The 57,671-nt window shown below is 36.7% G+C and carries 51 protein-coding genes and 1 pseudogene (1 of these 52 running past the window's edge); 25 read left to right on the top strand and 27 right to left on the bottom strand.

All coding sequences use genetic code 11. The features are described 5' to 3' along the window. Positions 1-277 carry the 5' portion of a DUF6526 family protein gene (locus BMW64_RS18885; protein ID WP_090001992.1) on the bottom strand. Its footprint begins 161 nt before the window's first position, so only the first 277 of its 438 coding nucleotides appear in the window; its start codon is at positions 275-277; the stop codon falls past the left edge of the window. A gap of 306 nt (positions 278-583) precedes the next feature. On the opposite strand from BMW64_RS18885, the gene BMW64_RS18880 reads away from it, so the two are divergent. Next, positions 584-1,789, top strand: a complete 1,206-nt coding sequence (locus BMW64_RS18880) for a hypothetical protein (RefSeq protein ID WP_090001990.1) — start codon at positions 584-586, stop codon at positions 1,787-1,789. Positions 1,790-1,923: 134 nt separating this feature from the next. Here the strand turns inward: BMW64_RS18880 and BMW64_RS18875 are convergent, their stop codons facing one another. Next, positions 1,924-2,658, bottom strand: a complete 735-nt coding sequence (locus BMW64_RS18875) for an SDR family NAD(P)-dependent oxidoreductase (protein WP_090001988.1) — start codon at positions 2,656-2,658, stop codon at positions 1,924-1,926. Between the two features lie 162 nt (positions 2,659-2,820). Here BMW64_RS18875 and BMW64_RS18870 point away from each other — a divergent pair, with 162 nt between their 5' ends. The 5 genes from BMW64_RS18870 (at position 2,821) to BMW64_RS18850 (ending at position 9,131) form a co-directional block, all read left to right on the top strand. After that, positions 2,821-3,177, top strand: a complete 357-nt coding sequence (locus BMW64_RS18870; protein WP_090001986.1) for a winged helix-turn-helix transcriptional regulator — start codon at positions 2,821-2,823, stop codon at positions 3,175-3,177. A 162-nt stretch (positions 3,178-3,339) separates the two neighbouring features. Next, positions 3,340-5,109, top strand: coding sequence for an aminopeptidase P family protein (locus BMW64_RS18865; RefSeq protein WP_090001984.1), 1,770 nt, complete (start codon positions 3,340-3,342; stop codon positions 5,107-5,109). A gap of 585 nt (positions 5,110-5,694) precedes the next feature. Next, positions 5,695-7,080 (top strand): tRNA uridine-5-carboxymethylaminomethyl(34) synthesis GTPase MnmE, encoded by a 1,386-nt coding sequence (mnmE, locus tag BMW64_RS18860; RefSeq protein ID WP_090001982.1) that lies wholly within the window; start codon positions 5,695-5,697, stop codon positions 7,078-7,080. A 73-nt stretch (positions 7,081-7,153) separates the two neighbouring features. After that, positions 7,154-8,740, top strand: a complete 1,587-nt coding sequence (locus tag BMW64_RS18855) for a patatin-like phospholipase family protein (RefSeq protein WP_090001980.1) — start codon at positions 7,154-7,156, stop codon at positions 8,738-8,740. Between the two features lie 16 nt (positions 8,741-8,756). Beyond that, the gene (locus tag BMW64_RS18850; protein ID WP_090001978.1) at positions 8,757-9,131 is read left to right on the top strand and encodes a hypothetical protein; all 375 of its coding nucleotides are present in this window, start codon (positions 8,757-8,759) and stop codon (positions 9,129-9,131) included. Positions 9,132-9,398: 267 nt separating this feature from the next. Here the strand turns inward: BMW64_RS18850 and BMW64_RS18845 are convergent, their stop codons facing one another. The 7 genes from BMW64_RS18845 to BMW64_RS18820 all read right to left on the bottom strand — a co-directional run bounded on the left by BMW64_RS18845 (position 9,399) and on the right by BMW64_RS18820 (position 15,916). Then, positions 9,399-9,950 (bottom strand): DNA-3-methyladenine glycosylase I, encoded by a 552-nt coding sequence (locus BMW64_RS18845; RefSeq protein ID WP_090001977.1) that lies wholly within the window; start codon positions 9,948-9,950, stop codon positions 9,399-9,401. After that, entirely contained in the window at positions 9,951-10,268 is a 318-nt protein-coding gene (locus BMW64_RS18840) for a nucleoside triphosphate pyrophosphohydrolase family protein (protein WP_090001975.1), read from the bottom strand. Between the two features lie 425 nt (positions 10,269-10,693). Next, positions 10,694-12,271, bottom strand: coding sequence for a DHA2 family efflux MFS transporter permease subunit (locus tag BMW64_RS18835; protein ID WP_090001973.1), 1,578 nt, complete (start codon positions 12,269-12,271; stop codon positions 10,694-10,696). 207 nt (positions 12,272-12,478) lie between these two features. Beyond that, the gene (locus tag BMW64_RS20790) at positions 12,479-12,649 is read right to left on the bottom strand and encodes a hypothetical protein (protein WP_177175326.1); all 171 of its coding nucleotides are present in this window, start codon (positions 12,647-12,649) and stop codon (positions 12,479-12,481) included. A gap of 220 nt (positions 12,650-12,869) precedes the next feature. Next, positions 12,870-13,973, bottom strand: a complete 1,104-nt coding sequence (locus BMW64_RS18830) for an HlyD family secretion protein (protein WP_090001971.1) — start codon at positions 13,971-13,973, stop codon at positions 12,870-12,872. Between the two features lie 19 nt (positions 13,974-13,992). Beyond that, positions 13,993-15,306, bottom strand: coding sequence for a TolC family protein (locus BMW64_RS18825; RefSeq protein WP_090001969.1), 1,314 nt, complete (start codon positions 15,304-15,306; stop codon positions 13,993-13,995). Continuing rightward, positions 15,290-15,916, bottom strand: a complete 627-nt coding sequence (locus BMW64_RS18820) for a TetR/AcrR family transcriptional regulator (protein ID WP_090001967.1) — start codon at positions 15,914-15,916, stop codon at positions 15,290-15,292. Before BMW64_RS18820 ends, BMW64_RS18825 begins: the two co-directional genes overlap by 17 nt. A 158-nt stretch (positions 15,917-16,074) precedes the next feature. Between BMW64_RS18820 and BMW64_RS18815 the strand changes: the two genes are divergently transcribed. Then, positions 16,075-16,302 (top strand): hypothetical protein, encoded by a 228-nt coding sequence (locus BMW64_RS18815; protein WP_090001965.1) that lies wholly within the window; start codon positions 16,075-16,077, stop codon positions 16,300-16,302. Between the two features lie 95 nt (positions 16,303-16,397). Here BMW64_RS18815 and BMW64_RS18810 read toward each other — a convergent pair whose 3' ends face one another. Then, on the bottom strand, positions 16,398-17,516 hold the full coding sequence (locus tag BMW64_RS18810) for a DNA polymerase III subunit (RefSeq protein WP_090001964.1): 1,119 nt from the start codon (positions 17,514-17,516) through the stop codon (positions 16,398-16,400). 256 nt (positions 17,517-17,772) lie between these two features. Between BMW64_RS18810 and BMW64_RS18805 the strand changes: the two genes are divergently transcribed. The 3 genes from BMW64_RS18805 to BMW64_RS18795 are packed head-to-tail and all read left to right on the top strand — an operon-like array spanning position 17,773 to position 20,703. Beyond that, a complete protein-coding gene (locus tag BMW64_RS18805) occupies positions 17,773-19,059 on the top strand; it encodes a hypothetical protein (protein WP_090001962.1) in 1,287 nt (428 codons plus the stop codon). Positions 19,060-19,061: 2 nt separating this feature from the next. After that, entirely contained in the window at positions 19,062-19,655 is a 594-nt protein-coding gene (lptC, locus tag BMW64_RS18800; RefSeq protein WP_090002061.1) for an LPS export ABC transporter periplasmic protein LptC, read from the top strand. A 4-nt stretch (positions 19,656-19,659) separates the two neighbouring features. After that, positions 19,660-20,703 carry an anhydro-N-acetylmuramic acid kinase gene (locus tag BMW64_RS18795; RefSeq protein WP_177175330.1) on the top strand — a complete coding sequence of 348 codons (1,044 nt, stop codon included), beginning with the start codon at positions 19,660-19,662 and terminating at the stop codon, positions 20,701-20,703. A 27-nt stretch (positions 20,704-20,730) separates the two neighbouring features. On the opposite strand, the gene BMW64_RS18790 is transcribed toward BMW64_RS18795, so the two are convergent. Beyond that, the gene (locus BMW64_RS18790; RefSeq protein WP_089860676.1) at positions 20,731-21,120 is read right to left on the bottom strand and encodes an orotate phosphoribosyltransferase; all 390 of its coding nucleotides are present in this window, start codon (positions 21,118-21,120) and stop codon (positions 20,731-20,733) included. 39 nt (positions 21,121-21,159) lie between these two features. On the opposite strand from BMW64_RS18790, the gene BMW64_RS18785 reads away from it, so the two are divergent. Continuing rightward, on the top strand, positions 21,160-21,771 hold the full coding sequence (locus BMW64_RS18785) for an NUDIX hydrolase (RefSeq protein WP_090001959.1): 612 nt from the start codon (positions 21,160-21,162) through the stop codon (positions 21,769-21,771). Here the strand turns inward: BMW64_RS18785 and BMW64_RS18780 are convergent. Continuing rightward, on the bottom strand, positions 21,764-23,035 hold the full coding sequence (locus BMW64_RS18780) for a UDP-N-acetylmuramoyl-tripeptide--D-alanyl-D-alanine ligase (RefSeq protein WP_090001957.1): 1,272 nt from the start codon (positions 23,033-23,035) through the stop codon (positions 21,764-21,766). The two genes, BMW64_RS18785 and BMW64_RS18780, sit on opposite strands and share 8 nt — an antisense overlap. A 64-nt stretch (positions 23,036-23,099) precedes the next feature. Beyond that, on the bottom strand, positions 23,100-24,695 hold the full coding sequence (gene gldJ, locus BMW64_RS18775) for a gliding motility lipoprotein GldJ (RefSeq protein WP_090001955.1): 1,596 nt from the start codon (positions 24,693-24,695) through the stop codon (positions 23,100-23,102). Between the two features lie 164 nt (positions 24,696-24,859). Between gldJ and porU the strand changes: the two genes are divergently transcribed. The 3 genes from porU to BMW64_RS18760 all read left to right on the top strand — a co-directional run bounded on the left by porU (position 24,860) and on the right by BMW64_RS18760 (position 32,657). Beyond that, positions 24,860-28,756 (top strand): type IX secretion system sortase PorU, encoded by a 3,897-nt coding sequence (gene porU / locus BMW64_RS18770; RefSeq protein WP_090001953.1) that lies wholly within the window; start codon positions 24,860-24,862, stop codon positions 28,754-28,756. A gap of 60 nt (positions 28,757-28,816) precedes the next feature. Next, entirely contained in the window at positions 28,817-29,980 is a 1,164-nt protein-coding gene (gene porV / locus BMW64_RS18765; protein ID WP_090001951.1) for a type IX secretion system outer membrane channel protein PorV, read from the top strand. 394 nt (positions 29,981-30,374) lie between these two features. Beyond that, positions 30,375-32,657, top strand: coding sequence for an FUSC family protein (locus BMW64_RS18760; protein WP_090001949.1), 2,283 nt, complete (start codon positions 30,375-30,377; stop codon positions 32,655-32,657). Here the strand turns inward: BMW64_RS18760 and BMW64_RS18755 are convergent. Together BMW64_RS18755 and BMW64_RS18750 are read right to left on the bottom strand one after the other, a co-directional pair. Next, positions 32,638-33,252: a 4'-phosphopantetheinyl transferase family protein gene (locus tag BMW64_RS18755; protein ID WP_090001947.1), complete on the bottom strand. Its 615-nt coding sequence runs from the start codon at positions 33,250-33,252 to the stop codon at positions 32,638-32,640. The genes BMW64_RS18760 and BMW64_RS18755 overlap by 20 nt on opposite strands. A gap of 178 nt (positions 33,253-33,430) precedes the next feature. Next, positions 33,431-33,958 carry a HugZ family pyridoxamine 5'-phosphate oxidase gene (locus tag BMW64_RS18750; RefSeq protein WP_090001945.1) on the bottom strand — a complete coding sequence of 176 codons (528 nt, stop codon included), beginning with the start codon at positions 33,956-33,958 and terminating at the stop codon, positions 33,431-33,433. A 166-nt stretch (positions 33,959-34,124) separates the two neighbouring features. Here BMW64_RS18750 and ahcY point away from each other — a divergent pair, with 166 nt between their 5' ends. From ahcY to BMW64_RS18730, 4 genes and pseudogenes are all read left to right on the top strand, one after another. Beyond that, positions 34,125-35,438 carry an adenosylhomocysteinase gene (gene ahcY, locus BMW64_RS18745; protein ID WP_090001943.1) on the top strand — a complete coding sequence of 438 codons (1,314 nt, stop codon included), beginning with the start codon at positions 34,125-34,127 and terminating at the stop codon, positions 35,436-35,438. Between the two features lie 235 nt (positions 35,439-35,673). Then, entirely contained in the window at positions 35,674-37,419 is a 1,746-nt protein-coding gene (locus BMW64_RS18740; RefSeq protein ID WP_143052735.1) for a BspA family leucine-rich repeat surface protein, read from the top strand. 140 nt (positions 37,420-37,559) lie between these two features. Further along, entirely contained in the window at positions 37,560-39,116 is a 1,557-nt protein-coding gene (locus BMW64_RS18735; protein ID WP_090001939.1) for a BspA family leucine-rich repeat surface protein, read from the top strand. A gap of 130 nt (positions 39,117-39,246) precedes the next feature. Continuing rightward, positions 39,247-40,448, top strand: a pseudogene (locus tag BMW64_RS18730) (IS256 family transposase). Between the two features lie 191 nt (positions 40,449-40,639). Here the strand turns inward: BMW64_RS18730 and purE are convergent. Further along, a complete protein-coding gene (gene purE / locus BMW64_RS18725; protein ID WP_090001937.1) occupies positions 40,640-41,143 on the bottom strand; it encodes a 5-(carboxyamino)imidazole ribonucleotide mutase in 504 nt (167 codons plus the stop codon). 142 nt (positions 41,144-41,285) lie between these two features. Here purE and BMW64_RS18720 point away from each other — a divergent pair, with 142 nt between their 5' ends. From BMW64_RS18720 to BMW64_RS18705, 3 genes are all read left to right on the top strand, one after another. Continuing rightward, the gene (locus BMW64_RS18720; RefSeq protein WP_090001936.1) at positions 41,286-42,191 is read left to right on the top strand and encodes a DMT family transporter; all 906 of its coding nucleotides are present in this window, start codon (positions 41,286-41,288) and stop codon (positions 42,189-42,191) included. Between the two features lie 523 nt (positions 42,192-42,714). After that, positions 42,715-43,281, top strand: coding sequence for a hypothetical protein (locus BMW64_RS18710; RefSeq protein ID WP_090001932.1), 567 nt, complete (start codon positions 42,715-42,717; stop codon positions 43,279-43,281). A gap of 7 nt (positions 43,282-43,288) precedes the next feature. Beyond that, positions 43,289-45,412 (top strand): cation:proton antiporter, encoded by a 2,124-nt coding sequence (locus BMW64_RS18705; protein ID WP_090001930.1) that lies wholly within the window; start codon positions 43,289-43,291, stop codon positions 45,410-45,412. 44 nt (positions 45,413-45,456) lie between these two features. Here BMW64_RS18705 and BMW64_RS18700 read toward each other — a convergent pair whose 3' ends face one another. The 3 genes from BMW64_RS18700 to BMW64_RS18695 all read right to left on the bottom strand — a co-directional run bounded on the left by BMW64_RS18700 (position 45,457) and on the right by BMW64_RS18695 (position 47,239). Next, a complete protein-coding gene (locus BMW64_RS18700; RefSeq protein WP_090001928.1) occupies positions 45,457-46,569 on the bottom strand; it encodes a 5-(carboxyamino)imidazole ribonucleotide synthase in 1,113 nt (370 codons plus the stop codon). A gap of 119 nt (positions 46,570-46,688) precedes the next feature. Next, entirely contained in the window at positions 46,689-46,880 is a 192-nt protein-coding gene (locus BMW64_RS21085) for a hypothetical protein (protein WP_317048325.1), read from the bottom strand. Continuing rightward, a complete protein-coding gene (locus BMW64_RS18695) occupies positions 46,838-47,239 on the bottom strand; it encodes a DUF1543 domain-containing protein (RefSeq protein WP_317048324.1) in 402 nt (133 codons plus the stop codon). Before BMW64_RS18695 ends, BMW64_RS21085 begins: the two co-directional genes overlap by 43 nt. An 84-nt stretch (positions 47,240-47,323) precedes the next feature. Between BMW64_RS18695 and BMW64_RS18690 the strand changes: the two genes are divergently transcribed. Both BMW64_RS18690 and BMW64_RS18685 read left to right on the top strand, forming a co-directional pair. Then, positions 47,324-48,154, top strand: a complete 831-nt coding sequence (locus tag BMW64_RS18690) for a sulfite exporter TauE/SafE family protein (protein ID WP_090001926.1) — start codon at positions 47,324-47,326, stop codon at positions 48,152-48,154. After that, positions 48,154-48,537 carry a DUF1634 domain-containing protein gene (locus BMW64_RS18685; RefSeq protein WP_090001924.1) on the top strand — a complete coding sequence of 128 codons (384 nt, stop codon included), beginning with the start codon at positions 48,154-48,156 and terminating at the stop codon, positions 48,535-48,537. Before BMW64_RS18690 ends, BMW64_RS18685 begins: the two co-directional genes overlap by 1 nt. Positions 48,538-48,540: 3 nt before the next feature. Here BMW64_RS18685 and bla read toward each other — a convergent pair whose 3' ends face one another. The 5 genes from bla to BMW64_RS18660 all read right to left on the bottom strand — a co-directional run bounded on the left by bla (position 48,541) and on the right by BMW64_RS18660 (position 51,177). Beyond that, the gene (bla, locus tag BMW64_RS18680; protein ID WP_090001922.1) at positions 48,541-49,401 is read right to left on the bottom strand and encodes a subclass B3 metallo-beta-lactamase; all 861 of its coding nucleotides are present in this window, start codon (positions 49,399-49,401) and stop codon (positions 48,541-48,543) included. Between the two features lie 27 nt (positions 49,402-49,428). After that, positions 49,429-49,806: an SMU1112c/YaeR family gloxylase I-like metalloprotein gene (gene gloA2, locus BMW64_RS18675; protein WP_090001920.1), complete on the bottom strand. Its 378-nt coding sequence runs from the start codon at positions 49,804-49,806 to the stop codon at positions 49,429-49,431. A 1-nt stretch (position 49,807) separates the two neighbouring features. After that, positions 49,808-50,050: a hypothetical protein gene (locus BMW64_RS18670; protein ID WP_090001918.1), complete on the bottom strand. Its 243-nt coding sequence runs from the start codon at positions 50,048-50,050 to the stop codon at positions 49,808-49,810. Then, positions 50,034-50,741, bottom strand: a complete 708-nt coding sequence (locus BMW64_RS18665; protein WP_090001916.1) for a hypothetical protein — start codon at positions 50,739-50,741, stop codon at positions 50,034-50,036. The genes BMW64_RS18670 and BMW64_RS18665 overlap by 17 nt, the downstream gene beginning before the upstream one ends. 73 nt (positions 50,742-50,814) lie before the next feature. After that, positions 50,815-51,177: a nuclear transport factor 2 family protein gene (locus tag BMW64_RS18660; protein WP_228400969.1), complete on the bottom strand. Its 363-nt coding sequence runs from the start codon at positions 51,175-51,177 to the stop codon at positions 50,815-50,817. 113 nt (positions 51,178-51,290) lie between these two features. On the opposite strand from BMW64_RS18660, the gene BMW64_RS18655 reads away from it, so the two are divergent. Further along, positions 51,291-52,379 carry an endonuclease/exonuclease/phosphatase family protein gene (locus BMW64_RS18655; protein ID WP_090001914.1) on the top strand — a complete coding sequence of 363 codons (1,089 nt, stop codon included), beginning with the start codon at positions 51,291-51,293 and terminating at the stop codon, positions 52,377-52,379. 268 nt (positions 52,380-52,647) lie between these two features. Next, positions 52,648-52,965, top strand: coding sequence for a GIY-YIG nuclease family protein (locus BMW64_RS18650; RefSeq protein WP_090001913.1), 318 nt, complete (start codon positions 52,648-52,650; stop codon positions 52,963-52,965). Positions 52,966-53,340: 375 nt separating this feature from the next. Here the strand turns inward: BMW64_RS18650 and BMW64_RS18645 are convergent, their stop codons facing one another. From BMW64_RS18645 to BMW64_RS18635, 3 genes are all read right to left on the bottom strand, one after another. Next, complete coding sequence (locus BMW64_RS18645; protein ID WP_090001911.1) at positions 53,341-54,396, bottom strand: diphosphomevalonate decarboxylase; 1,056 nt, start codon at positions 54,394-54,396, stop codon at positions 53,341-53,343. An 81-nt stretch (positions 54,397-54,477) separates the two neighbouring features. Further along, a complete protein-coding gene (locus tag BMW64_RS18640; protein WP_090001909.1) occupies positions 54,478-56,247 on the bottom strand; it encodes an AMP-dependent synthetase/ligase in 1,770 nt (589 codons plus the stop codon). After that, complete coding sequence (locus tag BMW64_RS18635) at positions 56,244-57,257, bottom strand: NAD-dependent epimerase/dehydratase family protein (RefSeq protein ID WP_090001907.1); 1,014 nt, start codon at positions 57,255-57,257, stop codon at positions 56,244-56,246. The genes BMW64_RS18640 and BMW64_RS18635 overlap by 4 nt, the downstream gene beginning before the upstream one ends. Positions 57,258-57,671 lie beyond the last annotated feature (414 nt).

Raw genomic sequence — 57,671 nt, 5'->3', positions numbered from 1 at the left:
CATCAGACCTCAACCCGAAGATCTCAAAATACCGCTGGCGAAACTCAAGTCGTACGATACGATTCTGAAGACCAAGCGCGTAATGTTGGCGGACCATAATCGCCAGATAAAAAATCAGAAAGATAATTACCGAAAACAAAATCCAGGAAAGTTGGTTTTGTTCATCCTTAAAAACCTTATAAATTCCGATCCCTTCTAAAATGATTAGTAATGGAAGAAAAACGAAATGATGAGGAGCGTAAAACTTCCTGTGGTTTTTATAATTCTGACTTTCCATTTCTCGTATATTGCAATTATCTTTCCAAAATTCTTTAATTTCTGATCTAAACTTAATTTTGGCTGAAGAAATACCGAATTGGAGGTTTAAATATGATATATGTTATATTCACTACTTTGATTTCACTGTTGAATTTGAAAACTTAAGCGAAGATATAGGATAACCGACCTTACGTCAACTTTGCCTGATGGAAGCTCATATTCAGAGGCTGAATATGAAAAATGAGAATTAGAATTATGTCAGGATCTGATTAATTACGGTTTATTTTAAAAAAAACCTTACTTTAAAGAATATATTATTGCAATTATGGACAAACAATTAAAAAAATTTCTAATCAAATCTGTTATTGTTTTAAGCGTAATACATTTGGGCTATTTTATCTATGGCTATTTCAAGTTTGAAGGTATCCGTAAAATCGATATTTATACGGAGTTTTACAGATTCAAATTTTATGATGACGTTTCTATTTCCCACTTTTTTATTACCGGTCTGTTTCTGTTTTGCTTTCTTGTTTTGTTATTGAGAAATCATTCCAAAAAGAAATATAGTGTCATTAATACTGTAAAAATTGGTGCTTCTTTATTACTGATTTCCTTTCTCTCGCTGACTTTTTTCATAAGCTACAGTTTTGGGTTGAATGCCAAAATGAGACAGGAGCTTCCTGAAAAGGATTTTAATAAAGACAAAACTTTTCTGAATGTATTATACCCGTTTTTGTACAATTATACTTCCTATAGTTCTGATAAATTATTTAATCCGGAAAATATTTTATATCCTAAACCTTATCCGGTGATTGCGGAAACTGACACCACTTATTACAATCCTAATGATACGGAATATTATTCCGTTGAAACAAACTATTATAGTATAGATACGTTGAAAATACTAAGTTCTGATTATAAAAACATCAGTTCTAAAATACTATCAGGAATGGATTATTTAGGACTTGAACCTAAAGACTTTACCAAAAGAATTATTTCCAAAAAAGTGATCGGAGACAGTACGGAAATTGTATTTAAAGGTAGTGAGGTAGATCCGGAATATGATGAAGATATCTGTATCTTTTTGGAAAATAAGATTTTATATAGTCCTGTCCGTAACGTTTCTGAAGCTACACAACAATATCAAAATGCCGTAGCGAGATATAAATTACTTTATAAATATGATCAGGATTCACTGCTTCATTCGTTTCAGCGTCTGGACACTTTGTTTAAGAAATATAACATAGAATCACAAATAGTTCCCAAGGATCTGAAGCATGATGTCTTTTATTTCCGTGATCACAATAGGGAGCCTCTCAATGAGATTCGGAATACTTTTGACAGAGCTAAGTTGAAGGATAAATTTAATACACTCGAACGCCTGTTTTATAAACCCAATTATCTGCATCTGTCAATACAGATTATTTTCATGATCGTCGTCCTAAGTGTTTGGATCAGTCTATTTCTGCTGTATCTGATCTGGAATTATATTAAAACAAGAAATCATCGATTATCTACAGAAAATAAATAAAGCAAACAACAATCTGAAAAATCATTCATCGCAATAAACTGTTGTGAATTAAAATTTATTGAAAAAGCGTTGTTAAGATTCATTCAATAACCTTGACAACGCTTTGACGCAAAAGCGAAAATGAGTTTTAAATATTATCTGCGAATAGTCACACCGCCATCAACTGACAGGTATGAACCTGAAATATAAGAAGCTTCGCTTGAAGCCAGGAAAACAATGGCATTTGCTATTTCTTCCGCTTCTCCAATTCGTTTCAAAGGTACTGCTGCGGCAATAGCATTTTTAATATCTTCCGGTGTTTGTCGATTCATTGGTGTATCGGTTAGTCCGGGAGCTACAGTATTTACCCGAATTTTTCTGTCTGCCAATTCTATGGCTGCAGTACGTGCAATTGCATCAACTGCACTTTTTGTTGCGGCGTAAGCTCCCATTTGTGCATATCCGCTCACTGAAACTCCTGACGAAATAAGAATAACAGAGGCGCCTTCTGCTAAATGTGGAATTAGGTTTTGTAATGTAAAGAACAATCCTTTCACGTTGATATTGAACAAATCATCAAACACTTCTTCTGTTGTTTCTTCTATTGAAAATTGTTTTGCAATTCCTGCGTTCAGAACCAGCACATCAACTTTGTTTCCGCTTTCTGCAATTTCTTTTTCCAATGTTGCAATGTCTGCCAGTTTAGAAATATCAGAAGCTAAAGTTTTCAAATTTGGGCTATTAATTTCCACTGAAGCTGTATGCAGACTATCCGCATTTCGTCCTGTTATTAAAACATTTGCTCCTTTTTCAATAAACGTTTTTGCGGTTGCTAGTCCAATTCCCGCACTTCCGCCTGTAATCACTACATTTTTATTTGTGAAATTCATTTTTTAAATTTTTAATGATTGAAAATTAATTTTTGTCTAAGACTTGAATTTATTTTGTTTTTGAAATCGATTTCTTTAACGATGCAAATTTAAAATGAATAAATTTATTTTAGTAACTTTGTAACTAAAAGTAACAGTAACTTTTGAGTAACAAGGTAACTTATGGAGGAAATAAAATGCTCGGATAACGACACAAACAGAAAACAAATTATGGCTGTTCATGATGCAATGGACATATTGAATGGCAAATGGAAGATCTCAATAATTTCTTCGGTTTGCTATTATAACAAAAGACGTTTTTCTGATATCCTGAATGATGTGAAAGGCATTTCCAATAAAATGCTCAGTAAAGAACTGAAGGATCTGGAAATGAATAAACTTATAAAACGAACGGTTATTGACACGCAACCCGTAACGGTACAGTATCAACTGACAGAATACGGTTTGACTTTAAAAAAGATCATCGATACTCTGGCTGATTGGGGAACCGAACATCGAAAAGTAATCGTTGGGAAGTGAAAAAAGCTTTGGTATACTAAACATTCCAGCTAATTATAAAGGAAATATTATTTGAAAGTGTAATATTATATAATGTGCTATGATAAATTGCTAAAATATAATTAAACCCTGTCTCATAACCTTTAAATTCGTAACTTCACATCTTTAAAAATTATTCAAAAAATGACTTCAAAGGAAAAAATAGCTGCACTTCGCGAAGAAATGCAGAACAATAATGTTGATGCATTTATCGTATATTCGGCCGATCCGCACATGAGTGAGTATTTACCTGAAGAATGGCAGGAAAGAGCCTGGCTTTCGGGATTTTTAGGTTCCGCAGGTTTTGTTGTGGTTACTAAGGATAAAGCAGGACTTTGGACAGACGGAAGGTATTTTACACAAGCTGCGATTGAATTGGAAGGATCGGGAATTGATCTCTTCAAAGAGGGAATGGAAGGAACACCCAATTATATCGACTGGATTATCTCTGAAATTCCGGTAGAAGGAAGAGTGGCTGTAAATGCTTTGGCAACTTCTCACGCAAACTGGGAGCTTCTGACAGAAAGATTAAATGCTAAAAATATATCGTTAATAGATTTTCCACTTTTGGATAATGTATGGAAAGACAGGGGAACGCCTTCTAAAAATCCGATCTTCGTTCATCCAATAGAGAGAGCGGGTAAATCTGTTGCAGAAAAAATCGCAGCTATCCGCCAGAAAATGGAATCTATGGAAGCGACGGTTCATGTTATTTCAAGTCTCGACGATGTTGCCTGGACGCTCAACCTCAGGGGAAGTGATGTGCAGAGTAATCCTGTGTTTTTAGGATATATCGTGATTACGAAAAATGATGCAAAGCTTTTTACAGATCTTGAAAAACTTGAAGTAGAAGCCAGAAAACAATTGGATGAAGCTTGGGTAAAAATGATGCCTTACGAAGAATTCTACAATTGCATTAAGGAATTTAAAAATGAAAAAGTTTTGGTTTCCCCAAACAGCAATCAGTCTATTTTTGAAGCTTTGAAATCTGAAAACCATATGATTAAGGCTCCGGTTCCTGGTAATTTAATGAAAGCCCAGAAAAATGAGACAGAACTGGAAGGTTTCAGAAAAGTAATGGTGACAGATGGTGTGGCTATGGTGAAATTCCTGTATTGGCTGACTCACAACGCCGGAAAGGAGCCTATGACCGAATATTCTATTGGGGAAAAGCTCAGAGGTTTCCGTGCTGAAGGAGAAAATTTTGTAGGAGAAAGCTTTGGAAGTATTGTCGGATATAAAGATAATGGAGCCATCATGCACTATTCAGCAAAAAGCGAAGGCAGTAAGGAGGTAACTAATGATGCTAGTATTCTGGTGGATTCGGGAGGTCAGTATCTTGAAGGAACTACCGATATAACAAGAACTTTTGCGTTAGGAACTGTTTCTGATGAGTTTAAAAGAAACTCTACGTTGGTTTTGCAGGGAATGATCCGACTTTCTATGGTGAAATTTCCAAAGGGAACAAGAGGCGTGCAGCTGGATGCGATTGCCAGACTTCCGCTATGGATGGAAGGCAAAGATTTTAACCACGGAACCGGTCATGGAGTTGGTAGTTTTATGAATGTCCACGAAGGTCCTCAAAATATCAGAAAGGATATGAATCCTCAGGAACTTCTACCGGGCATGGTATGCTCCAACGAACCAGGATATTATGTTGAAGGACAGTACGGAATCCGTCATGAAAATCTGATCGCAGTACGGGAGTCGGAAACAACTGATTCCGGAACATTTTATGAGTTTGAAACATTGACGTTCTGTCCGTTCTTTAAGGATACGATTGTTAAAGATATTCTTTCCGGAGAAGAGATCGCATGGCTGAATAATTATCACAAAACCTGCGAAGAAAAAATAGGACCTTATCTGGAAGGTGACGTAAAAGAATGGTTTACCCAGTTGGTAAGCCCGCTTTAATCTTATTTGAAATTTTATCATTTAGTTGAAAAATTCATCTTTAATGGTGATCATATAACTCGGCCCGGCAGTTCCTGCCGGGCCGAGTTATTTCTTGTGCAACCGTAATTTTACGGTAATTATTTTAGGGATTATCCTGAAGAGACACCGAATTAATGATTTTATCTTTGTCACAACAAAACATCATTTCATATCTTCATATAACTAGTAAATTCAAAGCGTTTAATCACTTCAGTTTCTGAAGTGATTTTTTTGTGATCATCATTTAAAGGGTGGCTCGTTAAATTTTGTGCTGATTTAAATAACACTGTTCCGTCATAGCCCGGATTGCAGCAATTGTCTGAGCTCATTTCTTTACTCAGTCGCGGCGGCGAAGCCGCCGCGACTGAGTAAAGAAATAGCGAGTGCGGAAAGCCGGAAAAAGCTCCTGAAAAAATTTCATGTAATGAGTGTTTAGTTTTATGATTTTAGGGTTTGAGAATTTTAGAGTTGATGGGTTTGGGTTGTGGTTTATTTGAGTTTTGCTAATGACTGCAATAGATAAAGGGTATTTTTGTTTGTGGTGAAAAAACGTAAATTTGCAGTATGAATAATGATACCATTTGTGCGCTGGCTACGGCCAATGGAGTGGGAGCTTTGGGGATCATCCGAGTTTCCGGAAATAATGCTTTACCTGTTGTTCAGATAAGTTTTCCCGGCAAGAACCTTACAAAACAGAAGTCTCATACAATCCATTATGGGTATTTTATGGATGGAGAAGAGTCGATTGATGAGGTAATGTTATCTATTTTTCTGGCTCCCAAAAGTTTTACAACTGAAAATTCGGTGGAAATTGCTTTTCACGGATCTCCGCACATTGGAAAACGTATTCTTGAAACACTGATCAAAAACGGGGCGAGAATGGCAAAAGCGGGTGAATTTACCCTTCGTGCTTTCATCAATGGAAGAATTGATCTCTCCCAGGCTGAAGCGATTGCTGATGTAATTGCTTCTGAAAATGAGGCGTCCCGAAAAGTTGCAATTAGTCAGCTGAAAGGTGGAATCACTAATGAAATTTCCTTATTGCGAACTGATCTTCTAAACTTTGTCTCCTTGATAGAGCTGGAACTGGATTTTGCAGAAGAAGATGTAGAATTTGCCGATCGGAGTGCGCTTACCCAATTACTCAATAAAATCGAGATAAAACTAAATTCACTCATCGAAAGCTTTCAGTACGGAAATGCTATTAAAAACGGAACCGCTGTGGCAATTATCGGAAAACCTAATGCGGGAAAATCAACGTTATTAAATGCTTTGTTAAAGGAGGAAAGAGCAATTGTAAGCAATATTGCAGGAACAACGAGAGATACCATAGAGGAAGTTTTGCATATTAAAGGGCACGCTTTCCGGTTGATTGATACGGCGGGACTACGGGAAACTGTTGACGAAATTGAGGCCATTGGTGTTAAAAAAGCCAAAGAAAAAGTGGAAAATGCCAATATTCTTGTGTATTTGGCGGATGCCGGAACTGAGGATTTTTCCGAGGATATTGAAATGATCAAGTCTTTGTTAAGAGACGACCTGAAGCTGATCATCTGCGCTACAAAAATCGATGAAGTCATTCCAACTCAATATGAAAAAGTGGAAGATATTTTCAGAAGCGAGATTTTGCATGAGTTTGATTTTATAAAAATTTCAGCGGTTGAAAACCAGAATATCCAGGATTTAAAGAATGAATTGTCTTCTTATGTTGAGCAACTGAAAGCTTCAGAAAACAATGTGGTTATTACCAATCAGCGCCATTTTGAAGCGTTACAAAAATCCCTGAATGCTGTTCATAAAGTAAATGAAGCGATATCATCCCAGATTTCTACCGAATTGCTGGCTTATGAATTGAGAAATGCCTTGGACCATCTTGGAGAAATATCCGGCGAGGTGACAAATGATGAGGTATTGGGTAATATATTTTCGAAGTTTTGTATCGGAAAATAAGCTCACTTTTATCTATTTTTTATTTACTAATTTATATTTAAAAACTTTAACTCACCAACCACTCACAAACACCATGAAACCGCAAACTCTCAAGAAAATTCTGGAAGAAGATACCCTTTCCAGAGAATCCAAAGAAAAGCTGGCTGCCTTGCACGACCGCATTTCAGCAAAAGAATTTTCTGATCTTCTGGATGCCGGAGGAAATCAATATGTCGAGTTTGTACAGGAAGGTGGTGGTGTCTGGGGAAGTGCGCTGGTAGGTTACCTGTACGGACTGGAAATCTTTGGGATCCGTTTTCTGAAAGTAGCAGGAACCAGTGCCGGTGCCATCAATACCATGCTGATAGCCGCCTGCAAAACCAAAGAGGAACCCAAAAGTGAAATCATCAAAGAAATACTTTTCAACTGGAATTTCGCCGATTTTATGGATGGAAAACCTTATGTAAGAACGACCATCCATGCGATGCTGAACAATAAGAATTTTCTTAAGATCAATTCATATATTGCGATCGGCATTCTCGTATTTTTTGGAATCTTAGCATTTGTATATCCTACGGAAAAAATATGGCAGACGAAGATTCTTTTTTCAATCCCTTTATTGTTGGTGATCATTGGGGTTTTATGCCTGGCAAAAATTTACACAGACCTTAAAAAGAGAAATTCAGGATTAAACCCTGGAAATACTTTTTCAGCAGCCATGAAAAATGCCCTGGACAGCTTCGGGATAAATACTGTAGCCCATCTCAATGAAAAGTTTGTGAAAACCGGTAAAGATCTCAACCTCAATTATCGCTATGGGAATGAAATGCAGTATTATCAGATGGCGTTGCAGAGCATCGAGGAAATAAAAGCCAATCATAGTGAACATATTGATGAGATCCGGTATAAAATCTTTTACGACAGCACCGTCAATAACGAGTATTACAAGAAAGATCCGTTCTACCTCCTGAAATCAGAATACATTGTAGTGACCACAGATATCAATGCTAAAATAAAGGTCGAACTGCCTACGATGGCCAATCTTTACTGGTCAGAAGAAGAATTGAAACACGCCAGTCCTGCAGAATTTGTGCGTGCCTCCATGTCGGTTCCGTTCTTTTTTGAGCCTATGCAAAAGGTCATTAACAAAAATGATGATTCCGTAAAATATGCCTGGAAATTCTGGATGAATACCTTGCCGGAAGACATCTATCCTGCCGGAGTTTTCATCGATGGTGGAAGTATTTCAAACTTCCCTATTGATCTTTTCCATGCCACTGATATCTTCTATCCGAGGATGCCTTTGTTCGGGGTACAGCTCACCAATGATTCTGACCTGCTTGCCGGTAAAGGGAAAACGAGTGAAGAGATCCTTGCCTCTCCCCTCACCTACGCCGGAAATATCATCAATACTTTAAAAGGATTCAACGATAAAACATTCCTCACCAAGCATACGTTCTATCATCTTTTCAGCATACAAATTGTGAATTGTGGAAGCAGCAGCTGGCTGAATTTTTTCATGAAAAGAGAAGAAAAAGAAGAACTCTTCAACCGCGGATTTCAGGCTGCCCTCGATTTCCTCAATAATTTCGACTGGGAAAAGTACAAATACGAACGGATGATGCTTTCCATGAAGGAGAAAAAGATTTTAAAGGAAGAGGATACAAAGACGGTGGGGTAACTTAAGACAATAAATCATGCCAGACAAAAAGGACCTTCGGGAGAGACTCTCCCTTCCAGTATACGATAACAGCAGTGATGTCGAAATTTTTCAAAATCAGGTTCTTCGCCCAATTTTAAAACTACAGAACGAGATCTATCTAATACTGTTCAGGGATTATGCATTACGCAAAATTTCAGATTTTAATGCTTTACAAACAGAAAAGAAACTAATTTTTATTGATCAAAGCCTGCAAAAAGACAATGCATTAAGAAATACATTCATAGGAATGACCGTCGGAATGCTGACTTCCGATGAAATGGTTATATATCTTTCCGACACGAAAGCTTATAACAAAAGAATTATTGCTATGCTTTCAGAAAGATTGAAAAGCCAGGTAGAATTAACATAACGTCAGCTCGAGTGTTTGTCGAAGCGAAGCGGAGAAAAATGTATCTAGAGCCCGTGAGTACTGAGATTCATAAATTTCTCGATATGCTTTTCAAAAAAGCTACCCGAAATGACGTTAATGTAAATATTTAACCATTAAGATTTTGTGAAGGAGTTAAGTTTGATGAAGATGACTAAAGATATTTTAAAGCATACTTATTTATAGGCATACTTATTACTTAACTCAGCTTAACTTCTTAAATCAAGCTTAATGGTTCAATTTTAATGGTTAAGATTCCAGCCACTTTGGGTTTTGCTGGATCACTTTTTCGTAAATCGGACAGTTTTCAGAATGAGATCCTTTGAGGTAGCCGATGCTCATCAGGAATTCGTTGACGATTTCTCCGCCAGTAAATTTGAAGGTTTTCTTGAACAGCTTCATCCATTCCGGTAATGTTTTAGGATGATGATGCTCCAGCCATTTTTCGAATGAGCCGAATTCTTCCTGAAGCGAAATGATGGTTTTTGCATTTTCTATGGCTGCATTTACCTTCAGCTTATTTCTGATAATTCCGGGATCATTCAAAAGTCTTTCACGGTCGGCTTCGGAGTAGGCAGCTACCTTTTTGATATTAAAATTATCGTATGCTTTTCGGAAACCTTCTTCTTTTTTCAGGATCGTTTCCCAGCTCAGTCCGGCCTGATTGATCTCCATGATCAGCCTTCCGAACAGTTCATTATCATCATGAATCGGAAATCCGTAATGATGATCGTGGTATTTTTGATGAAGTGCCTTGCGGTCTTCGGGGGTCATTCTCTCTATTGCTAAACAGTAACTCATTTATAAAATATTTTCGGTTTTGGTTAAAAATTTTTCCAGGGCCTGCATAATATCAACTCCGGTGCGGTCTGCTAAGATAATCAACCACCACATATTTTCCCCTAATTTATGTTCCAATTCTTCGGCGGAATTTATCTTCGGCCAGCTTTCCTGATGCGACATGACATTTCTCCCGACAATTGCTGCATCGGTAAGATAGGCAAGAGCATCCTGTTCGGGAGTCCATTCTTTACCATTTTGTCTGATTTCCAGGGTATGGTATCTTTTTCTGATTTTGAGAGCTCGTTTTATCATTTCCCCGATATGGTATTCATCCATTGTTTAAATTTTATTTTGTAAAAATACGGTCTGTCTGTGACAAATGTATGTCAGGAGGCGTTATTCAATTGTCCAGACAGGTGAATCAATGGTCATTATACGTTTAAGATATATCGCTATACGTCTTAGACATATCGCTATACGTTTTAGAAATGTTTTTATATGTTTTAAATACATATATATACGTTTAATATAAATACAAATATATGTTGTATATATTGTTTTACGTTTAAGACGTATAGAGATATATCTAAGACGTATAAATACCTATCCGCCAGACCGCCGGACTAGTAATGTACCGCTCCATGTAGGTAAATTATAGGTAGGGATGCTTTAAAAACCTAGTTGTATGTTTATCGTATCAGAATTTCCAGGATCGATAGGAAGACAGATAAAAAAACCTCCGCAAAACGGAGGTTATTCTATTAGTGCATGGCTTCACTCAAATCTATCTTTTCTTTACTTTTCCGCTCTTTAACAAAAAGAATGAACGGAATACAGATTAGGAATATGACTCCCAGATAGAGGAACACATCCATATAAGAAAGTACGGTAGCCTGTTTGGTTACGGAGAGATCAAGCATTTTATAGGCGGCGTTCATGGCGGCATCGGGGGTCATTCCTTTAGCCATAAAGCTTCCTTTCAATGCCTGCAGTCTCTGCTGTACGGCGAAGTCGGTCTCATCAAGATGCGAAATCAAATTCAGCCTGTATTTCTGTCCAGCATTAGCAATGAATGTGGTGATGGCAGCAATCCCGAAAGAACCTCCCAGCTGTCTCATCATCCCGGTAAAGGCTGCACCCTGACCGATCTCCTGCCCTTTCAACGTACTTAAGGATAATGAGGTAATTGGGATGAATAAAAGTCCGAGCCCTGCCCCTCTTACGATCAGCATCCAGAAAAAGGCATCTTTGCTGGTATCCGGTGTAAGGATTTTATATCCCCAGAAACTATAGATGAAGAAGATGAATAATCCCAGGGAGACGAGAATTTGCTGCTTGGCACCGGCTGATAATAAGCGACCGATAATCGGCATCATGAATGCTGTGGTAAGTGCCGCAGGAATCATCAATGCCCCCGATTGCAAAGCCGTCCATCCCAGAATACTTTGGGTATACAGCGGAACGATGAATGTAGAACCATATAAACCGAATCCCAATACAAAGGACATGACGGTACCGATCCTCAGATTGCTGTTTTTCAAAACCCTTAATTCCACAATAGGATATTTGAAGGTGAGTTCCCGCCAAAGGAAAAGTATAAACCCTAAAATTGCCGATACGGTAAAGAGTACAATCCATCCGCTTGCAAACCAGTCTTCTTCGTGACCTCTTTCCAAAATATACTGTAACGACCCAACGGTAACAGCCAATAGAGCGATCCCGACCCAGTCGACATCCGATGCTTTACGTTTTTCTGCATATTTCGGACTTTTCACGAACTGGAGCGTCATTAAAGTTGCCGCAATTCCGATCGGGATATTGATATAGAAAATATACGGCCAGCTGAAATTATCAACGATATATCCTCCGAGCGGCGGACCTAATGTAGGCCCGATAATCACTCCAAGTCCGTAGATGGCCTGCGCCATACTTCTTTTTTCAAGAGGATAAGATTCGGTAATAATGGTCTGAGAAGTTACCAGCAAGGCCCCTCCGCCGATTCCCTGCATCAGCCTGAAAAATACCAGCTCCCAGATATTGGTGGCATTTCCACAGAGAAATGAGAATACGGTGAATATAATGATGGATGCTGCAAAGTAATTTCTACGTCCAAACTGTTGAGACAGCCAGCTCGTCATGGGTACAATGATCACATTCCCGATCGCATAGGCGGTAATGACCCAGCCGACTTCTGAAAGTGTGGCTCCAAGGTTCCCCTTCATTTCATTGAGGGCAACATTTACAATCGTGGAATCCACAATTTCAAGCAAAGCACAAAGAATTGCTGTAATCGTGATGATTACTCTCCGCGCTCCATATTCTACTAATGAATCTTGCATGTTTGTTTATAGGTATTAAAAAATTAAGAGATTAGGAGATTCAGAATATGAAGGTGAACAAGCATTTTTACGAACTAACTTTATTCCTAATCATTTTTTCTATATTCATAAAGGTTTTAAATATAAAAACAATTTGAATATTGCTTTAAACTTTATGGTACAGTAATTTCTGAATCTCTAAAAATCTTAATTTAAAAAAGTGAATTGTCAATGGTCAATCTTCATTGTCGTCAGTTTTACTACTTCATTTCCGACATCCTGGTATTGATCTTCCTCTGCATAATGGCTCTTCTTCATATGATCCGGCTTCTCTTCATTTCCACATTGCACCGGCTTTATTCTGCCTCCTTTCATCTTCATGCTCAACAGCCTCTGCATTTTTCTGCTGCATGGCTGGCGGCCTCTGCATCATTGACAATTCTCTTATATTATTTTTTGAAAAGTGAATCGTCAGTCTTCAATCTTCATCGTCATTTTTACTTTCATCTTCGCCTGCATCTTTGATCTCATCTTCAACATTCCATCATGTGATCAAGGCTTCTGCATTTTCTTCTTCATTAATGACTGCCTCTGCGCAACTGACCATTCACTTTATAATTTATTTCAATGAAACTTCCGCTTTCACGTTCATTCCTGTTCTTAATCTTTTAGCAATATCTTTATCAAGATTTACAAAATCAATCTTTACAGGAAGTCTCTGCACTACTTTCACGAAGTTACCGCTGGCGTTATCCGGAGGAAGGATAGAGAAGGTAGCACCGGTAGCGGGTGAGAAAGAGCTTACAACACCATCAAACTCTCTGTCCGGGAAGGCATCAATTTCAATTTTCACCTTTTGTCCTTCTACCATTTTATCAACCTGTGTTTCTTTGAAGTTGGCCACTACCCATTTCTGGTCATTCTTCACCAACGCAAATAACTGTGATCCTGCCTGCAGATATTGTCCTGCCTGAATCGGAACTTTTCCTACATATCCGTCTTCAGGAGCGACAATTACAGTATAAGAAAGGTTAAGTTTTGCATTTTCCACATCTACTTCTCTCTGCTTGGCAACAGAACCTGCCACGCTGATTTGCTGAGAGCTTGCTTCTGTCTGAGAGGATGCAATATTGGTTTGCTGAGCGATCTGATTTCTTTGGTCAATTAAAACCTGAAGCTGCTTATCAGCTGTTTGTTTTGCAGCCAAAGCCTGTTCATATTGCTGTTCTGTAATGGAATGGTCTTTTACCAGATTGGCATATCTTTTCAGATCCTGAGTGGTTTTCCACACATTTACTTTTGCGGCTTCGATCTGTGCGTTGGCTGTTGTCACCGCTGCCTGTGATGAACCGATATTTTTGGAAGTAGCCGTTGTGCTTGCCTGCGCATTGGAGATGTTGCTTTTTGCGGTTGCTAAAGCTGCTTCTGCCTGCTCAAGAGCCATTTTCTGGTCTTTACTGTCAAGAATTACTAAGGTATCTCCTTTTTTTACGAACTGGTTATCTTTTACTTTTACTTCAGTTACATATCCTGAAATTTTCGAAATTACGGGAGCCATATTGGAAGTGATCTGTGCATCATCTGTTTCTTCATGTGACTGCCCATACGTGTAAGCATTGTATCCGTAGATTCCTCCACCGATAACAACAACCGCTAAAATGATAGGGAAAACTAAGCTTCTTTTCTTTTTAGGCTGAGTTTCTTTTGTAGTATTATTTTCCATTGTGGGTATCGTTCTTAATTTATTTTGTTGTTAAAGTTCCTGTAGTTTGTAATAGTTTTCTGTAGGCAAGTGCGGCATCTGCTTTTGCATTGATCACGCCTACGTTGGCTGCGATCTGTGCTGCATCTGCATCCAGAAGTTCTGTCATTGTGGCCAGACCGTTATCATATTTGTTTTTTGTAATTCTGTAGTTTTCATTAGCCTGTTCTGCAGATTTTTCGAAAACCGCAATTCTCTTTTTAGAGTAATCGGTGTTCTGATATTCTCTGTTGACGTCTAATTTGATATTGTCATTCAACAATTCATTGGTAGCAGACAGCTGCATTTCTCTTGCTTTTGACTGTTTCAACGAAGAATTTTCTTTCCAGATGTTGGATAAATTATAGGAAATTCCCACTCCAACATTTACCGCATTATAAATCGTAAGGAATTTAGGAATATCTGCTGCAACATATCCACCGGTAAATGCTATAGAGGGAAGATTTTCAGCTTTCGCTGCTTTTGTTCCTAACGCTGCAGCCTGTCTCTGCATACTTAAAGCCTGAAGGTCTTTACGGTTTTCTCTTGCGGTATTAATGTAATAGTCTACGGTTTTTACATCATTTCCTTCGTCGATATAATTCTGATCTACATCGATTTCAGTGGTTTCGGGTAATCCCAGCAACAGATCCATATTGATATTGGCAATATTATAGTTGTTTTTGGCTTCCAATAATTGCAATTCGATATTTGATGTCTGAAGGTTTGCTTTTAACCTGTCGTTTCTTGCAATGAGACCATTATTTTCCATTTTAAGGAAAGTTTCGTCCCTTTGTTGGGAAGCACTGAGGTTTTCCTCTAATACTTTGATCGACTGATTGGCTTTAAACAAATTGTTATAAGCCTGTGCAACGTTGTAAGCGATGGCTACTTTATCGTTTTCAGTGCTTAATTTTGATGCTTCCACAAGATATTTTGCAGATTCGATTCCGTATTTTATTCTTCCTCCGCTGTAGATGGGAACACTTAGGTTTGCAGATCCGTAAGCAACCTGATGAACTACAGGACCACTGTCTCCTGAAACTCCGGGAAGCTTGATGTTGATATTCGGTTTTATAGGAAGATACATATAACTTCCTGAAACTTTCAATTCGGGCAGTTGTCTGTTTTTAGCTTCAAGAAGATCGGCCGTAGCTTCTTCGATTTTTGCGGCATCAATCTTGAGATTTTTGCTGTTCTGGATGCCCAGCTGCACAGCTTCATCAAGAGTAAGTGTTTTTTTCTCCTGAGCATTTGCATTTGCAATTCCTACAAATAGTGCCAGTGCAAGGACTGAGTTATTTATTTTCTTCATAACCTAGAAGGTCTTTTAATAAGTATTTTATATGTGTATTAAGCTCTGTGTAATAGGTTTCATCGAAAATTTCTTCATCATCCGTATTGTTGAGGAATTCTTTGTACATCTCTTTGGCGTTGGATGCGTAAAATAAAGTTCCGCTCACCGTGGAATGCAGAAGATAAATGGGCGGATTTTTGGTAAAAATTCCTTTCTTCAAACCGCTTTCCAATATTTTTGAATACATGGAAATGAAGCCCATTTTTGTCTGCTTCAGAAAATCAACAATATGAGGATTCAGCGTATAAAGCTGCTCTCGCTGCATGATTCTGTAAAAACATTTGTGATGTCTTACTCTTCCTGCAAACTGATCTACAATCTTTTCTATTTTTTCCCAATCATTAATATCTGTCCTTTCCAGAATGTCTTTCGAGAAAAACTGTCCTTCTTCCATTCTGTATTCTACCAGCTTTTCGTATAATTTTTCTTTCGAACCGAAATAGTAAGAGATCATAGAAATATTCACGTTGGCTGCTTTGGCAATTTCCCGGGTGGAAGTTCCTTCAAAACCTTTTTCAGCAAAAAGCTTTTCAGCAGCAAACAGTATATTTTCTTCTTTTGAAATCATTTCTTATTCTCATTTTTTGAGCATGCAAATTTACATCCAATTTTGAATAAATCAAACGATTGATTGATTTTTATTTAAAATTTAATTTATTTTTAATATTCGTTAAGCTTAATCCTCTGAAATTGTTATATTTGAAACTTTAAAAAAATAAGATTCAAATGAAAAAATTTATTTCAATTTTAGCTTTATTAAGTGTGTTTACCTTAAATTTTGCTCAGGAAAAAGAAGGATGCTGTGCCGGAAAAGACAAAAAAAGCTGTTCTGCAACTGAAAAAAAAGCTTGTGCCGATAAAAACCACAAAGAATGTGAAAAGAAACATTCTACTGCACAGAACATGGTAAAAACAAAAGACTCTAAAGCTAAAAAAGCAAAGAAGACGGCTTAATAAAATGCTTTTATAAGCTCTGTAGCGAAATGCAACAACTTAAGCATAGATTTGATTAAGTATCACAATAAAACTCCGACATTAGCCGGAGTTTTTTATGTATTTTTATGAATATATCTTGATAATTTTATTCCCAGATCAGTCCATACGATTTTTGGATTTCCATTTCGGGTCAAATGGAGATCGGCCGTGCTGATTTCTTCAAGAATACTTTCTATATTGGCACCACTAATGAATTTTGAAAACCCAAGCCAGTTGAATCCATTTGCATCAATTTTCTTATAAACAAGATTTTCCGACTGATAGTTCTGCAGAAGCGCCAGCCTGAAAATTTCTGAACAGTAATTGAGAAAGTTTTTCTGCTTTTCACGATTCCATCCTGCAATTTCGCGAGCCCAGAAAATAATGCTTTTGAGAAATTCAGGTTTTTTCTTTACCATGAATGCATCACGAACCCATTGAATAAAAAGCTTTTCAAATTCGTCATGTTTGTTTCCGGACTGCATCAGCTTTATGGCATCATTCAGATCTCCCTGTGCCTGGTGAATGATCTCTCCTATTTTATCATCCAAAATGGTAAAGTTAGTTTTCAGATACTGTTCCAGATCTCCATCGGTGATTCTCGGAACTTCTACAATCTGGGTTCTCGAAAGAATGGTCGGCAAAATGTCATTTGTTGTTTCTGCTGTGAGGATAATGATCGTCTTGGCTGGTGGTTCTTCAAGAAATTTCAGGAACTTGTTGGCTGCAGCCACATTCATTTTATCAGCACGCCATACAATCAGAATTTTGGTTCCTCCTTCGAAGCTTTTTAATGAAAATTTCTGATTCTGGTCATCAATCTCATCTGCTGAAATAAACAGCTGTTTATTTTCCGATTCCAGAAAAGCCGTCCAGTCATCGTAGCTGGCGTAGGGAGAATTGAGAATCATTTCCCTGAATTCTTCAAATTTATTTTTACTTAAAGAATTTCTGTTGTCCGTAAAAACCGGAAAGCTGAAATGTAGGTCAAGATGGTTAAGATGCTCTACTTTTGAGGCCGCATGTTCATTTTCACCACTTAAGATTTCTTTTGCATATGCCAAAGCCATCGGTAATGTTCCATATCCTTCTTTTCCTACGAAAAGCTGGGCGTGGCTCACTCTGTTTTCGGCAATACTTTCTTTCAGAAGTTTTTTCAGGTTTTCCTGTCCGGCAATGTTCTCCCAATTCATGGTTCAAAGATATGAAAATTGTAAATTGATAGAATGTGAATTTTACTTTGTATTCGAATTTTGCTTTGCAATCGAATGGTAAATTTTAACAAGAAAAATATAAATACTCCATAAAAAATTCACAATCAAAGCACATTCACAATTGACAATTCATCATAATTATCTCTATTCATCCCCCTTAACAAACTTTAACCTCATATAATTTTTACAATTCATTAATATTTAAGATATTTGCGCATTGTTTTAAAAATAAAGAATGAAAAAAATCTTTGTACTATCATTCATATCAGTTGGATATTTCCTTAACGCGCAGAATCTGAGTAATTCACCTTATGCGACGTACGGAATCGGGGATGTAAAATATGATAATACGATCGAAACTTCCTCAATGGGAGGTATATCAACAGCTTTCATAAGCGATTTTACGAGTAATTTCAATTTTGCAAACCCTGCAAACAATACTAATTTCGAGCTAACAAGTATCAAGCTGGAAGCGACCAACGAAAACAATTACTTTAAAACAGATTACAACAATACGAAGTCTACCAAACATTCTACGTATTTATCTAATATTTCACTTGCTTTTCCTTTATCTCCAAGATTGAAAATGGGACTTTCTTATCAGCCTTACAGTTCTAAAAGTTATGAAATTCTTCATACCGAAACGAATGAAAACACTGGAGTAATCACAGGAAACAGATTTAAAGGAAGCGGAACTTTAAATACCGCACAGATTGCATTGGGATATAAAATCAATGAACAATTTGCTGTAGGGGCGAGAGCCAACTATTATTTTGGAAACTTATATGACCTAAACGAACTTGCTGTTTCTAATGCTGAACTCATCAATGGTTATGAAACAAAAAACAGCATCCGAAATTTCAACTTTACTTTAGGCGCGAATTATCAGAATCTAAATACAAGTACTGACAAAAAGCTGACGATTGGTGCGACTGCTACTTTCGGTAACACAAGTAATATGACTACCGATTACAGAAATAGTACCTATTATTATTCTGACGCTGCAAGAACCGAAAAGGCCAATGAAACAGTCATTGAAGAAAAAACAACAAACTCGAAAAATCTTCTACCACTACAGGCATCAGTCGGTGTAGGTTATGGTGAGGAGAATAAATGGTTTTTATCTGTTCAGGGAGATTATAAAAAGGGAGAAAGTATCGCCTATTTTGGGCAGTCTCTGGATCTCCAGGACTCTTACAGAATCTCTGCCGGAGGTTGGTATTTGCCGAATTATAATAACTTCAGAAGCTATTTTTCAAGAATTGTATACCGCTACGGAGCTTTTTATGAGAAAGGAAGCTTACAGATCGCGGGACAGAACATCAATAAATTCGGGGTTTCTGCGGGAGTACTTCTTCCATTCAAAAACAGCAGTATAACGAGAATGAGTGGTCTTGAGCTTGGTCTTGAAGTCGGAAAACGAGGAACACTTAAGAATAATCTCATCAACCAGAATTTTATCAATCTGAAGGTTGGTTTCAATTTTGCAGATAAATGGTTCAGAAAAGCTCTGTACAACTAAAAATGAAGTTCTTCAGAAACATATCATATAAAAAAAATATAGCATACCTTTTTAGTTGTGCTATATTTTTTATCATAACATCCTGTGAAGAAGATCTTACAAAAAACACAGGCAAGAATAATAAAAATTTTGCTTCACAGATCATCAACAATGCCAATATCATCCAGAGGGATTCAGGATTTGTAACGATGCGAGCCAAAGCTCCGATTATTGAAAAATATGAACTTATCGACAGCCCCTACACTGTTGCAAGAAAAGGAATCAATATTTTGTTTTTTGATAAAAAGAAACCGAAAGTTCCGGGAACGATCAAAGCAAAGTATGCTAAATTCTATGATTATAAGCAATTCTATGAAGCCCGAGGTGATGTAAGAATTACCACCAATGAGAATGAGAGATTTGCGATGCAGTCTGTATTCTGGGACCAGAGGAAAAAGAGGATTTACACCCGTGATACAGTTTATGTGACGATGAAAGACGGCTCTACCCTTATCGGAACCCACGGAATGACCGCTAAAGATGATTTTTCCGAATATGTATTTTATCAGAACTCCGGAGACTTCACTACCGACAAACTATCTGAAAACAAGAAATAATATTATGATATTCCACGCTATAGGATTGATGTCCGGAACCAGTCTGGATGGTCTGGATATCTGTTTTGCAAGATTCCAGAAAGAAGATTCCTGGAGCTTTGAAATCTTAAACGCAGAAACTGTTTCTTACGATAAAGCACTGAAAAATCAACTAAAAAATGCAATTCATCTTTCTGCGGAAGAACTTCTCGAGCTGAATTCATCATATGGCTTTTATCTGGGAAAATCGGTTAAAAGTTTTATTGAAAATCATCAGCTTACTCATATTGATCTTATCGCATCTCACGGACACACAATTTTTCATCAGCCTGAAAAGAAATTTACACTACAAATCGGAGATGGAAGAGCTATAAAACTGGAAGCTAATCTGCCTGTCGTTTATGATTTCAGAAGCCAGGATGTACTGATGGGTGGTAATGGTGCTCCACTCGTACCTATTGGTGACGAATTGCTTTTTCCACAGTATGATGCCTGTCTTAATCTGGGCGGATTTTCCAACATTTCATTAAAAATCAACAATCAAAGGATCGCCTTTGACATTGCTCCGGTAAATATTGTTCTTAATCAGCTTGCCAAGAACTTTGGCGTTGATTTTGATGAAAATGGTAACCTTGCAAAAAGAGGAACAATTAATGAAGATGTTCTGTTACAGCTTAATTCACTAAATTTCTATCAACAATCACATCCAAAATCGTTAGGCGTTGAATGGTGCAACGAAAACATTTTCCCATTATTTCAAGATATTGAAAAACTTGATGCCTTATCAACTTTTACTGAACATGCTGCTGTACAGATTTCAAAAGTTTTAGAAGAAAAACGTTTAAAGAATGTTCTTGTTACGGGCGGAGGAGCTTATAATCAATATTTAATTGAAATAATCCGTGGCAAGACAATGACTGATATTATCATTCCCGAAAAGGAAATCATAGAATATAAAGAAGCTTTGATTTTTGCGTTGATGGGAATCCTCCGTATAAATAATGAGATCAACGTTTTGTCTTCAGCTACCGGCAGTTCCTATAATCACAGTTCTGGAATTATCGCATAAAAAAACCTCCCAAGTGGAAGGTTTAGTTTATTTGTAAGCTTCAATTTTATCAGTCAGCGTATTGATAAAGTTCTGAAGCGGTTTTTCAACCATCATTTTGATGAACGGATTGAATTTTCCCTCAAAAAGCATCTGTACTTCTGTTTGATTTTCATTAAGAGGTTGTAATGCAGCAGTCAATGAAAAGTCAAGGCTAGAACTTGCAGATTTCAAAACCGCTTTCTGATCATTCACTTCATCAATTTTCAAAGCAATTTCCGGCATTCCCTGCAACCCGAATTTAAATCCGTCTTCTCTCGTTTCAAATTTCTGAAGACCGTCCGGCATAAAATCTTTGTAATTTTCCGGTGATTTCAGTATTTCTACCAGGTCTTTAGATGATTTATTGACAATAATCTTTCGTCCTTCTAAATTCATTTTTTATTTTTGTATTAAATTCTTAATTCTTACAAATATATGTATAAAGTTTTTGTGAACGAAAAAAAATTATTGTTGTCTAAGCAATCTGAAAACTTAGAAAAAACGCTTGGATACGAAAACGTCACAAGCCTGGAGATCGCTCTTGATCTTCTTGAAAATACATCAGTAAAGGAATTAAATGTTTTCGGTGAAAATATTGATGAAATCTGGTCACAGTTTCAAAGCCTTTTCAGAATCATTGAGGCTGCCGGCGGTATTGTGAATAATCCTGAAGGAGACATTCTATTCATCAAAAGACTTGGAAAATGGGATCTTCCGAAAGGGAAAATGGAAAAAGGGGAATCCCGTGAAGAGTCCGCAGTACGGGAAATTGAAGAGGAAACAGGATTGCGGGACGTAGAATTAGTCAGATTCATCAACACGACATATCACATTTATGTAGAGAGGAATGGTGACAAAATATTAAAATGTACCCATTGGTTTGAGATGAATTTTAAGGGTGAAGACACATCAAAGCCTCAAATTGAAGAAGGAATCACTGAAGTTGCCTGGAAAAATACCGCTCAAATAGAAGAGGAAGTTTTTCCAAGCACATTTAAAAATATCAAACTGATCATCAAAGAATTCTGGAATACAAAGCTTAAATAAAATCTATCGCTTTTTCCAAGGCAATACCTCTCGATCCTTTTAAAAGTATATTTTTTGAGGTAATTTTATTTTGTTTTAAATATTCTGCAAGCTCTTGGGTGTTTTCAAAACTTAACGTTGTATCATTTACGGCTTTAAAATTTTTACCTACGGTGATAATATGATCAAAACCTAAGCTTAAAGCTAAGTTTAAAATACCACTGTGCTCATTTTCACTCTCGTCACCAAGCTCAAGCATATCACCAATGATGATTGTTTTTGAGCCTTCAAAAGTAATAAAGTTTTGTAAAGAAGCACTCATTGAGCTGGGGTTTGCATTATATGTATCTAATACCAATGTTTTTTCTCCTTTCGCGGCGATTTGGGAACGCATATTTGTTGGAATATAGTTCTCGATAGCATGAATGATTTTATCAAAATCGACATCAAAATAAAGTCCTAAACTTACGGCAGCACAAAGATTGGTAAAGTTGTAGTTTCCGGTAAGTTTTGAAATTACTTTTTCATTTTTGTATACTAAGCCCACAAAATGCTCTTCAGAAAACAATTCAAACTGATAATCTGATGCTGGCTTACCAAAAGTAATTTTATGTGAATAATCTGCCGTTTTCTCAACCTGAACAGGATCATTTTCGTTGACAAGAATTGTTTTACCATTATTCTTCAGGTAATCATATAATTCTGATTTTCCTTTTATCACTCCCTCATAACCTCCGAATCCTTCTAAATGTGCCTTTCCAAAATTGGTAATATAGCCAAAATCAGGCTTTGAAATCGAGCAGAGAAGTTCTATTTCTTTTTGATGATTGGCTCCCATTTCGATGACAGCCATTTCATGTTCCGGTCTTATGGAGAGTATCGTTAGAGGAACACCAATGTGGTTATTTAAATTACCTTTTGTATACTGGACATTAAATTTCTCTGAAAGCACGGCATGAATAATCTCTTTAGTAGTCGTTTTTCCGTTGCTGCCTGTGAGACCGATAACAGGAATTTGAAGATTATTTCTGTGATATACAGCAAGCTCTTGTAAAAAGTCTAAAGTTGAAGGAACATAAAATATATTTTTCTCTTTATTTTCGTAATTCTGCTGTTCTACGATCACAGCCAGAGTTCCCTTCAGAATTGCTTCTTCCGCCAAAGTAGCGGCATTAAAACTGTCTCCCGAAAAAGCAAAGAAAATATCATTCTCCTCAATTTTTCTGCTGTCGATCACAACATTCCGGGATTGTAAAAACAAGGGATAAAATTGTTCTGCATTCATGGTTCAAAAATAAAAAAACCTTCCAGAATTCCGGAAGGTTTTTTGAAAATTATTTTGATAAATATTATCTTCTTGTTCTACTCTTGTCGCTTGCTCTTGCATCCTGAGCCACACGGAATCCAATCCATCCGTAAGCTTTATTTTGATTTTTATATCTTCTTTGTCCCGGATCCAACCAATAAGCTGTATCTTGCCAAGAACCACCTTTTACAACTCTGATGTCGTTAGAAATTTCAGAAGTTCTTTCTTTTCTGTCTTTCTGCATCACTACTCTACCATTGGCATCTACAATAAATCTTGATTTAGGAGAATTGTACATATCATAAGTAGCAGCCGAATCTGAAGCATTTCTATAATCTAAAGAAGACATTCTGTCACCATCTCTATAGTTTCTGTAATCAGCAATGGTTTCTCTTTCAAACTGTCCTGGTAAGTTTTTGTAAACTAATCTTCCGTCTGCTAAAGTATCATATTTAATGCTGTTTTCATCTACCATTTTATAAGTTCCGTCTCCGTTTCTTACGATAGCCTGAGGCATATTTCCTCTGTAGTAGTTGAAATCGCTGAAATCTTCATCAATGATTGGTCTATATACGTCTGCAGTCCATTCTGATACGTTTCCGTACATTCCATAGATACCTAGATCATTTGAAGGGAATTGTCTTACATCAGAAGTTTGTGCTGATCCATCGTTTTTCCAACCTGCGATACCAGAATAATCACCGGCACCCATTTTGAAGTTTTCAAGGAACATTCCTCTTTCTCTTCCTTTGGTACCTCTTAATTTTTCAATTTGAGGTTTTTTACCCATATATTGGTTGTACTCTCTGTTCTTAGCCAATCCTAGAGCTGCGTATTCCCATTCAACTTCAGTAGGAAGTCTGAACTTGGTAACCATTGCAGCGTTTGGAGCTCTGTTAGCAGCCAATAATCTTTGGTTTGTTGTTTTCAAACCTGTTTTTTGCTGCATTCTTTTTTCGTTGATGTACCCTTGCATTTCAGGATCATTCGATTTGAATTTATCCATATTGAAAGCAGTTCCACCTTGATTGTTAGACTCGTTGATATACAAATCTTTAGCAATAATACCAGCCTGCATTAGGGCTTTTTCGTTTGCTCTGTCTGACAACCATTCGCAATATCTGTTTGCCTGAGTCCAAGATACCCCTACTACAGGATAGTAATCGAATTCAGGAGAACGGAAATACGTCTCGTTGTAATCATTTCTAGATAATTTGTTGTCCCACAATAAGGTATCCGGCAAAGCACCGTTGTAGATTTCCTTAAAGCTAGGATCACTTGGAGGGAATACATACTTCAACCATGTCAGGTATTCGCGGTATTCGTAGTTAGTAATTTCAGTTTCCCCGATAAAGAATGAACTTACCTGCATTCTGCGTGGTGAGTTATTCCAGTCGTGCATAACATCATCTTTCACTAATCCCATTGTAAAAGTTCCACCTTCTACATATACCATTCCCGGCCAACCCTTCTGCTTTTGTTGCTTTCCTGCAAAAAACCAACCTTGTTTTTCGTTTGGTTTCCAACCTGTTTTGCTGACAAACTTTTTAGTACCGCCGCCATTATTAGATCCTCCGCAACTGGTTAATGCAAGTGTAGAACTTAATGCTATTAATGAAAACAACTTTAGTTTTTTCATAGTCGATATAAATATTTTCAAAGTACAAAGAAAAAATAAATTATTCAATAAATCAAGTAAAGAGTTGATTTTTTTGAAAAACGTTAACAAATTAATTTTATTGTATCACAATTTAATTATAAAATTTTCATTTATTTTGTAATTCAGAAATTTCAAAAATAAACATGAAACAAAAAATCTCGCTTTTATTTTTATTAAGCTTTGTATCAACCCTCTGGGCTCAGAGAATCACCATTGAATGGGATGGCTCTAAAATCCGGGATTATGGTGATACCAAACTTAATCTCCCCAATTTTAAAAATCAAGGATTTTCATTCAGCCAAAATAACATTTTTATAACAACCAAACAACAGGTTGGCGAAAAGCAGGTAAAAGTTTCTAATCCGGTATGGGAAAATGTTTCCGGAAAGGATCTGTTTGAAATAAGCAAAGATCTTCTTCCTGATTATGAGATTAAGGATGTTACTTATTATAACCTGGAAGATGGACGTTATGTGAACATCAATGTTGCGTTATTTAAAAGGGTGAAAGGACAGGTTCAGAGATTGTCATCATTCGAAATTTCAGAAACAAATGCATCAAACAGTTTAGGAAACACACTAAAGGTAGGAACAACGGTCAATCCTTTATCCACCGGGAATTTTTATAAAATCAAGGTTGATAAGTCAGGGATTTTCAAAATAACAAAACAGTTTTTACAGGATAATGGTATTAATCCTTCGTCTGTAAATCCAAAAAACTTCAGAATCTACGGAAACGGAGGAATTATGCTTCCTGAAAACAACCAGGATGCGAGATATAGCGCGCTTCAGGAAAATGCTATTCAGGTTGTAGGGGAAGATGACGGCGTATGGAATGACAGCGACTATGCTTTGTTTTATGCCCAAGGACCAAACGGATATAATCTTTACAATACTTCAAACGGAAACGGCTTTAAAAGAATTGATACAAGAAATGACAGAAGCGAGAACCTGAAGAACATTTATGAAGATTATTCTTATTATTATATAAATTTTGACAAAGGCCCGGGAAAAAGAGTTCAGGCTGTAGACGTCAATCTGCCTTCAACTCCTCTTATCACAAGATTTGATAACTATCAGGTAATAAATAATGATCAGAAAAACCTGATGAAAGTCGGAAGAATCTGGGTTGAAGAAACTCCCTTTACAACTGACAGAGCGGTAAGTTTTACCACGGCATCACCCATTCAGGCTGGCGACGAAATAAGATTCAGAGCGCAGGTTGTCGGGTATAAATCTCAGCAAAACAGCATTTCATTTGACATTAATACCTTAAATCCCGTAACCGCAGTTATCCCTGCCATAAGCTTAGGGGCAACGAATGAATTTTATCCGATACGATACACCGGCGCAACAACAGGGCTAAGCGGGAATCAGATTACATTTAATTTAAAACCCAACATAACGATTAATCCTAATGGAAACTTCTATCTGGATTATATTGAAGTGCAATATAAAGATAATCTGAATTTCAACGGGACACAGATGAATTTCAGAGATTTTTCATTAGAAAGCGGAACAAACACGACTTATGGATTCAGCTTAACCAATGCTGCTTCAGCTGAACAGATATGGGATGTTACAGATATTACCAATGCAAACAGAAGGGTGAATAAAGCTGCAGGAAACACAACATTTAATTTTGCATATACTGCGGCAGATCAGAATTTCAATAATGAATTTGTAGCTTTCAGAGCTGATGCTGCTTATTCTCCACAATTTGTAGGGCATATCAACAATCAAAATCTTTCTGCGCTTCAAAACGTAGATTATCTGATTATTACAGTTCCGGAAATGATGGGACAGGCTCAGAGACTGGCCAATTATCATCAGACAAAAAACAATTATAACGTACAGATTGTAGATACCGATAAAATATTCAATGAATTCGGAAGCGGAAGCAGAGACCTTACAGCAATCCGGGATTTTGTCACTAAACTCAACACTCCTGCGGGAACATTAAAATATGTATTCATTTTAGGAGATACTTCTTATGATTTTAAAAACAGAATTTCGAATAATTCCAATGTGGTGACGAGCTATCAGAGTGAAGAGTCTTCTGACGTTGTAAAATCTTTCGTTACAGACGATTATATTGTAATGACAAAGCCACAGACCACAGAATTCATTACAAACAATTTACCTGATCTCCCGGTAGGAAGACTTCCTGCGGCAAATGTGACGGAAGCAGCAAATATGATTGACAAGACACTGGCTTATTATAATAGCTTGTCCGGACAATCAACACCTTTTGGAGAATGGAAAATGAAGCTTGACTTTGTGGTGGATGATGACAACGACGGAGGAACGCCTTTCCACACAGTTATGAATAATTCACTGGTGACTGTTTTTGAACAGCCTACTACAGATCTTAAAGAGTATAATGTAAGAAAACTATATCTGGATGCCTTCCAGGCGCAAAGTACTGCCGGAGGACAGAGATATCCTCAGGTAAACCAGGCAATTTCAAATGATATCGGAAACAGTTTGTACATTTTTTATTTCGGACACGGAGGGATAAACGGATGGGCTCAGGAAAGAGTATTAACATTATCTGAAATCCAGAATGCGAATAATTTCTCAAATGTATACAGCAGATTTCCTTTTGTATCAACAATAACCTGTGAATTTACTCTTTGGGATGAGCCGGAAACCTCTTCAGCAGGAGAGCAGTTCATTAAACTGAAACAAGGTGGTCCTGCAACCATGATCACTTCAAGCCGCGCTATCGATGTTGGATACGGAGTAGATTTTACGAATCTGTTTACCCAGAATATATTTAAGCTTACCAGCGATGATTTTGATACATTGGGCTATGCACATTTAAATGCTAAAAAACAGAAAGGTTCGGCTACAGATCATTTAAAGGTTAATTTCCTTGGAGATCCGGCCATGAAGCTGAGCAGACCAAAACGATTACTCGTTATTGACGATATAGAAACTCCTGTTCCCGGACTTATCAGAGGATTGGATTTTGTAAAAGTAAAGGGACACATCAATAATCCTAACGGAACAGTTAACACCACTTTTAACGGACGCGTGGTAATTAATATTTTTGATAAAAGATTAAATAAAACAACTTTAAATAATGACGGCGGCTTAACACCTGTCCTTAATTATACTGAAGAAGGAAGTGCTATAGTAAAAGCTTCAGGAACTGCCGTAAACGGTGTATTTACAGTAGAATTCTATGTACCGAAAGATATTAATTATGCAATCGGACAGGGAAGAATTTTGGGATACGCTGACAATAAGGCAAGTGATGTATTCAATAATCAGGCAGTACAGGTAGGTGATATTAATCCTAACGGAATCAATGACAATGAGCCTCCTAAAGTAAAGCTTTATATGAATAACACCAACTTTGCCGAAGGCGGTATTACAGATCAGAATCCGATGTTGCTGGCATGTATTACAGATGATACAGGAATTAATTCAACAGGATCTGGTATTGGTCACGATATTACTGTATATTTGGACGGCCAAATTATCAATACGATTGTGCTGAATGATTTTTATGCTTCAGGAGAAGGAAACGGATGTTTAAGTCCAAGTCTTGCAGACTATCAGAAAGGGAATGTAACATATCCTTTCAGGAACCTTGCTGTGGGACAACATCAGTTAACATTTAAAGTTTGGGATATAAACAATAATTCGACAACTGCAACGTTAAATTTTGAAGTTAAGGATGAAGCAGATCAGCATTTAGTAATCAACAGACCATTGAACTGGCCAAATCCGTTTACCAATAAGACGTATATACAGTTTGAACATAATTGTGATGACATTCTTGATGTGAATGTTCAGATTTTTACGATTACTGGGAAATTGGTAAAAACTTTATCTCAACCTGTTGTTGCAGAACCGTTCCTGCAGGGCTTTAGAACGCCACGTCAGGCAATTGAATGGGATGGAAGAGATGATTTTGGTGCAACAGTAGCAAAAGGTACGTATATTTTTAAGATATTTGCAAAAAGTCAAAATCAAGAAAAATGCAAAGGAAGTGCTACAGCTGTAGAAAAAATGGTACTTTTGAAATAATTTTAAAAACAATAACATAATAATATCAACAAAAAACTGATAATATATAAAAGACAACATATGAATTTAACTACTAAACTGCTTTTAGGAATTGGGTTAAGTGCTGGCTTTTTAGGCTATTCTCAAGATTTAAGTCTAGTAAGACCTGTATTAACCGGAGCTCCTTTCTTAAGAATCGCGCCAGATGCAAGAGCTGGAGGTATGGGGGATCAGGGTGTCGTGACCTCTCCGGATGCTTTTTCTCAATTCTGGAATGCGGCAAAATATCCTTTCAGCAGAACAAGTTCTTCTGTAGGATTAAACTACACTCCGTACATGGGAAAACTCACCAATGATGTATTTTTATTATATGGAGCGTTCCATAAATTTTTAGGGCAGGAAGAGAGATCTACCATCTCAGCGAGTATTTATTACTTCAATATGGGTGAGGTAGATTTAACTCAGTTAGTAGGAAACGAAGTAACTTCGATGGGTACTTCCAAGCCAAACGAATTCTCTATTGACGTTGCTTATGGTCTTAAACTTTCGGATTCGTATTCCATGGCGGTTACCGGTAGATATATCCGTTCAGACTTAGCCGGAGGATTCAACACCGATACGACCTTAAAACCTGCAAACAGCTTTGCAGTAGACGTTTCCGGGTACTATACTTCTCCAAGATTCTCAAGTTTTGGGAATATGGACGGAAAAGTCAACGCCGGTTTCGCAGTACAGAACCTTGGTCCGAAATTAGACTACACAGGAAACGAAGAATCAAGATCTTATCTTCCTACCATGGCGAGATTAGGGGTTGGTTATGACATGTATCTCGATGATATGAACAGAGTCGGCATCAGCTTTGAAGGTTCAAAAATCTTAGTTCCTGGTTCAGAATACGTTGGAACAGATCCAAATACCAGACAGCCTATTTATGAAGTTCCAAACGTAGGCGTAATGGCCGGTATTGGAAAATCCTTTAAAAACCCGAACTCGATCATGATGAGTGGAGCTCTGGAATATTCTTATGACAATGCGTTCTCTGTAAGAACAGGTTATTTCCATGAAAGTGAAGAGCAGGGAGCAAGACAGTTTGCTACTGCAGGTATCGGATTAAAGTACCGTTCTTTCGGTCTTGACATCTCTTATCTGATCAATATGTCTAAAATCAATACAGCATTGGACAACACCCTTCGTTTTGGTCTTACCTGGCACATTGGTGAAGAAACATCTAATGTAGATTATTAAGAAATATTACATACAACTGAAAAAGTCTCATATTTTTATATGGGACTTTCTTTTTCACAAACCTTTTGAATTTTGTTGAATGTATTTTTGGGAGCTATTTCCCGCTCTCCGCACTCGCTATTTTATTGATTTTGGCTGCGGCGGCTTTGCCGCCGCAGCCAAAATCAATAAAATGAGCTCAGACAAATGCTGCGATCGGGGCTAAACTGCAGAATTTGTAACTTATGAACTTCAGCAACCATTAGAAAGTTGATATTTCTTATATACTCATAAAATTGAAATTTATTTTCTTTAAAAATAAACATTAAGTAAATCAAGATTATTTTTTGAAAAAATTAACCATTCACTAACAAAGTAAAATTGACAATTCATATTTTACCCTTATTTTTGTAGTATGAACTATTCTGCGGAACTTAAAAAATTCGTTACCAGTCAATATGTATATTCTGCGATCAGAATTACACTGGCGACTGTTCTTCCGTGTCTCGTTCTCGCTCATTTCGACATGCTGATAGATTACTTTCTTTTTCCGTTAGGAACGAGTTTCGTAGCGCTTACAGATCAGCCGGGACCTTTTATACGCCGGAGAAATGCTTTGACTTTCGCCATTATCTGCTTTGTATTTGTTGCTCTGATAGCCAGCCTGGTCATGAATATTAAAATTCTTGTCTTTGCTGAAATTATTGTTTTCGGAATGTTCTTTTCATTAATCGGTGTATATGGACAGAGACTTGCTGCAGTAGGTTCATTATCACTGGTTGTTCTTGCCATCTTTATCGACGGACACTTAACCGGTGCCAATATTCTTAAAAGTCTGCTGATTTTCGCATCAGGGTGTACCTGGTTTCTACTTATATTTTTAATCGTAACAACCATTCAGCCGTATAAGCTGGCGAGTCAGATGATTGGTGAAAATTATCTGCAGTTGGCAGAATTTTTGAAAATTAAAGCGAATTATTATCAGAAAAATCCTGATTTTGATAAGCTTACAACACAAGTGATTGCCAAACAGATCGAGATAAAAAATCTGCAGGAAGAAACCCGTGAAACTGTTTTCAAAACCAGAACCATTGTAAATGAGTCGACGACCACCAGCCGTCTTTTAATGCTGATGTTCCTGAATTCCATGGATCTTCATGAAAAACTGATGACCTCAGAAAGTGATTATCAGAAACTGCAGCAAAGTTTTGACAATACAACCATTCTCGTTAAAATTCATGATTACCTTAATCTTCTCTCTGAAGAAATCACGAATATCGGAATATCACTTCAGATCGGAACAAGAGCAAGACCAATTACTAATCTTGAAGACGAGCTGAAACATCTCAATCATGATTATTTTGAGCTGAGAAATAAACGTATTTCACCTGAAAACTTCGAAAATTTTATGGTGCTCAGGCAGATATTAATGCGTATCAATGAGATCACCAAAGAAATCAACGAGATTTATAAAGTTTTTTCACAGAACGTCAAACTGGCCAAAAGTCTTTCCACCGGATTAGACCTGAAAAAATTTATGCCGAATGAAGAGAAACTTAATATTAAAGTATTAAGAAACAACATTTCCTTTTCATCCTCTCATTTCAGGCATGCGTTGAGAATTACCATTGCTCTCCTGGTCGGATATCTTTTTTCCCTGTTCCAGTTTTTGGGAATCGGGCATACGTATTGGATTCTTATCACCATTGTGGCAATCCTGAAACCAGCCTACTCCATCACCAAAAAAAGAAATTTACTGAGATTGTACGGAACAATTGCGGGTGCTGTCATTGCTTATATCATTCTGCATTATATCCACATTAATGAAATTCTTTTCACCATACTTCTGTTAAGTATGATCATGTGCTTCAGTTTTCTGAAGGGGAAATATTTCTGGGCCGTTTTATTCATGACAATTTATGTTTTTTTAAGCTTTAATTTTTTAAGTCCCGGCCATGTAAATATTATTTTCAGGGACAGAATTGTTGATACGATGATAGCTGCAGTCATCACGTCACTCGTAGCCTACGTTGTACTACCGGTTTGGGAACATACACAGAATCTGGATTTAATGAAAAAATCTGCAGAATGCAATCTCATTTATTTTCAGAGTGTGATTTCTAAATTTCTTGAAGATCATTTTGATATTGAAGATTATAAAGTTAAGCGTAAAAATGCCATTATTTCATTGGCCAACCTATCCGATAATTTTCAGAGAATGATTTCGGAGCCCAAGAATCAGCAGAAAAAACTGGAGGTTGTGCATCAGTTTGTTGCTACATCGCACTTAATTACGGCGTACACTGCTTCCCTATCACAATATGTAAAGGATAATGAGAAATATCCTGAAATAGACGCAGAAGGCTGGAGCCGCAAAATAGAAGCAGAAATGCAGAAAGTATGCAATCTCCTGAATGGTGATACAATAACCGAAACCCTTAATATGGAAAGCCGTATCGAACCGGAAGATTCTTCTCTGGATGATCTTATTCTAAAAAGAAAAACTGAATTGACAGAAAATGAAACCTATGATCTTAGGGATCCTAATAAAATTTCTCATCTTACAGAGCTTAAAAACATTCACGATATTCTGGAGCTGATCTACGACGTGGCCAAAGAACAGAGAAAAGTAATCGAAAAATATCAGAGTGAAACTGAAGAAAAAGAAACTTTAAAAACTATTCCTCAACAATCGTAAAGCAGTATTCATCGAAGAACTCTACCCTCGCTTTAAATTCATCAGACATCGTATCGTCATGCACTCGGCATTTAATATTGTGGAGATGTTTCAGCTCAAACGGTCTTACTTCATAATGTTTTTTCAGTGACCAGTGTTTTGAATGGTGAATTTTATACATGCTTTCCTTTACACTCCAGATAATGGTATAGAAAGTAACTTCGTTATCGAAAGGAATAAACCCTCTTTCATTTTCGTAGGTGAACTTATCAATTAATCTTAAAATTTTAGGATTAAATTTTTCAATATCAATCCCTATTTTATTTTTAGAAATAGCAATCGCGGCAAAAGGAAAGGAATGCGTAATTGAAATTTCTGCATCTTTGGGCGATAAAAATGGTTCTCTTTCTTTATATAATATCTTTGAATGAGGTTTTAAACCTTTAAGAAGCTTACGGACCATTAGCACTTCCAATAGCTTTTTAGGATGATAATCTTTCACTTTTTCTGCATTCTCAGGTTCCAGAAGCTTATGAATATCAAGATCTTCAGTCTCATCGTATTTCCATACAAGAATCGTGGCGTTGTCATCAGAAAAATCTCTGTAAAGTGGCATCGGTATATTTTATATGATGGTAAAATTAGTGAAATTTTTTGGCTGTAAACCGGAAGTACGATAAGAGAAGTTTAACATTGGTTTCTTTCATAAAAAAAATTCACTTAAAATCTAAGTGAATTTTCTTTTAAATTTAAAATATATTAAAATTTATGATTATCCTTCTGGGCTGAAAAAATTATTTCGACTGATGATTCTGATCATTTCTGTGTTCAAGAATTTCCAGATTTTCATTGACAAAATAAGCACTTCCGAAGCCATTTACATAAGATCCTTTTACGGGATGAAGTCCAATCAGGATGAAGTCTTTCATATCAGCAATGACATCAACAACTTTACCGTGGGCTTCTCTGAGTTTTCCGACAACAGCATTCCAGGTTTCAGAATCTCTTTCTACGTTAGTTGTAGTAGCTTCAAACGTTAATCTTTCACGTGCATAAATTTGTTTTGTGGCAGATTCATCCTCAATAATCATTACGGACGTTTTTCTTCCATCTGCAAGATTCTGGGTATGCTTTGCCATGAACGATACCAAGATGTAAAATGCTTTATCAATATGCACAAAAGGGGCATAGCTTGAGTTTGGTGTACCTTCTGCATTTACGGTTGCAAGTAGTACACTTTTGCTTCTTTCAATTAATTCATTAATTTTTGGTGTTAATGGTTTTGCAGCTTTTTTAGCTTCTTCAGTAGTTGTATGATTCATAGCTGATTTATTTTATACAAAAATAATCTATTTAGAATAAATAAAAATAATTTTCTAACCTGTATAATTTCATATAACAGTTCTCAAGCTTCAGTTTTTATATCTTAATTATTAGTTGTAATTTTGCAATCTTATTATCGTTGAATTTAAACTTATTCATTTACATATGAGTACTACAACACAATACATTCCTTACAAAGTGAAGGATATCTCCCTTGCAGAATGGGGACGAAAAGAAATTACTCTTGCAGAAGCAGAAATGCCTGGTTTGATGTCAATCCGTGAAGAATACGGGCCATCCCAGCCATTAAAAGGAGCAAGAATCGCAGGATGTCTTCACATGACAATCCAAACAGCTGTGCTTATCGAGACGCTGGTAGCTTTAGGTGCTGAAGTTACCTGGTCTTCTTGTAATATTTTCTCTACTCAGGATCATGCTGCAGCTGCCATTGCTGCTGCCGGAATTCCTGTTTACGCATGGAAAGGACTTAATGAAGAAGAATTTGACTGGTGTATCGAGCAGACTTTATTCTTCGGAGAAGACAGAAAACCGTTGAACATGATTCTTGATGACGGAGGTGACCTTACCAACATGGTTTTCGATAAATATCCTGAATTGACAAAAGACATCAAAGGACTTTCTGAAGAAACAACAACCGGTGTTCACAGATTGTACGAAAGAATTAAAAACGGAACTTTGGTAATGCCTGCCATCAACGTTAATGATTCGGTAACTAAATCCAAATTCGACAACAAATATGGCTGTAAAGAATCTGCTGTTGATGCGGTAAGAAGAGCTACTGATGTAATGCTTGCCGGAAAAAGAGTGGTTGTTTGCGGATACGGAGACGTTGGTAAAGGTACAGCTGCATCCTTCAGAGGAGCCGGCTCTATCGTTACAGTAACGGAAATTGACCCGATCTGTGCACTTCAGGCTGCCATGGACGGATACGAAGTAAAAAGATTGGATACAGTAGTTGATAACGCAGATATCATTATCACAACAACCGGTAACTTCAACATCGTAAGAGGTGAGCATTTCCTGAAAATGAAAGATAAAGCAATCGTTTGTAATATCGGTCACTTCGATAACGAGATTGATATGGCTTGGCTAAACAAAAACTACGGTCATACAAAATCTGAAGTAAAACCTCAGGTGGACATCTACACTATTGAGGGTAAAGAAGTTATCATTCTTGCTGAAGGTAGATTGGTAAACTTAGGCTGTGCAACAGGGCATCCAAGTTTTGTAATGTCAAACTCTTTCTCTAACCAGACTTTGGCTCAGATCGAACTTTGGAACAATTCCGCAGCGTACAAAAACGAAGTATATACATTGCCTAAGCATCTTGATGAAAAAGTAGCAGCCCTTCACCTTAAGAAATTAAGCGTTGAATTGGAAACTCTTTCTCAGGAACAGGCCGATTATATCGGAGTAAATGTTGAAGGACCTTTCAAACCGGAATATTACAGATACTAATTCAATTCTGATATTATTATAAAAAATCCTGCTATTCGTAGCGGGATTTTTCGTGTTTATAAGATTCATCTTTATTAAATAATTTTTTCTAAAATCATCTTTTTTATATAAAAAATTCAGTTTTATATTAATCAATGATAGTAATTTTTAATATTTTATTATTTTTGTTAATTCACAAATTATTGATTTGTATGTTTTCAAATTAAATTTAAAACAAACCCCACAAAATAAAAGCATGCTAAAAAAACTACCACTGATCATCTTTCTGATTTTAATGAGCCAGATTTTAAAAGCACAAAATGAATTTATCACGGTCTGGAAACCAAGTACACCCCATACTATTGCTTACACAGGAATAACGGTTAATTCCACCAACAACCAAATCTGGTTTCCGGGAAGAGGAACTAATTATAAAATATATTGGGAAGAAATAGGATATCCGTCCCATAATGGTACACTTACCGATGTGAGTTCAAATTATCAGATCCTGATCGATTTTGGCTCCCCATTAAACCCCAACCCTTCACAGGCGACATATCGAATAAAAGTAAGCAACGGGAATGGCAGTTTTCACCAGATACGATTTTCGGATTGGGATATGCTTAATTTTGATGGAATTGTAGGAGACGTTCACAAAATAATAAAGGTTGAACAATGGGGAAATATCAACTGGTCATCTATGGAACAGGCATTTCATATGTGTAAATTTTTAGACGTCACCGCAACCGATACTCCTGATCTTTCGGACGTGACAGATATGTCATTTATGTTCGCCGGATGCAATGCTTTTGTGGGAAATCCAACTATTGATGCATGGGATATTTCGAGCGTTATTACTCTATTGGACACATTTTCAGGATGCTACCTCTTCAATCAGCCGGTAGGAAGCTGGAATACTTCAAATGTAATCGTTATGGCAACCACTTTCTTATCAGCTTTAATTTTTAACCAACCGCTGGCCAATTGGAATACCTCCAAAGTAGAAAGCATGACGGCCATGTTCAATAATGCCCGGGAATTTAACCAGCCCATCGGAAACTGGGATACCTCCAAAAACCTTGATTTTGAATTTATGTTTTCAAACGCTCACAAATTTAATCAGCCAATTGGGAATTGGGATACTTCAAAGGGAATTGAAATGGACAGGATGTTCAGCAATGCTAAAGTTTTCAACCAGGATATCAGCAACTGGAATACGGGAAGCGCAACGATTATGGAAGGAATGTTTGCCAATGCTCTGGCTTTTAATCAGGATATAGGAAATTGGGACGTCAGTAAGGTTGAATGGATGAGTGATATGTTCAATGGTGCATCAAACTTTAATCAGGATATTAGTGGCTGGAATGTAAAAAAGGTTGAATATATGCAAAACATGTTTAAAAATGCTCCAATTTTTAATCAGAATATAGGAAGCTGGAATGTCAGCAAAGTAAAAAACATGAGCAATATGTTTTCAGGTGCCACTGCATTTAACCAGGATCTTGGCCAATGGCAGTTAAACGCATTGGTTTCTGCTAATGGAATGCTTGCAAATTCAGGATTAAATTGCCAGAATTACGATAGCACACTTTTTGGATGGAGCACAAATCTTTCTACCCCTAATAACATTTATCTTGCACCCGTATCATCACTCATCTACTCTAATCCGGCAGCTGTAGCTGCTAGAAATCAATTGATATCAGTAAAAAACTGGAATATTTCGGGAGATATTTACAATGGTGAATGTCATTCTGTACTGGGAACATCTGATCCGGTGGTAAAAAATGAAATTTATATTTACCCAAATCCAGCTTCTGATTTTATTCATGTTAAGAATTCCGATGCGGAAGATTTCATCATTTATGATGCCGTAGGAAGAGTTATTTTAAAAGGAAAATTAAGCCATGAAAAGATCAATATTCATACTTTACTTTCAGGAAATTATATTTTGCAATTGATTTCAAAAAGGGAAAGTAAAAATTTCAAGTTCATAAAACAATAAAACATCCGCGGCTCACAAAAATCGTGAGCCGCATTTATATTATCATTAATAAATAAAAGTTTTGATTACCTTTGTTAATTCACAAAATATTGATTTGTATAATTTATAATCAACTTTAAACAAACTCACAAAATAAAAGCATGCTAAAAAAACTACCACTGATCATCTTTCTGATTTCTCTGAGTCAGATCTTTAAAGCACAAAATGAATTTATCACTATTTGGCAACCAGGTCTTGCTTCAAGTCCCAGTGTAACTGTAGACGCTCCCTTTCAGGCAAATTCAAATCAAATCTGGTTTCCCGGTAATGGAGAAAATTATACAATCGAGTGGGAAGAAATTGGTTATCCACTTCATAACGGAATTATGACAAATGTAACCTCTACTAATCAGGTTTTAATTGATTTCGGAACATCAAGCGAAGATTCTTCTAGTTCAACTTACAGAGTAAAAGTCTCCAACGGAAACGGTGTTTTCAGACAAATAAAATTTGGAACAGCACAATTACTTCCTGCTGCAGAAATGATTATTCCAATCTGGCAAATGTTTGGTAGCGCTGATAAAATAATAGAAATAGAGCAATGGGGAGACATCTCATGGATCTCTATGAATTCTGCTTTTACCAATTGCCTATCCCTGCAACTTACCGCAACAGACAGCCCAAACCTTAAGTCTGTTACAGATGTATCTTTTATGTTTTTTGGAACTCCGCAATTTACAGGAGCTCCTTCTATGCAAAACTGGAATACTTCTAAAGTTACGAACTTCAGCTTTATGTTCTCTTGCCTTACAAGCACCTCTACTATTCCTCACCAGTTCAATTCACCCTTTATAGGAAGCTGGAATACTTCTTCAGCTACAGATATGAGCTATATGCTGGCCGGAAGAGCAGTATTCAATCAAAGTGTAAACAATTGGGACGTTTCAAAAGTTACCAATATGGCCTGGATGTTTGGTCAATGTCTGAGCTTTAATCAGCGATTAGATAATTGGAATACATCAAGTCTTCAGGATATGCATTTTATGTTTCATATGATTCCTGTATTTAATCAAAATTTAAATATGTGGAATACAGCAAATGTTACAGATATGGCGCACGTATTTCATGGCTGTACCTCATTTAATCAAAATTTAAATTCCTGGAATGTAAGTAACGTTACAAGAATAAATACTTTTTTAACGGATGCATCAAGCTATAATCAATCATTTGAAAACTGGAATTTAGCATCACTTAGCGATGCTTCAAGTATGATTGTAAATACTGCTATTGACTGCAACAATTACAGTAAAACACTTGTCGGTTGGGCAAACAATCCCAATACGGCAAACAATGTGAACCTAGGGTCTACAACGCCAGCAAAATACGCCTCAAATATTGCCAACCAAAGAGACTTTCTCATTAATAACAAAAACTGGATTATTACAGGGGACTCAGTTGGAAGTTGTTTTCTTGCAACTTCTGAAATTAAAACCACAAAAGAAGCTTCAATTTATCCTAATCCCGCGAAAGATAACATCCATACAGAACACTTAGATTACGCTGAAAAATTCAGAATCGTTGATGCATCTGGAAGGTTACTCAAGGAAGGAAAGATAGAAAATGAAATTATCAACGTCAGCACTTTATCAAAAGGAAATTACATTTTACAGATCGTAACAAAAGATAAAATTCAAAATTATAAATTCATTAAAGAATAAAAAATACACTTAAATGGTAGTATTTCACTAACTGTGTAAGTTAAAAGTTATTCTGAAAAATTTTTGAGCCCTCTAAAGCTCAAAAATAATTTTCGGAAATAACTTTTTATTATTTTTAACCTATATAGTTATGATTGACAAAGAAGAATTATTAAATAACAAGGATTTCTACAAGTCCTTTAAAAATGGAGAAGATTTAACCACTTTCTTCAAACAGATGCACAAACGTGCCGTTGAACATATGCTGGAGGCAGAACTTGATGCTCATCTGGACAATGAAAAACATGAAAAAACCAAGGAAGGGAACTATCGCAACGGTCATGGCACCAAAAAGATAAAATCCTCTTTTGGAGAGAGTGAAATCAAAGTTCCCAGAGACAGGGCAAGCAGTTTTGAACCTGTACTGGTACCCAAAAGGCATAACATCATCGAAGGTTTGGAGAATATTATTATCTCCTTCTACGCCAAAGGGATGAGTGTGAGCGATATAGAAGAGCAGGTCAAAGAGCTGTACGATTTTGAAATATCAGCTTCCGCCATTTCCAGGATTACCAATGCCGTTGCCACCGAAGTGGTGAGCTGGCAAAACCGACCCTTAGAAGATTTGTATTTAATTGTCTGGATGGACGGAATCGTATTAAAGGTTCGTGAAAACTCCAAGGTCATTAACAAAACCATCTATTTGGCAGTAGGATTAAATCGTGAAGGAAAAAAAGAAGTGCTGGGAATGTGGCTCGGTAAAAATGAAAGTTCGAGCTTTTGGATGGGGGTTTTAACGGATCTAAAAGCCCGTGGCGTAGAAGATATTCTCATCACCGCTACCGATAACTTAAATGGATTTACTGGGACCATCCGTTCCGTATTTCCTGAATCTCAAACCCAAATCTGTGTTGTTCATCAGATCAGAAACGCCTGCAAATATGTGGTTTGGAAAGACAGAAAAGAGTTCTCTGCTGATATGAAGCATATTTACACTGCACCAACAAAACAAGCGGCAGAAGCTGCTCTCACTGATTTTGCAGAAAAATGGGAATCCAAATATTCCTACGCCATCAAATCCTGGAGGGATAATTGGGATGAATTAACCGTATTTTTGAGTTTCCTTTAGAAATCCGTAAAATCATTTACACCACCAATTTAATCGAGAATCTCAACGGCAAAATCCGAAAATACACCAAAAACAAAATGTCTTTTCCTACCGATGATGCTGTGCTGAAATCTGTTTACCTTGCTTTAAAAGAAGCCACCAAAAAATGGTCGATGCCCATTCAGAATTGGGGTATTGTTCTTAACCAATTTATGCTTATTTTTGAAGAAAGGCTCAGATTATAAAATCCAAGCCTAACTTTTTAACTTACACACTTTATGGGATAGTGTCACTTAAATATTACTCATGATAAGATATGTCGTTACCTTCTTATGTCTAATTTTTGTCAAACATTGAATCTCAAATTTATCAAGCAGTAATAAAACATACGCGGCTCACGAAAATCGTGAGCCGCGGCTTTATAAATTAATTGAGATTACTGATCAAAATGATTAGGATGCTGAGCTTTAATGTCATCTACTGTTCCCAATACCTTATCTTTCAGAGAATCCTGATATTTCTGAAGATTTTCCGCTACCAATTCATCTGAACTGCCAATAATCTTTGCTGCTAAAATTCCAGCGTTCAAGGCACCATTTAAAGCAACTGTAGCGACAGGAATTCCTCCCGGCATCTGAAGAATAGATAAAACAGAATCCCACCCGTCGATAGAATTGCTTGACAAAATAGGAACCCCTATTACTGGAAGTGTTGTACAGCTTGCCACCATTCCCGGAAGATGAGCCGCTCCACCCGCTCCGGCAACTATGACTTTCAAACCTCTCTCCTTAGCCGTTTTTGCATAGTCAAACATCCGTTCCGGCGTTCTGTGAGCAGAAACCACCGTAAGTTCGTACGGAATATCCAAAGATTTTAAAAAGTTTGCCGCCAGTTCCATAATCGGCAAGTCACTCTGACTTCCCATAATAATTCCTACCATTCTTCTGTATTATTAGATGCTCAAAGATAAAAAATTAATCATCTTCATGCAAAAAGGCGTAAAAGTTGTTCTCACCAATATCAAATCAACTGATCTCCAAGATCAGCTGGTAATATATATTTTGTATAAATAAACCACCATTTTGAAAGATTATAAATTAACGCTTGCCGTCCTGACCGTTGCGATTGTCTGGGGAACTACATTTTTATCCATACGTATTGCGGTAGAAACTATTCCTGCATGGTTTGTAGCAGGGATCCGTCAGTTTCTGGCTTCTGTCATTATGCTTATGATTCTTTTATACAGACGTCAGTTTTATTGGATCGGCTGGAAAAACCTCGGCTATCAGCTTGTTTTTTCATCCTTAATGCTGATTATTGCCAACGGATTAACCACAGTAGCGGAAGAAACACTCACCAGCAGCCTCACATCTTTGATTAGTGCCACCTCACCCATTATTGTCTTCCTGGGGAGTGTTGCATTGGGTTTACAGAAATTTACCTTAAAAGCGCTCATCGGTGTGTTGATGTGCTTCGGAGGCATAACTTTTATTTTTTGGGATGGTATACACGATTTGGCTAATCCACAATACAGATTTGGAATTTTCCTTTTATTCTGTGGAATTTTAGGATGGGCTTCCGGTACGATTTTCACTAAAAAAATGAACATCCAAAGCCGGAATATTTCCCTTAATCTTTTTTATCAGTTTGCCTTTGCAGGGATTATCCAGATCATCTTTGCTTTTCTGTTTACTGACGACTATAATTTTGGAAACTGGTCGCTAAAAAGCGTTTCAGCCATGTTGTATTTATCATTGTTCGGTTCTGTTGCTGCATTTTTTGCTTATCATTATGCTTTAACAAAGGTTTCGCCGGTACAGGTCTCCATTCTGGCTTACGTAAATACGATCATTTCCATATTTTTAAGCTGGCTGATTCTTGATGAGAAGATTTCAGCAAAATTTATTATCGCCGCTCTTCTCATTATTCTCGGCGTTTTTGTAATCAACTATAACCGTGAAATGTTCAAGAAACAGAGAATTGAATAACCTTATTTTTTATAACAATCTCAAACACAAATGTACTTAACTCAAAAACCGGTAAAGGTGTACATTAGATCATTCAGGGAGTTTGAAGATTGCTTCAACCGTTTAGAAACGATATTCAAGCATTCAGTAGAGATCATCAACCGCTTTGTAAGTGCATTCAAGTGTTTTGTAAGGGCAATCAACCCTTCCGTAGAGCCAGTCAAGCACTCCGAAGAGAGAATCAACCACTCCGAAGTGCCGATCAAGTACAATTTGTTATTTTACAACACTTTACAGCCTTTTTTAAGGAAACGAATTTATTTAATAATCCATATACATTAGATTTAATTATATTTTTAAACAAAAAAATAGTACTCTTATGAAAGAAGATCAAATAATACGTGACTTTCATCTGGCAGATTCTGTACTGAAACAAAAAGCAGAAGATTGATCGCTTTAACCGACAGAGACATCGACTATTTGGGAGGTTTAAATTTCATAATTTATTTATTTTTCATTATATTGTTTAATCCAAAATTACAATATGCTTAAAAATTCACTATTTATTCTCATCTGTATTTCATTTTTTTTCGTTGCCTGCGATGACAACAAAAAGGAGAAAGATCTTATGATAAGAGAGAAACAATTGCTTGAAAAGGAAAAATTATTTGCCCAAAAGGAATCTGAATACCAGGCTCTTCTCAAAATGAGAGACAGTATTTTTTCACAAAAAAAGGATTCTGTAAAAATTGTAGTTTGGCCCGCAGAAGTCGCGGGTGCATGGACGGGCAAAGTGATCTGCACCGAGTCTAACTGTAGTGATTATGTCGTGGGCGACCAGCGTACTGACACTTGGGAATTCGATAGTGATTCTACACAGCTTGTCACAAAAATTATCAATAACAATAATCTCGTAAGGGTCTATTCCGGGAAATTTGAAAATAATGAAGTAAAACTGAACTATAAAACCGATTCTACCTCAAAAAAACAGGTAGAAATGAATGTTTTGCTGAATGAGATTTCTCCCAATAAAATCAGGGGAACAAGGACCATTGCTGTAGATCAATGTCTCGCAAAATTCTCTGTAGAACTTGTACGTTCAACCAAATAAAACACTTATGAACTTATTGAGTATACACAACCTGAGCTTTCCCATCGAAGATCCGGTACTGAAGTTTCTGCTGGTGTTGATTATTATTCTTGCAGCGCCTCTTTTATTAAACAAAATTAAAGTCCCGCATTTATTAGGACTTATTATTGCCGGAGCCGTAATCGGTCCGAATGGATTTAACGTACTTGCCAGAGACAGCAGCATTGTTGTTACAGGAACTACCGGACTTCTTTATATTATGTTTCTTGCCGGACTGGAAATCGATATGGGAGATTTTAAAAAGAACAAATGGAAAAGTCTCACTTTTGGTATTTATACCTTTACGGTTCCCTTTGTTTTAGGTTATTTGGGAGCTTTTTATATTCTGGGATTTTCAATACTTACTTCCATACTTTTCGCGAGTTTATTCTCGTCACATACGCTCATTGCCTATCCATTGGTAAGCAAACTGGGAATCGCAAAAAATCCTGCAGTAAATATTACGGTTGGCGGCACCATGATCACGGATATTTTAGCACTTTTGGTCCTTGCTGTCATTGTTGGAATGTCACAGGGAGATGTTGGAACTGAATTTTGGGTAAAACTTTCAGTTTCTTTTATCGTTTTCGGATTGATTGTCCTATTGGTTTTTCCAATGATCGGACGCTGGTTTTTCAAAAAGGTAGATGATAAAATTTCACAGTATATTTTTGTCCTGGTCATGATTTATCTGGCTGCTTTACTGGCTGAATTGGCGGGAGTTGAAGCCATTATCGGCGCATTCTTTGCAGGATTGGCTTTAAACAGACTGATTCCGCACACTTCTTCTTTAATGAATCGTGTCGAGTTTGTCGGAAATGCTATTTTCATTCCTTTCTTTCTGATCAGTGTAGGAATGCTGATTGACTTTAAAGTATTTTTTAAAAGTTGGGAAACCCTGGAAGTCGCAGGAATAATGCTCGTCGCTTCCATCGGCGGAAAATATCTTTCAGCTGTTGCAACACAAAAAACTTTCAGATTATCCAAAGAAGAAGGGAAACTGATTTTCGGATTGAGTTCAGCTTCGGCAGCCGCCACACTGGCATCTGTAATGGTGGGATACAACATCATTCTTTCCGAAACTGAAACAGGAGAACCTATCCGTTTATTAAATGAACATGTTCTTAACGGAAGTATATTACTAATCCTTATTTCCTGTACGATTTCATCTTTTATCTCTATGTCCAGCGCCCAGAATATTGCCGAACAGGATAACGAAGATACCGTTTCCGGGAACAGTCATGAAGAGGAAAATATTCTTTTAGCTTTAAATTATGAAGCAACCGTTGAAAGAATGGTGAATCTTGGAATTTTAATTAAAGCACACTCCAATACAGAAGATTTGTTTGCCTTAAATGTCATTAACGAAGATAAAAATGAGTCTTCTGTAAAAAATGCTGAGAAACTTCTCCATCTGGCCACGGATACTGCCGCCGCCGCAGACGTGAAAATGCAGTCATTAAAAAGATATGATAATGATGTGGTTAACGGAATTAATAACGTAATTAAAGAACAGAATATCACCGACCTCATCATAGGATTAGAAGATGATAAAGGTTTTTCGCCTGCTTTTGTGTATAATCTTTACAATGGCTACCTTCAGAATGACGATGTCAATGTATTAGTGTATCATGCTGCGCAACCGTTATCCACGATAAAAAAATATGCGGTAATGATTCCGGAAAATGCACATAAAGAAGCCGGATTCTTCCACGCCCTCCTGAGGGTATGGAATATCGCAAGAAATTCAGGGGCAACTATGGTTTTTTATGCGGCTGAAAATATTCTGGATATTCTTCAGAGAATTATTAAAAAAGCGAATATTGAAGCAGAATTTATCATCATGAAAACCTGGAAAGATGGTGAAGAAACGGCTTCCCAATTAAAGGATGATGAAGCACTCATCCTCTTCATGGCAAAACGTGGTATGCACTCTTATATTCCAAGAATGAGATTGATCCCTGAATTGCTCAACAGAAGCCTGGCTGATAAAAATTACCTCCTGATTTTTCCATATTCAGAATATGATGAAAACAGTTCTGAAAAAAGGTCTGTCGGAAATCACGATGATTTTATGGAAATTGGAAATATAATTAAGCGGATATTTAAGTAGATGCCGGGCATCCCTAATAGAATTTGAAACTCTGTTAGGGATGATTATTCCGCGATCACCCTTACCATTCCTTTCACCATGACCAGCTTTTCCATCAGCTCTTCTCTGGATTCTGCCAGCACATTAATATGTCCCATTTTTCTTCCGGGTTTGGTTTCAGTTTTTCCGTATAAGTGAACATATGTTTCAGGTAATTTTAAAACCTCTTCCATCCCTTCATACACCACTTTTCCAGAGTAGCCTTCTGCACCCACGAGATTCAGCATTCCGCTGTAAATAATAGCATCCGTATCGGCTAAAGGTAAATTTTTAACCACACGATACATTTGCTCAAACTGCGAATTGGCATTCCCTTCCTGGCTCTGGTGTCCTGAATTGTGAAGTCTCGGTGCTGTTTCATTAACCCAGACCTTTCCTTCTTTATCTAAAAATAATTCAATAGCAAAAAGTCCCGGCGACTGGATCGCGCTTAAGAACTTTTCTGTGATGGAATTAATCTGTTCTTCGATATCTTCAGACAATAAAACCGGACAGATATTAAAATCCAGCAGGTTCAGTTTTGGATCTGCTACCATTTCCGTTACAGGGAAAGTTTGGGTTTCACCACTTTCGTTTCTTGCAACAATAACAGAAAGTTCTTTGTCGATATCCACAAGTTTTTCGATTACAGAATCTGCAATCCAGAGACTTTTTAGGTCTTCCGATGTACGGATGACCTGAACTCCTTTTCCGTCATATCCTCCCGTATTCATTTTTTGCACAAAAGGTAACGGCATTTTGATTTCATCAGAACTTCCATCCATTATTTCAAATTCAGGACTTGGAATGTCGTGAGCTTTATAAAATTGCTTCTGAAGAATTTTCTGTTGAATGGTTTTAATAATGTTGGAATTAGGAACCACTTTTACTCCCTGCTTTTCCAGCTCAGCCAATGCATCGGCGTTTACATGCTCAATCTCAATGGTTACGACATCTTTATCTTTACCAAAATTCAGAACGGTCTCATAATCATTGAAACTGCCTTGTGTAAAATATGAAATATTGTGACATGGTGCATCAGAAGCCGGATCCAGCGTATAAAATTCATCGTCGTACTTCAACGCCTCCTGAATCAGCATTCTTCCTAACTGTCCGCCTCCTAAAATTCCTATTTTCATTTACTTTTATTTTCTATTTAGATTTAATTTAACTTAAACGGATTATTTTTTTAAATGCAAAATCAATCATATTTTTTAATATATAAACGCTCTACATTAATCAACAAAACTTTTAATACTTATTGAATTTTGTCAATTTTCAAATAACCAAGACTTACAAAATTTTCCTGATTTTCTGCTTCTGATTTCACAAGTGATATGGCATATCTTTTTTTCATGTCTGAAGGCAAGATTTCTTTTACCGGAAAAATATCATCAATATCAACGCCTAATTTTTCATCAATATGGCTGGTAGCACCTTTAAAGCCCATTGTTTTATAAAATTCCGTAGCCTTTGCTTTTTTACAGCATCTCCCATAGAATTAGCAACTACCAGATGCTGTTCATGAAACTCTTCAAAAAAACCTCTTTTATAACCTCCGAGATTAAGGAAATAGAGCTGTTCTTCAGAAGTTTCGCTACCTCTTTCGACGATTTTCACTTCATAGCCGTCCACAAATTTCACTTCCTGATAACAGTCGATATGAATTTTTCCTTTTGCCTCCTTCCAAAAGTCTTTCATATCTTCCACAAGGTCTTTCAGGTTTTCTGCAATCCCAAAGAATACGTCGTGTTGCTCAATATTTCTGCCGGGCGGTGTGGCTCCCAGAATGATATAAAATAATTTCATTAAAATTTTGTTTATGCAAAAATACGTCAAATTTATCTTTTTTAAACGCTTGGCAGACTAACGCAATAGTTTTATATTTGTAGCATGTCAGAAATCATTATTCTCTTCCTTGGAGCAATTTCGGCAGGTCTTCTGGGTTCACTGACCGGATTGGGAGGGGGAGTTATCATTATTCCTTTATTAACGCTGGGTTTCGGCGTTCCCATGCATTACGCCATTGGCGCTTCTCTTATTTCTGTGATCGGAACCTCTTCCGGCGCGGCAGTTGCTTTTGTAAAAGAAGGATTCACCAATATGAGAATCGGAATGTTTCTGGAGATCGCTACGACAGCAGGAGCAATCGTCGGTGCTTTGGTTTCCGGAATGCTGAATCCGAATACAATCGGAATTATTTTCGCAAGTATTCTTCTTTTAACGGTTATTTTAAATTTAAAAGGGAAGCCTGATCATCAGGAACCTGTGATTAAAGGAAGTCTGGAGGAAAAATTAAAACTTTACGGAACCTTTCCTGATAAAGGCGTTTTGAAAAACTATTCCGCAAGGAATACCGTTCCCGGATTTCTGATGATGATGTTTGCTGGTGCCATGTCTGGACTGTTGGGAATCGGATCCGGAGCATTGAAAGTTTTGGCAATGGATAATATGATGAAACTACCTTTTAAAGTTTCAACCACCACCAGTAATTTTATGATTGGTGTAACTGCTGTTGCAAGTGCGCTCATTTATTTCCAGAGAGGTGAAATCGTTCCGGTAATCGTAGCTCCTGTACTGATCGGCGTTGTAGTAGGCAGCTTCATCGGATCAAAAACACTCATGGTTTCAAAGACAAAAAAACTGAAAGTATTTTTTGCGATAGTCATCACGATTCTTTCGGTGTACATGATGTATAACGGTATCAATAAAAGCTTCAGATAATGAAAAAGAATTTTACGGATGTAGACCTGAACCGTTCTGTGGGGAATTTATTGAGACTGGGCGTTATCCTTTCCGTGATTACTTCACTGATAGGTTTTGTAAAGCTTTTCACGGAAGGCTTTAAAATGCCTAAAAAGTATACAGCGTTGGATATGGGAAGTTCTTCAGAAAAAGTCTGGGGCCTTTTCTGGAATTCACTGTGCAAAGGTGAAGGAATGGCAATTATCCAACTTGGAATTCTACTTTTGATCTTTACGCCGCTAATGAGAATTATTTTTGCGCTGATAGGATATTTAAAAGAAAAAGACTACGTATATGTAGTCATTTCTTCTATTGTATTAGCCATTATGGCGATAAGCTTTTTTACAGGGTACGCTCATTAATATTCACTCGTCAGATTTTTTCTCTAGATAATCTTTTTCAAGGGAATCCAACTCATCCAGATATTCTTTTTTGTTCATAAAAGCGTTTGGATTGTACGGATCATTTGGCTTATGCTTTTCGTGAAGGCCAAACTGACTGGCGTGTGAAGCTACCCAGATGTCAAAATCAAGTTTTTTCATTGCATTTAAAGTATATTCATAATCCTTTGCAATCGTCGGATACGTTGTGACTTCAGAAAATTTCTTATCAACAATAATTGTCGGCATATTGGCTATTAAAACCTTATAATTTCTCTTATCATCTTTTGTTTCAAATATATAGCTGCATGATCCTTTTGTATGCCCAGGATGATGAAGCATCATCAGCTTTGTAGTCCCAAGTGTTACTAAACCTTTATCTTTTAAAATAAAATCAGGATTTACAGGCTTAAAGGTAACGCCATACTTCCCCATCTCATAATCTGATTTTCCTCCGCTCTTTAAAACATCAGCATCTCCCTGATCGACATAGAGTTTAGCACCGGTTTCTTTTTTAAGTTCAGCCATAGCACCTAAATGATCATAATGCGCTTGTGTAAGCAACAATATTTTAATATCCTGATATTTAAATCCAAGCTTTTTGATATTATTTTTAATAATTGGTAACGAGTCGGCAAGCCCTGTATTGATGAGAATATTTCCTTTATTGGTCACAATGAGATACGAAGCGAGATCATAAGTCCCTACATAGTACAGGTTCCCGGCAATTCTGAAAGGCTCATAAGCCTGCGACCACTCTTTTGGATGATTTTTTGGTTCATTAACCGTCTGCGCATTCATTTGGCTTGTCAGTGCCAATGCAAACAGGATAATCAATTTTTTCATTATTAAATTAATCTTATTTGTAATTATTTATATTTCATAAAATTCCAGTGGCAATTGATCAGGATCCTGGGTAAAGAAAAACTCTTTGCCGGTAAATTCATCTATTCTGATCTCTTCACAATTTAATCCTTTGTGGATTAATTCTTCCCGCTTTTCATTAACATTTTCAACAGCAAAAGCCAGATGTCTTAAACCACAAGCTTCTGGTCTTGAAGGTCTTTCCGGAGGATCAGGAAACGAAAATAATTCGATAACATAGTGATCTCCGATAGCAAGATCCAGTTTGAAAGACTGTCTTTCTTCCCGATATACTTTGCGGATGATTTTTAAACCTAAAACTTCAGTATAGAAATTCTTTGAAACTTCATAATCTGAACAAATGATGGCAATGTGATGGATTTTCATTTTAAAAATTTTTAAACCTGCTCATTATGACACTTTGATAAATTTCCCTAAGCCTGGCCGCAACTTTATCGTCATCCAAGCGTTTGTCAATTTCTAATTCATGAAGTTTAATGGCAACAAACTTTTTAGCATTAATTTTATTATAAGCTGGCCCTATTGAAAATCTTATATTTTTAACGGTTCGCTCTCCTATTTTAAGTTCCTTAATTTTATAATCTGAACTATAACTAAATTCTTTCCTCAATACGTTTTCTTAATACTGCATTATCTACTTTAAAAATATCACCTCCTTTTGTAATAGCATCCTGATCAAATTTACCCATAGCTGAAATCTCATATCGTAAAGATTGCAGAATCTGAACGGTATCTTTTACTACTTTAATATGTTGCTCATCAAGCTTCTTCAACAGATCACTTTCTGTCTTTTTCATTTCAAAATTAAAATCTCGAAAAGCCAGTTTACCGGTTTCAGGAGAATAGGTATAACCATTAGATTGTGAAGTTGACATCAGAACAAAAACGGTAGGAAATAAAACGACAGCAGCATGGATTTTCCTTATAACGAAATTTTCAAAAATATGATCGTTTTTAATCAAAAAATAAGGAATCGGTAACAGCAATAAGACCATTAAATCCGAGTAGTCAATCACCCGATGAATGTCAATCGGCGAAATTGCATTGTACATTTTGATAAAATTTTCTGAAAAAGGAGATTTCCAGAAAACAAAAAATAGTCCGGAAGCAAAAACAGAATTTTCTTTCAGTTTCGGAAATGCAAATGTCATGAGCATTGGCAAAAGTATAATCCCTACAGCATCAGACAATTTCCCTGTAAACCAGCTGGTATATTGAAATTTAAAAAAATGATCATTTACAAACAAAACAATCACACAGCTTAAAAAGACATAGTTCAGTATCAGATTTTTATTTCTCATTATTTTATTTCTTTGCAGTTATCTTTTCTTCTGGTGTCAATTACATATTGAATTTTCCATTCTCCGCTCTGTTTTACCAACTGAAAGCTATTTGCTCCGCAATGTGAGAATTCCCTTTGTAATAGAATGAATAAGGAGTAAAAACGCTTGCCAGATTTCCATCGATATGAACAGCTTCAATGGTGATTCTTTCATCCAGATCATTCTTAGAAGCCTTTGAAACTGAATCCAGAAAGCCTTTGAGCTCTTCATTTTTAACACCATCTTTCGTGATGGTCTGCAGAATGGCAGATTCAGAAAAAACCGATCTCAAAAGTACGGGATCAGCATTTTTCATAGCGGCAAATAAATTCCTCAAAGGAAGTTCAATTTCCTCCTGACTCTGCCCGAAGCAAAAACTGCCAAAAAGAAAAACGAACGGAAAAAATTTATTCATAATAAACAGCTTTATTTGGGACGGTTTTAATTGTTATTAATAATAAGCTTTAAAGATAATTTGATTTGAGCAATAATAAAAAATAATTTAAATTTATAGAATTATTTTAACATATGTGGACAGCCTATCTGATTCTGACTGTATTGTTGTTGATTCTAACCATACTGCCAAAAATTCAACATTCTCACTGGATATTCCGTGTTCCGGAATTCGGTAAAATACAGATCACTGTTTTCATACTTTTAACCTTACTTCTTGGTTTTATTACTCCGGATAAGTCACCATATTTCTGGTACTTTCAGGCGTTGTTGTTTGTTATGCTCATTCATCACAGCGTAATTCTGGTAAAATATACTCCACTGTATCCTGTTAAAAAATATACTCAAAAGTATCAGTCTTCAGAAAAACTGCATTTTATTTCAGCCAATGTTTATCAATTCAATACAGAATATGACCGTTTTATAAAGTTGGTAGAAAAGCACCGTCCAGAAATGTTTCTTACCATGGAAAGCAACGGAGATTGGGAAAAAGCATTGCGGCCACTGGAAAAAGACTATCCTTATCAGCATAAAGTCACCCTGGAAAATACTTACGGAATGCATTTCTATTCAAAAATTGAAATTGAAGATTCCCGAACCCACTATTTTGTGGCAGATGATATTCCGAGTATTGAAGCCCATTTGAAAACAAAAGACGGATTTTCGTTTGTCTTTTTTGGAGTTCATCCTCCGCCACCAAGTCCAACCGAAGAGGAAACTTCAAAGGAAAGGGACGGCGATCTGCTGAGCACGGCAAAAAGAGTAAGAGAAATAAAAAAACCGGTTATTGTTGTTGGAGATTTTAATAATGTTGCATGGTCGAAGTCTTCCATCCTGTTCAGAAAAACCAGTCATCTTATCGATCCGAGAATTGGGCGTTCTTTTGTGTCTACCTTTCATGCCAAGTACCGTTTGCTCAGATTTCCAATTGATCTGATGTTTCACAGCGAAGAAATTTTTATTGAGAATCTGAAAACCCTTGAAAATTTTGGTTCAGACCACCTCCCGGTGTATTGCGAATTTTTTATTGACCATGAGCAGGATGAAAAGCAAGCAGAACGCATCGATCATGCCACAAAAGATGAAAAAGCTGAAGCTGAAGAAATGATCGAAGAAGGTAAGAGAGAAAACGGAGAGCGGGATGCAGTGGTTACGGAAGGATGAAGGTTTTCTGTATATTTTTATCTGTTCTTTGCCCTTATTACATATCAATTAGCCTGACTTTGGAAAAGTTATAGCTGGATTCTGCTAAATTGATTGTTAATAGCAGGTTATTGCATATTTTCTATGCATTGAGTTTGTCATTCCGCAGGAATCTCAATATAGTATTAGGGATCTTATCAAAAAGACAAACATTAGATTTGAAACAATGCATTTTTTTTAATTTCATTGTTGATTTCTGAATTATATTTAAATTTAAAAGAAAAAGCAAATGATCGAATTTAAAGACGGAATTTATACTTTCTACGTATATATTCTTACCAATAAAAGCAGAACTGTCTTTTATACAGGAGTTACAAAAAATCTTCATCAGCGACTGTATCAACATAAGATAAAATCAAATAGTAATAGCTTCACCGCAAAATACAATGTAGAATTCTTAGTTTACTACGAAAAGTTTGGGTGGATTCAACAAGCTATTGAAAGGGAAAAGGAAATAAAAAACTATACCAGAAGTAAAAAATTAGAATTAATCCGGTCTGTAAATCCGAATCTGGATTCGTGGAATGATTTGTTTCAGCAACTCTGAACGAATGATACAGAGAGTTCTACTGAATGAAATTGATTGTAGATTTTATACACATTTTTGTCATCTAATGGGAATCTTGACATAGTAACAGAGAACTTATGGAAAGATTCGCGCCAGGATTCCTACGGAATGACAAACTCAGCGCATAAATGAAATATGCATCAATACTTCATTGACTACATCAAATATTCAATTTCTGACCTTCATGCACCAGTAAAAAGTTAAACCCAGTCATTAAAATCTATAAACCTGCGCAGGTTTTACCTTAAACCTAAGCAGGAGTTACTCCAAACCTGCGCACCTTTCACCTGAAAGCTGCGCAGGTTTTTTATGAAACATCGTTAGGTATTTTTAAATACATCAATTAAAATGGCATCAGAACTTCATCACATCCTTTACAACACCATTGTTCTGCGTGTGCTGCAATAATTCGGCTTCAATAAAAGACTTGATTTTTTCTTCTGATCCGTCATTTGGAAACAAAACGTGAACATTAGCACCGGCATCGAGCGTAAAGAATAAAGGTAAGCCCGTTTCCCTCCTGAAATCCCAGATTTTATTGATCACTTCCATTGTTCCTGTTTTCATTAAGATAAAAGCAGGATCACTCATCATCATCATCGCATGAAGAGTCAATGCTTCATGTTCAACCAATTTGATGAAGCGTTGCATATCACCCGTAGCTAAAATGTCTTTCATCGGGCCGAAATTTTCTCTTGCCTCCTGAAATCTGCGGTCTGCATAAGGATTGGTATTCATAAGACCATGCCCCACCGTAGAAGAAACAGATTTCTGACCTTCATGAATCAGTAAAACCCAGTCATTGAAGTTTTTAAAAACATTGTGAATTTCATCATTCGGATACTGAACCGCAAAAAGATCGGAACTCCCTCTTACCTGTGACTCGCCCCAAACGACCAAACCGTTGTATAAACTTCTGCAGGCACTCCCGCTACCCAATCTTGCCAAAAAAGAAGCTTTTCTCAATGATTCCTCCTCCGAAGTTTTTCCGGAAAAAGTTTCATCAAGCTTCATCAGACATTTGGCAATCGCGCCAAAACCCGAGGCTGAACTTGCAATTCCTGAACTGTGTGGAAATGTATTTTCTGTTTTGATCACATATTTCCCTTTTAAAATCCAGGGAAGATACTGTTCGATATTTCTGAAATATTTTTCAATTTTTTCAGCGAATTTTACTTCTTCCTTTCCCGCTAAAAAAGTCTGAACGGAAAATACTTCATCCGCAAAAAACTCCACAGTCGTATTGGTTTTACAATGATTTAATGTAAAACTAATACTCGGATTTGCCGGGATCTGATTCTCATATTTCCCCCAATATTTGATCAGGGCAATATTCGACGGGCAGCTTTCCGAAACGGTCTGATTCTGTATTGTAAATTCTTCTTTTCCTAAAAATTCCTGTGCTGTCATACTATTTAATATCTATTACCTCAACCAAATTATTTCAAAACTTCAACCTCAACTCAACCTCAACCTTAACCTTAACCTTAATTAATACATTGCATCAATAAGATCAGCATACTTTTTAAGAACCACATTCCTTTTCACTTTGAGGGTAGGTGTAATTTCTCCTGTGTTTATTTCAAATTCGGCAGGCATTAAGGTAAATTTCTTTATTTTTTCAAATTCAGACAAATGCTCCTGCAGTTCTTTAATCTTTTGCTTATAAAAATCATTTACCTTTTCGTTTTTTACAATTTCTTCCCAATTGGTAAACGGAATATTGTTCTTTTTAAGAAAATCATGCAAAAACTCAAAATTCGGAACGATAAGCGCCGAAGCGAATTGCCTTCCTTCTGCAATCAAAACAATCTGCTGGATAAAATTATTGTTGGTCAGAAGATTTTCGATCTGTTGTGGCGCGATATATTTTCCGTTTGATGTTTTCATGAGATCTTTCAAACGATCCGTAATGGTAAGATTTCCGTTTTCGTCGATCTTCCCGGCATCACCGGTCTTAAACCAGCCATCTTCCGTAAAGACTTTCTGAGTTTCCTCAGGATTATTGTAATAGCCTTTCATAATTCCGTTTCCTCTGGCCTGAATTTCATTGTCAGCACCAATACGGATTTCTACTCCCGGAAGAGCTTTTCCGCTTGTACCATGTTCAAAATGAGTGAACGGAAAAAGAGTAAGCGTTGCCGTAGTTTCCGTTAATCCGTATCCAACGGTAACATGAATTCCCACCGATTCAAAAAACCGGGTGACTTCCGGGGACAAAGAAGCTCCGCCACAAGGCAAAAACCACAGTCGGCCTCCCATTCTCTCTTTAATTTTACTGAAAACAAGGGCTTCAGCAATTTTTTCTTTTATTTTTAAACCGAAAGGTACCGGCTTTTCATTCCGTCTTAATTCTGCTGTTTCCCAACCTGTTTCTAATGCCCAGTCGAAGATTTTTTTCTTTAAAGATGAACCTTCTTCCGCTTTCTCCAGGACTCCCGCATAGATCTTCTGAAAAAATCTTGGAACGGCACACATCATGGTTGGCTTTACCTCTTCAAGTGCTTTGGCAATATTTTTAGGATCTTCAAGAAAATAGACTCTCGCACCGCCATAGAGACAAAGCAGACTCCAACTTCGCTCAAAAACATGGCTCAAAGGCAAAAATGCCAGAGAAAGTTCTTCTTCAAAATTTTTAAACTTAAAAAATTCAAAATGAGCATCGAAAGCTTTGATGAAGTTTCCGTGAGTAAGCATTACACCTTTTGGAGTTCCTGTAGTTCCTGAAGTGTAAATAAGCGTAGCCACATCATCCAATTCTTTCTTATATATTTCTGCTTCAGGAGAAACTTTTGCGATAAAATCTTCAAGATAAAAGCTGTTGAATTCTTTTTTGATCCAGACGGCTTTCTTAGAAACGATAATTGTTTCCAGGTTGTTGTCATTTTTTTGTAAAATTTCAACGCTGGCATCATATTGCGCCTGATCTCCGACAAGAATTATTTTTGCTTCTGAATCACAAATGATATATTCAGCCTGTTCTGCATTATTGGTTGAATAAATAGGAACGGTAACCGCTCCCAGCGACATCGCCGCGAGATCAAAGATCATCCACTCTGAAGAGTTGTCGGAATAGATGGCCACTTTATCATCTTCCTTTATCCCCGCTTCCTTTAAGGCATTTGCTGTTTTAAAAACGATCTCTCCGAATTTTTTCCAGCTCAGCTCTTTCCATCCTTCATTTTTCTTTTTAAATCCAATTGCAGATTTTAAGGGATGTTTTTCTATATTTTTTTGAATAATTGCCTCCGCAAGATTCATTTTTTCATCTTTTTATCGTTAATATAATTCTTAAGATGGAAGTCTATCGTTTCTTCCAATGGGATAAATGTATACTGAAGTCTTTCCTTTATTTTTTTATTGGATACGATTTGCATGTTGGAAATGGCTTCGACATTTGCTCTGGTTACCATTTTCAGCGGAGAAATAAGCCATCCCAAAAGCATATTGGCCAAGACTCCCATATTCAGCTGGAATTTTGAAAGTATTTTAGCTTCTTTTAATCCTAATTCTTTTCTTACCTGGCCAGCCAATTCGGCATATCTTTTATTTTCAGAAATAATGATAAAACGTTCTCCGAAAATATTTTTATCCATTAATTCTACGGATATTTTAGCAACATCTCTTACATCGGCATAGCTGGTTCCTCCTGAAAAAGTAAAGCTGTTCTTTTCCATGGTCGGAAATATGTCGCCGCTGCTGTTTCCCCAGTTTCCGCTTCCGATGATCATTCCCGGATTAACGATAACTACATTCATACCTTCTGCAGAAGCTCTCCAGACTTCCATTTCGGCAAGATGCTTGGAAATGGCGTAGGCAGAATGTTCTTCTTTAGGGTTAAATTCGGAACTTTCATCAAGCTCTCCGTTTTCATTATGAATATCAAGAACCGCAATAGAGCTTACATGTAGAAACTTTGTAACTTCGGAGCCTTCACACGCATATAAAAGATTTTGGGTACCTTTTACATTGGTGTGATACATTTCCTTATCATCCTTGGGATTAAAACCCACTTTTGCTGCACAGTGATAGACCTCATCAACACCAGCCAGCGCTTCCTGAATCGAATGTATATCATCAAAATCAACATCTACCCAATCGATTTTATTAAAAAAACCGTCAGGATTTTCCGTATAAAATGTATAGGAATGTTTTACGTCGTCTAAATTACTTGCCGGTCTCTTTGCGGCACGAACGTTTTTTCCTTTTTTAAGGAGTTCCAAAACAATTACCCGGCCAAGAATTCCGGTAGCACCTGTTACAAAAACCATCAGTTATTTTTACTTGTTTGACTCATTTATGCTGATATTATCCGTATCTGCAAATTTGCAATTTTTAAAGGAGAATTCAGTTTTAATTCATGATAAATTATGAAAGTGTTCAGATTTTTTCTTAGACATTATAAAATCTTCTGACCATCGTATATTTTATTTGACGCAATGGCGCAAGGAATTTTTAATGATAGCTTTTATCCCGGACGCAAAGGCATTTCATTCAGCAAATGATAGATACAATAATGTTGGTTTCGCAGAGTAGTTTATTTCAAACATTCTTCACCAGACCATTGTAATAAAAAAAAACGGGACAAAGCCTAGTCATGGTCGGAAGATTTTTTTCTTCCGATTTTTTGTTTCTCATGCGTTGAAAAGTAGATATAAGTGATTGATTTTTAATTATTTATATTG

Source organism: Chryseobacterium taichungense, assembly GCF_900109935.1.
In the GTDB taxonomy this organism is placed as follows: Bacteria; Bacteroidota; Bacteroidia; order Flavobacteriales; family Weeksellaceae; genus Chryseobacterium; species Chryseobacterium taichungense.
The sequence above is the reverse complement of the archived record's forward strand: the minus strand, read 5'-3'. Positions and strand labels throughout refer to the sequence as shown.

Coding starts and splice junctions, on each gene's coding strand:
- BMW64_RS18880 (WP_090001990.1), top strand. CDS start 584: ATGGACAAACAATTAAAAAAATTTCTAATCAAATCTGTTATTGTTTTA.
- BMW64_RS18875 (WP_090001988.1), bottom strand. CDS start 2,658: ATGAATTTCACAAATAAAAATGTAGTGATTACAGGCGGAAGTGCGGGA.
- BMW64_RS18870 (WP_090001986.1), top strand. CDS start 2,821: ATGGAGGAAATAAAATGCTCGGATAACGACACAAACAGAAAACAAATT.
- BMW64_RS18865 (WP_090001984.1), top strand. CDS start 3,340: ATGACTTCAAAGGAAAAAATAGCTGCACTTCGCGAAGAAATGCAGAAC.
- mnmE (WP_090001982.1), top strand. CDS start 5,695: ATGAATAATGATACCATTTGTGCGCTGGCTACGGCCAATGGAGTGGGA.
- BMW64_RS18855 (WP_090001980.1), top strand. CDS start 7,154: ATGAAACCGCAAACTCTCAAGAAAATTCTGGAAGAAGATACCCTTTCC.
- BMW64_RS18850 (WP_090001978.1), top strand. CDS start 8,757: ATGCCAGACAAAAAGGACCTTCGGGAGAGACTCTCCCTTCCAGTATAC.
- BMW64_RS18845 (WP_090001977.1), bottom strand. CDS start 9,950: ATGAGTTACTGTTTAGCAATAGAGAGAATGACCCCCGAAGACCGCAAG.
- BMW64_RS18840 (WP_090001975.1), bottom strand. CDS start 10,268: ATGGATGAATACCATATCGGGGAAATGATAAAACGAGCTCTCAAAATC.
- BMW64_RS18835 (WP_090001973.1), bottom strand. CDS start 12,271: ATGCAAGATTCATTAGTAGAATATGGAGCGCGGAGAGTAATCATCACG.
- BMW64_RS20790 (WP_177175326.1), bottom strand. CDS start 12,649: ATGCAGAGGCTGTTGAGCATGAAGATGAAAGGAGGCAGAATAAAGCCG.
- BMW64_RS18830 (WP_090001971.1), bottom strand. CDS start 13,973: ATGGAAAATAATACTACAAAAGAAACTCAGCCTAAAAAGAAAAGAAGC.
- BMW64_RS18825 (WP_090001969.1), bottom strand. CDS start 15,306: ATGAAGAAAATAAATAACTCAGTCCTTGCACTGGCACTATTTGTAGGA.
- BMW64_RS18820 (WP_090001967.1), bottom strand. CDS start 15,916: ATGATTTCAAAAGAAGAAAATATACTGTTTGCTGCTGAAAAGCTTTTT.
- BMW64_RS18815 (WP_090001965.1), top strand. CDS start 16,075: ATGAAAAAATTTATTTCAATTTTAGCTTTATTAAGTGTGTTTACCTTA.
- BMW64_RS18810 (WP_090001964.1), bottom strand. CDS start 17,516: ATGAATTGGGAGAACATTGCCGGACAGGAAAACCTGAAAAAACTTCTG.
- BMW64_RS18805 (WP_090001962.1), top strand. CDS start 17,773: ATGAAAAAAATCTTTGTACTATCATTCATATCAGTTGGATATTTCCTT.
- lptC (WP_090002061.1), top strand. CDS start 19,062: ATGAAGTTCTTCAGAAACATATCATATAAAAAAAATATAGCATACCTT.
- BMW64_RS18795 (WP_177175330.1), top strand. CDS start 19,660: ATGATATTCCACGCTATAGGATTGATGTCCGGAACCAGTCTGGATGGT.
- BMW64_RS18790 (WP_089860676.1), bottom strand. CDS start 21,120: ATGAATTTAGAAGGACGAAAGATTATTGTCAATAAATCATCTAAAGAC.
- BMW64_RS18785 (WP_090001959.1), top strand. CDS start 21,160: ATGTATAAAGTTTTTGTGAACGAAAAAAAATTATTGTTGTCTAAGCAA.
- BMW64_RS18780 (WP_090001957.1), bottom strand. CDS start 23,035: ATGAATGCAGAACAATTTTATCCCTTGTTTTTACAATCCCGGAATGTT.
- gldJ (WP_090001955.1), bottom strand. CDS start 24,695: ATGAAAAAACTAAAGTTGTTTTCATTAATAGCATTAAGTTCTACACTT.
- porU (WP_090001953.1), top strand. CDS start 24,860: ATGAAACAAAAAATCTCGCTTTTATTTTTATTAAGCTTTGTATCAACC.
- porV (WP_090001951.1), top strand. CDS start 28,817: ATGAATTTAACTACTAAACTGCTTTTAGGAATTGGGTTAAGTGCTGGC.
- BMW64_RS18760 (WP_090001949.1), top strand. CDS start 30,375: ATGAACTATTCTGCGGAACTTAAAAAATTCGTTACCAGTCAATATGTA.
- BMW64_RS18755 (WP_090001947.1), bottom strand. CDS start 33,252: ATGCCACTTTACAGAGATTTTTCTGATGACAACGCCACGATTCTTGTA.
- BMW64_RS18750 (WP_090001945.1), bottom strand. CDS start 33,958: ATGAATCATACAACTACTGAAGAAGCTAAAAAAGCTGCAAAACCATTA.
- ahcY (WP_090001943.1), top strand. CDS start 34,125: ATGAGTACTACAACACAATACATTCCTTACAAAGTGAAGGATATCTCC.
- BMW64_RS18740 (WP_143052735.1), top strand. CDS start 35,674: ATGCTAAAAAAACTACCACTGATCATCTTTCTGATTTTAATGAGCCAG.
- BMW64_RS18735 (WP_090001939.1), top strand. CDS start 37,560: ATGCTAAAAAAACTACCACTGATCATCTTTCTGATTTCTCTGAGTCAG.
- purE (WP_090001937.1), bottom strand. CDS start 41,143: ATGGTAGGAATTATTATGGGAAGTCAGAGTGACTTGCCGATTATGGAA.
- BMW64_RS18710 (WP_090001932.1), top strand. CDS start 42,715: ATGCTTAAAAATTCACTATTTATTCTCATCTGTATTTCATTTTTTTTC.
- BMW64_RS18705 (WP_090001930.1), top strand. CDS start 43,289: ATGAACTTATTGAGTATACACAACCTGAGCTTTCCCATCGAAGATCCG.
- BMW64_RS18700 (WP_090001928.1), bottom strand. CDS start 46,569: ATGAAAATAGGAATTTTAGGAGGCGGACAGTTAGGAAGAATGCTGATT.
- BMW64_RS21085 (WP_317048325.1), bottom strand. CDS start 46,880: ATGGGCTTTAAAGGTGCTACCAGCCATATTGATGAAAAATTAGGCGTT.
- BMW64_RS18695 (WP_317048324.1), bottom strand. CDS start 47,239: ATGAAATTATTTTATATCATTCTGGGAGCCACACCGCCCGGCAGAAAT.
- BMW64_RS18690 (WP_090001926.1), top strand. CDS start 47,324: ATGTCAGAAATCATTATTCTCTTCCTTGGAGCAATTTCGGCAGGTCTT.
- BMW64_RS18685 (WP_090001924.1), top strand. CDS start 48,154: ATGAAAAAGAATTTTACGGATGTAGACCTGAACCGTTCTGTGGGGAAT.
- bla (WP_090001922.1), bottom strand. CDS start 49,401: ATGAAAAAATTGATTATCCTGTTTGCATTGGCACTGACAAGCCAAATG.
- gloA2 (WP_090001920.1), bottom strand. CDS start 49,806: ATGAAAATCCATCACATTGCCATCATTTGTTCAGATTATGAAGTTTCA.
- BMW64_RS18665 (WP_090001916.1), bottom strand. CDS start 50,741: ATGAGAAATAAAAATCTGATACTGAACTATGTCTTTTTAAGCTGTGTG.
- BMW64_RS18660 (WP_228400969.1), bottom strand. CDS start 51,177: ATGAATAAATTTTTTCCGTTCGTTTTTCTTTTTGGCAGTTTTTGCTTC.
- BMW64_RS18655 (WP_090001914.1), top strand. CDS start 51,291: ATGTGGACAGCCTATCTGATTCTGACTGTATTGTTGTTGATTCTAACC.
- BMW64_RS18650 (WP_090001913.1), top strand. CDS start 52,648: ATGATCGAATTTAAAGACGGAATTTATACTTTCTACGTATATATTCTT.
- BMW64_RS18645 (WP_090001911.1), bottom strand. CDS start 54,396: ATGACAGCACAGGAATTTTTAGGAAAAGAAGAATTTACAATACAGAAT.
- BMW64_RS18640 (WP_090001909.1), bottom strand. CDS start 56,247: ATGAATCTTGCGGAGGCAATTATTCAAAAAAATATAGAAAAACATCCC.
- BMW64_RS18635 (WP_090001907.1), bottom strand. CDS start 57,257: ATGGTTTTTGTAACAGGTGCTACCGGAATTCTTGGCCGGGTAATTGTT.